Here is a 57671-nt window from a genome sequence, read left to right on the forward strand (position 1 = left end):
CATGGTAGTAAATGGACTCTGCCCCAAAATTTTGTCAGTAATGGGCCTTTTAAACTCTCTGAATGGGTGGTGAATGAAAAAATTGTTGGTGTCAGAAACCCCTATTATTGGAACAATAAAAATACCGTAATTAATAAAGTCACTTACCTGCCATTATCAGATTATAAAGCTGACCTTAACCGTTATATGACAGGAGAGATTGATATATCCAATGGTGGGCCATCGGAATTCTTGCCAATGGTTAAGAAAAAGTTTGGTGATCAATTGCATGTCAAACCCGTAATGAGTGTTTATTATTATCTGTTTAATATGCAAGAACCGTTGTTTAATGATGTTCGGGTCAGACAGGCGCTGACTTTAGCATTGGATAGAAACATTATCACCGACAAAGTATTGGGCAATGGACAAAAACCCGCTTATGACGTGGTGGCTCCGGGCAGTGGGGGTATTTATTTAAAACATCCTGAATATGCTTCGTGGACACAAGAACAGCGTGTTGCAAAGGCCAAAGCATTACTGAGTGAAGCGGGTTTTGATGAAAAGAATCCACTTAAGTTTACCCTGCTATATAACACCTCTGATGGTCATAAAAAAATTGCTATTGCTGCCAGCTCGGCATGGAAAAAGTATCTCGGTGTAGAAGTTATTTTACAAAATCAGGAAACTAAAACACAGAATGATAGTATGACCCAAGGCAATTTCGAGCTGACGAGATACGCGTGGAATGCTGATTATAGTAGCCCGACCAGCTTTTTAGATATTTTCACATCAGGAAATACCAATAACCACATGAGATATCAAAATAAGGAATTTGATAAATGGGTTTTAAAAGCAGATGAAGCTAACGATCCAGCCGATTACCAACAGGCTATCGATATTCTCAATAAAGAGATTCCTGCTATTCCTGTCTATTATTATGTCCGTGTGAAATTAATTAAGCCTCATGTTGGTGGAGTTCATATTGATTCATTGGGAAATATTCCAACAAAAGATCTTTATATTATCAAACAATAAAGATTCAATAATAAGAGCCGATTAAATCAGGCTCTTATTACTTGATTAAGTTAATTGAAATCATAATCTAAATAAATATGGTAGCGTAATGTAATAATAAAACCTGCAATTAATGGAGAGTAAAACATGAAAAAAATCATGGCGAGGATACGTAAAAACAAGATCACCCAGATCCTTACTTGCTCAATGGGAATACTATTAGCAAATATCGCACTGTCCCATGCCGCAGTCGTTCCACCGGGCACTCAATTGGCTGAGAAACAAGAGATTGTGCGTAATAATGGCTCTTTCCCCGCCTCATTGGATGTGCATAAAGTAGAAAGTAATGTCGAACTGAATATTATTCATGATTTTTTTGATGGTTTGGTCTATACCGATAGAAAAGGCAATATCGAACCGAGATTGGCAGAACGTTGGGAAACCGATGACAATCAAACATGGATTTTTCATTTAAGAAAAGGGGCAAAATGGTCTGATGGCTCACCAATCACCGCTCATGATGTGGTATTTAGCTGGCGGCGTTTACTTGATCCGACAATGGGTTCCCCTTATGGCAGTTATCTTGGGACGGCTCATGTCATTAATGCAAACGATGTATTGTTAGGTAAGAAAAAAGCGGAGGAGCTTGGTGTTAAAGCACTGGATGATCTCATATTGGAAGTAAAACTTGATAAGCCAGTGGCTTATTTCTTGCAGATGCTAACTCATCCGATTTTAGTTCCTGTCAGTGAAAAAGTGGTCAAAAAACAGGGTGATCAATGGACGCATCCAGATACTTTTGTAGGCAGTGGTGCGTTTAAATTGTCTGAATGGAAAGTGAATGAAAATGTTATTGGGGTCAGGAACCACCATTATTGGGATGATAAAAACACGATAATTAATAAAGTCACTTATCTTGCTATTACATCAGAAAAGTCAGATTTAAACCGTTATCTTGCTGGTGAAATTGACATGACCATGACCATTCCCTTGGACTCTTTTGCATCATTAAAGAAAACATTGGGCGATCAAGTTCATATTGATCCGATGCTCAGTACTTACTATTACGTCTTCAATACTAAAAAACCGCCATTTAATGATGTCAGAGTCAGGAAGGCATTAAATTTAGCTATAGACAGAGATGTAATCGCTGAAAAGGTATTGGGAATGGGGCAACTTCCCGCTTACAATATTCTTCCTCCTAATATTGGAGGAATTGTATTAAACCCACCAAAATATGCCTCATGGACACAGGAACAAAGGATTAAAGAAGCCAAAAAATTGTTAAATGAAGCAGGTTTTAATCAAAATAATCCACTCAAATTTGACCTACTTTATAACACAAGAGAATTGCATAAAAAGGTTGCTATTGCTGTCACTTCAATGTGGAAACAGAACTTAGGAGTGCAAGCCAACTTACAAAACCAAGAGTGGAAAGTGATGTTGGATAATATGCACCAGAACAAGTTTGATGTCGTCAGATACGCATGGACAGCGGATTACAATAGTCCCATGTCTTTTCTGGATACTTTCCTGACAGGAAGCAGCCATAACATCCCGCTTTATGAAAATAGTGTTTTCGACCAAATGGTGATTAAAGCTGGTGAAACTAATGATATCGTTTATTACCAAAAGGCGCTGGATATTTTTAACAATGATATTCCTGTGATTCCGATTTATAGTTATGTCAGTAATCGAATGGTAAAACCGCATGTTGGCGGGTTCTATGCAAGCCCCATGGATTATATTTCTACAAAAGACCTCTATATTATTAAACATTAAATTGAATCAGCACCTGTTAACAGGTGCTGATTGTTATAGAGCTTATTAAGCTAAAGGGTTTATTATCTGGATAAATAAAAAAATACAAGCACAAATACCAATTTGGAGAGTTAAAGTATGAAGAAAATAACAATCAGTAAAAAAATAAAATTATTATTCTGTGCCATTACATTAATCTTTGGAAATATATCACTATCTTATGCGGCGATTGTACCAGAAGGAACACAGTTAGCAGATAAACAAGAAATCGTGCGTAATAATGGCTCAGAGCCTGCTTCATTGGATACACATAAAGTTTCAAGTGATGTTGAATTCAATATTATTAGCGACTTTTTTGATGGCCTTATTTATGTTAATAGTCAGGGAAAGATTGAACCAAGATTAGCAGCTCATTGGGAAACTAAAGATAATAAAACATGGATCTTTCATTTAAGAAAAGATGCAAAATGGTCAGATGGTTCCCCTATTACAGCTCATGACGTGGTATTTAGTTGGCGGCGTTTGATTGTTCCCGATACGGTTTCTCCTTATGGAAGCTATCTTGAAAATGCTGCTGTAATGAATGCAAATGAGGTGCTGATAGGTAAGAAAAAAGCGGAAGAGCTTGGAGTAAAGGCTCTGGATGACATGACCTTAGAAGTGAGATTAGATAAACCCGTCGGAGATTTTCTACAGATGCTGGGCCATCCTGTTATGTTTCCGATAAGTGAACAGGCAATAAAAGAATATGGTGATAAATGGACCAGGCCGGAAGTATTTGTAGGCAGTGGGCCATTTAAACTTTCTGAGTGGGTCGTAAATGAAAAGATAGTAGGGGTCAGAAATTCTCTCTATTGGGATGATAAAAATACAGTAATTAATAAAGTGACCTATCTTCCTCTCTCTTCAGAGAAAGCAGATTTAAATCGTTATCTGGCGGGAGAAATCGATATTACCAATACTATTGCAGCAGAATCTTTTCCATCATTGAAGAAATCATTACCTGATCAGGTACATATATCTCCTAAAGCCACAGTCTATTTCTATGAATTTAATAATAAAAAACCACCATTTAATGATATCAGGGTCAGGCAGGCGCTGAGTTTAGCTGTAGATCGAGATATTATTGTTGATAAAATTTTAGGACAGGGACAATTACCCGCTTATACTATGCTTACCCCAGATATAGGGGGATTTAATTTCAAACAACCTGATTATGCTTCGTGGACTCAGGAACAGCGTATTGCTAAAGCTAAAAAATTATTAAATGAAGCTGGTTTTAATCAAAATAATCCACTTACTTTTAATCTTCTTTATAATACTCAGGAAGGGCATAAAAAAATTGCCATTGCTGTTGCTTCAATGTGGAAAAAAAACCTTAGTGTAAATGTTGTTTTGCAGAATCAAGAATGGAAAGTTATGTTGGATAATATGCATCAAGGAAAATTTGATGTTATCCGGCGGGCATGGGTTGCTGATTATAATAGTCCGATGACATTCTTATCTATATTTTCTTCGAAGCAGGTCAAAAATACATCTCTGTATGAAAATAGTGAGTTTGATAATTTATTAGAAAAAGCCAGTGCGGTTAATGATAAAGATTATTATCAACAGGCATCTGATATATTAACAAAAGACTTACCAGCTATACCTGTTTATTTTTATGTTAATCATAATATGGTTAAGCCTTATGTTGGTGGATTTCACGCTAACACGAGAGGGGAGTATCTTACAAAAGATCTTTATGTTATTGAGCATTAAGTAGTAAATCATCAGAGTCTGTATAAACAGACTCTGATAACAGTAAGATGATAAATAATAAAAGCATGATTTTAAAATCATGGTTATAAATACAGTATCGCCTGTGTTTGTAGAACTAATTTTTTGTAATTTAGTGAATGTATTTTTATTATCAAATTGATTTAAAATTAAAAAATATAATTTCCCATCAACTGTATGAGTAAAATTAATTTTTTGTTGTTTATTTTTGTTGCACTCAATTATTTATTGAGTCATAAATATAGCTGCATACTGTAACCTTAAACTTGAATTAAAAATAAAATGGAGTTTACACATTAAATACAGACAGCCATAATAGAGGAAAACAACATGTTCAATAAAATAAATGCAAAAATAATTAAAACATTAACTTATTCTATCAGTGTTATATTGGCCAGTATCACGCTATCCTATGCTGCAGTTATTCCTTCTGGTACGAAATTAGCGAAAAAACAAGAGATTGTTCGTAATAATGGTGCTGAGCCTGCTTCATTGGATGTCAATAAAGTTGAGGGTAATATAGCACTTAATATTATTAATGATTTTTTTGATACATTAGTTGGCACCGATAAAAAGGGCAATATCTTACCCAAACTGGCTGCAAGTTGGGATACAAAAGATAATAAAACCTGGATTTTCCATTTGAGGAAAGGGATCAAATGGTCTGATGGAACGTCAATTACTGCTCATGATGTTGTTTTTAGTTGGCGACGGCTGACAAACCCCAAAACGATGTCTCCTTACGGTAGCTATTTTGTTGATGCTTCCGTGGTGAATGCCAAGGAGATTTTGGCCGGGAAGAAAAAAGTGGAGGAGCTCGGTGTCAAGGCCTTAGATGATTCGACATTGGAGGTCAGACTGGAAAAACCCATTGGATATTTTTTACAGATGCTGACTTTCCCTATAACGGTTCCGATTAGTGAAAAAGTAGTTGAAAAATATGGTGATAAATGGACTCAACCTGGATTTTTTGTTTCTAGTGGCGCGTTTAAATTATCAGAATGGAAAGTGAACGAAAAAATTATTGGTGTTAGAAATCCTTATTATTGGGATAATAAAAATACTGTTATTAATAAAGTGACTTATCTTCCACTTTCATCAGATGTTTCAGATTTAAACCGTTATCTTGCTGGAGAGATAGATATTACATTTACGATCCCATTGGGGTCTTTTGCATCATTAAAGAAAAACATAGGTTCACAAATTCATATTTCACCAATACTTAGCACATATTACTATGCGTTTAACAATAAAAAACCACCGTTCAATGATATTAGAGTTAGACAAGCACTGAGTTTTGCTTTGGATAGAAATATTATTGCGAAAAAGATTGTTGCCCAAGGACAAATTCCTGCGTATACCTTTCTACCTCCGGGGATCGGTGGCTTTAAATTTAAACAACCTGATTATGAAACATGGACACAAGCCCAACGTATTAAAAAAGCCAAACAATTATTGAATGAGGCTGGCTTTAATAAAAATAATCCCCTTGAGTTTAATTTGGTTTATAACTCATCAGAAATGCATAAGAAAATTGCCATTGCTGCAACTTCAATGTGGAAAAAGAATCTCGGAGTCATTGCTAATATTCAAACTAAAGAGTGGAAAGTTTTGTTGGATAACGAGCATCAGGGAAAGTTTGATGTCGTTAGAGCTGGGTGGATTAGCGACTATAGTAGCCCGATGTCTTTTTTAAATATTTTTACAACATATCAAACAAATAATGTCTCGTTCTATTCTAATAAGGATTTCGATAATTGGGTTCATAAAGCCAGAGAAACTAATAATCAAAAAGATTTTCAACAGGCGATAGATATTCTGACAAAAGATACTCCTATCGCTCCCGTTTATTATTATGTGACAGCTCAATTAGTGAAGCCTTATATTGGAGGTTACTATTCTAGTCTTATCGGTATGACAGCAACGAAAGATCTTTATGTCATTAAGCATTAGAATCAGATCAAGAGCCTGCTTTAGCAGGCTCTCCATGATTTATTGCAATGCCTTACGTGCAGCCAGAGCTAAGAATGCACTGCGGCTGCCATACTCAGGATGCTGTTTAACTTTGGCATCAATTCGATTAATCAAACGCAATGGCAGTGTGATATTAATACGTTCTGTTTTGTCTTCGAACTGGCTCATGTCTACAGGGATTAAAAGCCATTGACCATTTTGGTACTCATTGTCATTTTCTGTGAGGTGTTTTTGCATGGTTTTTGGAAATGGGAATTTTAGGTTTTGCTCTTTCATTAACTCGAAATGTGCATTGATCGCAGATTGTGCATCAGCATGTGCTTCTTCAAGTGTGTCACCAGCAAAGATGCACCCAGCAACGTCAGGGAACCAACCACTGGCGCTACCATCTTGATCTATTTCGATAAATGCTGGATATAACATAATTTTATTCCATTTTTATTTGTGTGTTTTGTCGGGACAATTCGTTATTTATTAACTGGATTATTTGAGTTTTGCATCTTTTAGAATCTTGTTGAGAGTTCCTTGTTTAAGATCTTTACGCGGATGCGGCACTGTTATCACGACAGCAAATTTAGGATGAGTGAATTGATGATGACTCCCTTTGATTCGCTCAAGTTATTTGTTATTTCAGCAAATTTGATGGTTAATCTCCGTGTTTAAACCCTAAATTCAGGTGCTAACTGACTAAATCCCAATCCATTCTTTTTTTCCACTTTGATCTGAACAGGAATCCGTTCTTTTAAGGCTTCGACATGACTGATTACTCCGATGGTTTTTCCTGAGGCATTAAGGTGATCCAATGCATCCAGAGCAATATCCAGGGTTTCAGGATCAAGTGTGCCAAAGCCTTCATCAAGGAATAGGGACTCTATCTGAGTCTTGTTACTTACTAGATCAGATAAGGCAAGAGCAAGGGCAAGACTGACAAGGAAACTTTCTCCTCCGGAAAGCGTTTTGGTATCCCTAATGGCATCTGCTTGCCAAGTATCAACGACTTGTAATTCCAGACTGCCATCATCTTTGCGTTGTAAGTAGTAACGTCCATGTAATTTTTCCAACCGGATATTTGCCAGATGTACAAGGTGATCCAATGTCAGACCTTGAGCAAAACGGCGGAATTTAGCACCATCCGCAGAGCCAATGAGATTATTGAGATAACTCCAGTCATCATAGTTTTGTTGTGAAAGAGTGATTTGTGCAAGTAACTCCTGCTGTTGCTGACGGCGAGTTGAGTCGCTGTTCAATAGGGTTCTGACTTCACCTTGTTGCTGGTTGTTGTATTTCAACTTAGCCGTAACGCCGGCCAATACGGCGGATAATTGCTGGTCTTCATATTGTTCAAGTACGTATTGTTCAAGTGCGTATTGTTCAAGCGCGTATTGTTCAAGCGCATATTGTTCGGGTAATTGTGGCTGCATTTCTGTATGCCGCTGTAAGGCTATTTGAGATTCCTGATACCGTGTTTTGGCTTGCAATTGTTGCTGTTCAAGTTTTTCCTGTAATTGTTGTAATTTTTCCCGTTGTTCCGGTTCCAATAAAGCCCGTTCAAAAGATAATTGATCGGGAAAACCTTGCTTCTCCAAGCCTGTTTGGAATTGACTGGCAGTAAGTTTGCAGTTTGCTTCGGCAGCAGTGTGGTTTTTTTCAATTTCACTGGCAGCGCCGGTTAATTGACTCATTTTGTTTTGCAGTTTTTGCAGGTGGAGAGCAGCCTGTTTGTAGGCCACTTCCAGTTCATTGGTTTTTTGCTGCAAAGCCTGACGAACGGTAATTATGGATTGTTCACCAAATAAACGCTGACGTTTCTGACACGTTTGCTCCAATAACAACTTTTGCTGTTGCTGTTGCTCATTTAAGGTGTGAATATGGGTAGTTAGCTTATTTTTTTGCTTGTCCAATTCACTCACTTTACTTTGCAAGGCTGCTTGTTCGTTTTGTAGTTGCTGCCATTTTTCACGTGAGTCATGGTAGTTTTTTGATTCTTGCTCACGTTGTTGCAGCCAGTTTTCTGTGTCCTGATGGGTGGGAAGTGTGAAAGGTGTTGGCTGTAACTCTGTAGTTAACTGTTGTGATGTAGCTGCATAATCGGCTTCTATTTGTTGAGTTTCTGTCGCCTTTTCTGTCAATTGTTTCTGGGCTGAATCCAGTTTGTACTTTTCCAGCTCGATGGTCTTTTCACATGCTTGGTATTGTTCCCGATTGGCGACGAGTGCTTTTTCGGCTACTTGATGGTTTTTTTCTGCCTGCAAAAGAGCTTCTTGTTGAGCCTGATACTGATGGTAGGTAGATTGCCGTTGACTGATAAAGTGATTAACCGGTTTTTCATCCATAGGTAATTCTATAGCTTGTAGCTGCTGGCAATGGTGATTCCACTGTTTAATCAATTCGGCCAATTTAGTGTTGCATTGTGCAATATTTTGTTGGAATTGTTCGCAGCGCTGCTGCTGAATTTGTTGTTTTTGTTGTAGAGCTGTGCGATTTTCTTGAAGTTGATCAATCTGTTGGCGCAGGTCTTTCAAACGCTCTTCTGAGTGCGGTAGCGCAATATTCTGGTATTCGCTGATTAAAGGATGGTGAGTTGAGCCGCAAAGTGGACAGGATTCACCTTCTTTTAATTGTGCTCGTTCTTTTTCCAAACTGACGATCCGCTGCTCTAAACGAATTCGGTTAGTGAGATCATCATAATGTTGCTGTTTGTCTGCTAATTGTTGGTTGAGGGTTGCGATCTGATCCGGTAAGGCTTTTATCAATGCTTGAGATTGTATCAATTGATCCTGATCAGTCGTGATCGCAGTTTGTAACTGTTGGATCTGGGGAAGCAAGATCTCCAGTTGGTTCTGTGATGACAATTGTTTCTGATAATCTTCTAAATTTTTCTGTAACTGTTCCAATGGGTGCTGGTGCTGCAAAGCTGCGAGTTGCTTTTCAGCAGAGGCAACGCTGTTGTCCAGTGTTTGGTGCAGTTCTTGTTGTTTAGCCAATTCCGCATTCAATGTATTTAAATGCTCGGTTGTGCGGGTAAGCTCAGAAGCGATTCGTTGGGTACTTTGAGTGAGCTGGGTTATTTTGTCTTGTCGCTCTTTCTGGCGAGTGAAGAGCTGTTTCCATTCAGGCAGTTTACTATCTAAATTGCGGTAATAAGGGTGCTGCTCGTAATAGGATTCCAACGCCTTTTGCTCGTTATTCAAGGTGGTTGTTTGATTTTGTACGATTTGGTGTTGGGATAATATGTCAGTGAGATCGCGGTCTTGCCCTGCGATCTCTTTTTTAAATTTCAGCAGATCTTTGGATTGAATATCAATTTTATGATCGAGCGGCATAATTTGCTCTGAGATGAGCTTTTCTTGCTGATTTTGATGATGTTGGTGCTTTTCCCGAATTTTTTCCAACTGTATCAATTGTTGTTCCGCAGGTTGCTGCATTTCCAATTGTTGCCGGCGCTCATTCTCTATTTTTATACGTTGTTCAGTGAGCCTCTGTTTCTCGTGGAAAGTCCGGTTTTGCGCATCCCATAATGGGCGGATTTTCTCTGCTGGTTCGCTGGCTGCAAGTTGTTGTAATTGAGGTTTAGCTTCTTGAATGGCTTGCTCGGTTTGTTGCAAAAGGGAAGTATTGCTTACCAGTGATTGCTGTAGTTCATTCCGTCGAAATAGCCACTGCTCGGCAGTTTGCAACGCTTTCATTTGTTGACTGAGTTGGGCTTCTTCTGCAATAAGTTGTCGTTGTTGATTTTGATATGTTTGTTGTTGTTCTGGTGTAAGTAATTCAATGGAGGATGCTTTGGCCTGCTGAATATTCAGTTCAGATTGTGCCTCCTTATGGCGTTGGTAGATTTCTTGGGACAGAATGCCGTAAATTTCTGTACCAGTTAGCTCTTCCAGTAGATCTGCCCGATCTTTATCCTGCGCATTTAAAAATGCGGAAAAATCCCCCTGTGATAAAAGCATGGATTTGGTAAAACGACCAAAATCCAGTCCGGTTATTTCGGCAATTTTTTCTTTTTTTTCTGGGAGCTTATCAGCCAAGATTTTTCCCTCTTTTTTGAGGGCTAATTCTCCTTTTGGTGGTTGGAGTTTACCATTTGCCTGATTGCGGGCACGGCGCTGGCTCCAAAAGGCTCGATAAGCGACGCCCTTGACTTCAAATTCCACCTCAGCAAGGCATTCTGCGGCATGGCGGGTCATTAATTCATTTTGAGAGGCAGAAATGGTGCCAAGTCTTGGGGTTTCATGGTAAAGGGCGAGGCAAATGGCATCCAGCAAGGAGGTTTTTCCTGCGCCAGTTGAGCCGGTAATGGCAAATAATCCATTGCTGGAAAATGGTTCTGCCGTAAAGTCAATTTTCCATTCACCTTGCAGAGAGTTGATATTTTTCAGCCGTAAGCTAAGAATTTTCATGGCATGTTCTCTTCATGTTATTGCTGAGAAATATCATCCAGCGTTTGTTTAAACAGGGTGGTCAGGCGTTGTTTCTGGGAAAGATCGTCTATTTCTGCCAGCGCCAAACGGCGCTCGAAGACTTCATTTACGCTCAGTTCGGTAAGTGTTTCTTTATTTTGTTCAGATAGTGAAAGTTGACGAGCGCTTTTGCTGCGGCGTAGCAGGATGATCTCGACCGGCAGACCTTCACTCAAGGTCTGGATGCGTTTTTGGATATCGGGCAGGTAATCTTGAGTTGCGACTTCAATATCCAGCCAAACAGGCCGTTCTCCCTGATATTCCTTGAAAGCCTGTAATTGCTCTTCGATTTGTTTCAGATTCCCGCGAATAAGCTGCATCGGTTGAGAATGGGGTATCGGCAAGAGTGTGATGCTATTGAGCTTATCTGATTGAAAGTCTACTAAGCAGACACTTTTTTCTTGTCCCGCTTCATCAAAACTGAGTGGAATAGGGGAACCACTGTAGCGGATATGTTCTGATTTACCGATGACTTGCGGGCGATGGATATGCCCCAGTGCAATATAGTCAGCGGGTGGAAATGCCTGTGCAGGGAAGGCATCTAATGTACCAATATAGACATCGCGAACGGAATCCGTAGTGGAAGCCCCCACTGTAGTGAGGTGACCAGTGGCAATGATCGGTAATGGCTGACCGAGTTGTTCCCGTAATGCACAAGCGTGTTGGTAGAGCTTGTGGTAGTGTTCGGTGATGGCATTTTGTAATGCTTGTTGTTTTTGTACGCCAGATTGCCCCGCCTGACTATTCATGATATCCCGTGGACGCAGATAGGGAATGGCGCAGAGAATCGCTCCTGCATTGCCATCTCTGTTATTCAGAATCTTTATCTGTTGCGCTGTATCTCCGGATTCAGTATTAGCAATCACAGTAGTATTCAGGTGAGAAAGGAGGGATTTTGATTCGTTGAGGGTGGCAACGGAATCGTGGTTTCCTCCGAGGATGACAAGCTGGCAGCCAGTGGGCCATAGTGCCACAATGAATTGATTATAAAGTTCGCGTGCATAGCTGGGAGGAGAGCCTGTATCAAAAATATCGCCGGCAATAATCAGTGCATCAACCTGATGTTGCACGATTTTTTCAATCAGCCACTGCAAAAAGTGTTTATGCTCTGCGGCGCGGCTTTTGGTAAAGAAATATTGGCCAAGATGCCAGTCCGATGTATGAATGATTCGCATGATTTCCCGCCGTTGCCTGTGTGTTTTTCTTACCTGTTACAGGCGCTAATTATAATGGTAGTGTGAGGGATGTCCTGTGTAATTCAGCTTCTTTTACTGAATTTTCGAGCTGGTTCGCATCCATAATGAAATATGACAAAGGTGCAAGATTTTTTTGAGAGTCGGTTTGTTTCTTGATGATTAAGAAATAATAGTTTTCATAAAATTGTCATAAAATTGACCCATAATATTTCAAAGTAAATGTTGCTGACCTTAATGATATTAGCAGGATTAACCATGGTGAAACGTATTTTGGTAGTGGAAGATGAAGTACCGATTCGTGAAATGGTTTGTTTTATACTGGAGCAAAACGGTTATCAGGCCATTGAAGCCGAAGATTACGATACGGCAATAAGACGTTTGTCTGAGCCTTACCCAGATTTGGTATTATTGGACTGGATGCTGCCGGGGGGATCGGGAACACAACTTATCAGGCAAATGAAACGGAATAATAATACCAAGATGATCCCTGTCATTATGGTAACTGCCCGGGCAGAAGAAGAAGATCGGGTACGTGGTTTAGATGTGGGTGCTGATGACTATATAACGAAACCTTTTTCACCCAAGGAATTGATTGCCCGCGTCAAGGCTGTTTTGCGTCGTCTTTCCCCTATGGAGGCGGAAGACATTATCGATATGGATGGATTGATTCTGGATCCGTCATCCCACCGTGTTTCCAGTCAGGGACAGGATTTGGAAATGGGGCCAACTGAATTCAAACTTCTCCACTTTTTTATGACTCACCCTGAGCGTGTTTATAGCCGCGAACAGTTACTCAATTATGTGTGGGGAACAAATGTTTATGTGGAAGACCGCACGGTTGATGTACATATTCGACGCTTACGTAAGGCGTTGGAGGTAGGAAATCACGATAAGATGGTACAGACTGTGCGTGGTACAGGATATCGCTTTTCTATCCGTTATTGACCGTTATTGATGTCCACTGTTGAGAGCGATGAGTTCCATTAGTGTTGAGTGATGATGTTGGCATTGGGGTATTGGATAATAATTCAGTCTTAGTGTTTTTATTCCGGAGTAAAGTAACGTGCTTGAGCGTTTATCTTGGAAAAAGTTAGTATTGGGTCTTGTGCTTTTTTGCTTACCTGCTGTCATTTTGTCTCTTTTTATTGGTCATTTGGCATGGTTGTTGGTTATCGCGCTATTTTTAGCGCTGGTGTGGCATGGCTATAATTTGCTGAAGTTATCCGATTGGTTATGGCTGGATCGCAGTACGTTACCGCCAGTCGGTCATGGCGGCTGGGAACCTATCTTCTATGGTATTTACCAGATGCAGCAACGCAATCGCAAACGGCGTCGTGAACTGGCATCATTAATCAAGCGATTTCGCAGTGGGGCTGAATCACTGCCGGATGCTATTGTGATGATGACCACGGAAGGCAATATTTTTTGGTGTAATCGTCTGGCACAACATTTACTTGGGTTTCGCTGGCCTGAGGATAATGGTCAGCATATCTTCAATCTACTTCGTTACCCCGATTTCAGCCGTTATATCACGGCGAATGATTTTTCCCGCCCGCTATCCATCGAATTGAATAATGGAAATATGATGGAATTCCGCATTATGCCTTATTCCGAGACGCAATTATTGATGGTCGCACGCGATATTACCCAAAAACGACAGTTGGAAAATGCCAGACGGGATTTTTTTGCCAATGTGAGTCATGAACTGAAAACACCGCTTACTGTACTGCAAGGTTATTTGGAGATAATGGAAGATCAAACGATTGGCAATAAGTTAAATCAAAAAGCCGTTGGTACGATGCAGGAACAAATACGGAGAATGGATAGCCTGGTTCAGCAACTGTTGCATCTTTCCAAAATTGAAGTAGGGCCACAAGTGGATATGAATGAAGTTGTTGATGTCCCTGATATATTGAAAATATTGCAGCAGGAGGCTTTGGCCTTGGGTAATGAGCAGTACGATATTGTGTTTAGCATTGATGAAAAGCTGAAAGTTTTCGGTAATGAAGAACAGTTGCGCAGTGCAATGTCCAACCTTGTCTACAACGCCATTAAACATACTTCTCCGGGAACAAGAATTGAGGTTAGTTGGCACAATGTTTCTCAGGGTGCCCTGTTCAAAGTGAAAGATAATGGCGATGGAATTAGCGCTGAACACTTACCGCGCCTGACAGAACGTTTTTATCGTGTAGATCGTTCCCGTTCGCGTCAAACTGGGGGTAGTGGGTTAGGTTTGGCGATAGTGAAACATGCACTGCATCACTACAATACTCATCTTGATATTTCGAGTGCCTTAGGGAAAGGATCTGTTTTTAGTTTTCTATTGGCGTCTTGGCTTATTGTTTCTGCTAAAAAAGTTTCATAAGAAAATCACAAGATTAATATAACTAAATGATAACAATACGGACAAAAAATGATTTATTAATCAATATGAGTAAGAAGTATGCAAATCATATAGTGTGTATTCAATGATAGATAACAATAATCACTAATTTTAAAAATTAGTTTGGAATATTGTTCTGGTTTTTGGTTTGCCCCTTGCCTTTTGACGCTATAAAAGTTTTACTTGTGAGCTGTTGTTGGCGATTCTAGCTGTATCACCACTATCATTCTGTATCTTGCGTCTATCAGTGAATATTATGTTTACCACTGACTGTTAAATCAGAATTCAGTCTCGCCAGTGAAAATTCAAGTGTTTGCGATATGACTATCGCACATGCATTTCTTTTGGCAAAAATACATTAACAATCATTATGACACACCGTTTATCATCTAAGGATATTTGGGCATTAGGTTTTATGACCTTTGCCTTGTTTGTTGGCGCGGGAAATATTATTTTTCCTCCTATGGTTGGTTTGCAGGCAGGAGAGAATGTTTGGATCTCTGCAGTAGGCTTTTTGCTAACTGCTGTTGGCTTGCCAGTCATTACTGTAATCGCTTTGGCAAAAGTGGGTGGAGGAATTGAGGCTCTCAGTTCACCCATTGGAAAAGTTGCAGGTTTGATTCTGGCAACTGTCTGCTATATGGCTGTTGGCCCTCTGTTTGCTACCCCAAGAACCGCAACGGTTTCTTTTGAAGTGGGTATTGCACCTCTTATCGGAACGGGTGAGCTTCCTCTATTCATCTATAGTGTGATCTATTTTGCGCTAGTGATGCTGATTTCATTGTATCCGGGCAAGCTGCTGGATAGCGTCGGTCATATATTGGCTCCAATCAAAATTCTGGCATTGGCAATTTTGGGTATTGCGGCTGTACTGTGGCCTGCTGGGGGGCCTATTCCTGCCACTGAAACCTATCAGGAAATTCCGTTCTCAAATGGTTTTGTCAATGGCTATTTGACAATGGATACGCTGGGCGCAATGGTATTCGGTATTGTGATTGTCAATGCAGCACGTTCCAGAGGAGTTGAGGCTTCTTCCCTATTGACTCGTTATGCCATGTGGGCTGGTCTGATTGCAGGTCTTGGTTTGGCGCTGGTGTATCTCTCCTTATTCAAACTAGGGGAAAGCAGCGGTACATTAGTACCTACAGCAGAAAATGGTGCGGTAATTTTGCATGCCTATGTCCAAAATGTTTTTGGTAACTACGGTAGTTTCTTCCTCGCAGTGCTGATTTTCATTGCCTGTATGGTTACCGCTGTTGGTTTGACTTGCGCTTGCTCTGAATTTTTCAGCCGTTATTTGCCGTTGTCCTATCGTACTCTAGTGCTGATTTTGGGTACGTTCTCGATGCTGGTTTCTAATCTGGGTTTAAGCCATTTGATTAAGTTCTCAATTCCAGTACTGACGGCAATTTATCCACCATGTATCGTGCTGATATTGCTGAGTTTTACAATTCGCTGGTGGCATAACTCCACACGCATTCTGGCTCCTGCAATGTCTATCAGCTTGCTGTTCGGGCTTTTGGATGCAGTAAAATCTTCTGAGTATCTGTCTCATTTATTGCCTGAGTGGGCGAAGCATCTGCCGCTGGCAGAGCAAGGTCTGGCTTGGTTACTGCCTACTGTGCTGACTATTGCTGTGTGTGCTATTTATGACCGCATTATAGGAGGAGTGAAACTCCCAAAGTATGAAATGCAGCATGACGAAAAGTAAGAAGTAAGGTTTGCTCATTACAAGCGGTTATCTGCTAACTTCATAAGCCCGCTCATGATACAAGGTTCTGTTCATGACATAAGTGGTTATATAGATGATAACGGTGAGTTGCTGAAAACAACTCACCTTTGTTTATTTATGCTGAATTAATAACCAATGGCGGCACCGGCAGGTCGCCGTACGTCATTGGAACCGTAGATATAACCTTCACGGACAATGCCGGATACGGCTGAATCATTGCCTGATGAATCTGGAGTCACACCGGCTGCGCCCGGTAATCCGATCATGATTAATTCTGTCGCTCCCCATGGTGTCTGCTCCACCATCTTGTAACCCATTTTTTCCAGTAAATTCAGGGTGTCTTTCGACAGACCACGTTGCTCATAATAAACTTCATCAGGTAGCCATTGATGGTGGATTCGTGGACTATTGACGGCTTCTTGTGGTGGCATGTTGAAATCGATGATATTCAGGGCACTTTGTAGCGTGATGGAGATAATGCGTGAGCCTCCCGGTGAACCTAAGACCAGAAAGATTTTATTATCTTTGGTCACGAGTGTTGGACTCATGGATGATAGTGGACGCTTACCAGGGGCGATTGAATTGGTTGCACCTTGTACTAACCCATACAGGTTTTTCTCGCCAACTTTCGTTGTAAAGTCGTCCATTTCATCGTTTAGGAAAAAGCCTGTCCCTGGTGCAATCACGACAGCACCAAAGCGCCCATTAATGGTATAGGTTGTTGATACCGCGTTTCCTTCTTTATCCACTACGGAATAATGTGTGGTTTCTGGTTTTTCATGAGGGCCGATGCCCGGCTGAATATTCACTGATGGAGTGGCTTTGTTGGGCTGGATTTCTTTTCTGATCGATTCTGCATAGCTTTTACTCAACAGTCGATCAAGAGGATTGTTGATAAATGCTGGATCGCCCAGATAGATATTTCTATCCATATAGGCGTGGCGCATGGACTCGGTCAATGTATGAATATAGACAGCAGAGTTGAATCCCATGGATTTAAGATCATAACCTTCAACTATGTTCAATATCTCGCATAGCGTAACACCACCGGAGCTGGGAGGTGGAGAAGAGATGAATTTATAGCCACGGTAACTACAGGTGACGGGAACTGTTTCTGTGATGTGGTAATTGGCAAAATCTGCGGCGGTAATAACTCCTCCTGATTTTTTTGATGCTTCTTCAACTAATTGGGGGATTTTACCGTGATAAAAAGCATCAGGCCCTTGTTTGGCAATCATTTCCAGCGTGTTGGCCAAATCTGTTTGGATGAGTTTGTCACCGGGTTCGAATGGAGTTCCATCTTTGCGCAGGAAAATACGGGCAGCTTCCGGATCTTGAGCGAAACGCTTAACTGTGGTGTCCAGAACATCGGTGTCGCCACGAGTAAGAATGTAGCCTTCGCGCGCCAGTTTGATGGCCGGTGCCATGACTTGTCCGCGTGTCAATGTGCCGTACTTTTTCAGCGCCTCTTCGAGTCCCATAACTGTGCCCGGTACACCAATCGCTTTATAACCATACAGGCTGGCACCTTTGATAATATTTCCGTCTTTATCCAGATACATGTCAGCGCTGGCTGCGGCAGGGGCTGTTTCACGGAAATTAATGAAAGTATCTTTGCCATTGGCAAGATGAATGGTCATAAAGCCGCCACCGCCAATATTGCCGTAGCAGGGATTAACCACTGCTTGGGCATATCCAACGGCAACAGCGGCATCAATGGCGTTTCCGCCCATTTTGAGAATATCGATGCCTGCTTGTGAAGCAAGGTGTTGTGAGCTGACAACCATACCTTGTTTGGCCTCAACAGCAGGTTCAGTAGCAGAATAAAGTGGGGTGGAAATGAGCAGGGATACAGCTATAAGTGGAATTTTCCATGTTTTGAACATGTATTGTTCTCCTGAGGGTAAGATTACTGTTAATAGGTTTGAATGGTTGTGGTTTTTATGTTGTAAATGTGTAATTTACCTTAGCTAAAGTTCAGGATTTTTGGAAGATGATTTTCTATGAGGAAGTCAATAAAATAAGAAATTTCAGCTAGATGAGCAGAATAGAGGGAGAGGTTGAATTAAGGATAAAAAACCAGCCGACTGAGCGGCTGGTTTGTGGTAGTTCAAATGTTATGCACTATTTAAGCTTGACGGATATTACAGTTTGTCAGCGTTTTTGGTCAGGTATTTTGCTACGCCTTCAGGTGAAGCGCCCATACCTTCTTGACCTTTCTCCCATTGTGCAGGACAAACTTCACCGTGTTCTTCGTGGTATTGCAGAGCGTCAACCATACGCAGCATTTCATCAATGTTACGGCCCAGCGGCAGATCGTTAACCACTTGATGACGAACAACACCATTTTTGTCAACCAGGAAAGAACCACGCAGAGCAACGCCAGCTTCTGGGTGCTCAATGCCGTAAGCTTTCATGATGTCACGTTTGATGTCAGCGACCATTGGGTATTTGACTTCGCCAATACCGCCGTTGTCGATTGGGGTTTTACGCCATGCGTTGTGAACGAACTCAGAGTCGAAGGATACACCGATAACTTCAACGCCACGTTTCTGGAATTCTTCATAGCGATGATCGAAAGCGATCAGCTCAGAAGGGCAGACAAAAGTGAAATCCATTGGCCAGAAGAAAATAACAGCAGGGCGGCCATTCAGGTGTTTTTTCAGATTGAAGTTATTAACGATTTCACCGTTACCGAGAACTGCAGCAGCTGTAAAGTCAGGGGCTTGGCGGGTTACTAAAACCATAATTGACTCCTGTGATTTTAAAAGGTGTTATGTAAAAACGGGTTACAGCATAAAGAATTAGGGTATAGCAATAAAGGATAAAATACCAATCAATGTAATAGCTTTTACCTATCAATAATTTGTTTTTAATTCCTTTTGGCCTATATAAGATAAAGCTATTTATGAAAAGTGCAAGTTGTGAAAAATACAAGATATGAGGTCTGGAAAAACCGCCTACTCAAGTAAACGCTTATTTGACGCCAGTGTCATCATTTCTGGATAGAATCGACAAAATAGTGCCTCAAAATCAAGATAATGATTTTCTATATCCTGATATGATCCCGCCAGTGCGGATAATTTCGGGCGCCTGCGTGCCATGCTCTGCAAGACATTGGCGATGCATGACATATCGGCATAACGGATGAGCAAGTTCTGTGACCAGAGATAATTACTCAATTCTTGAAATTTTTCAGGTGTAGAAGCGAGATGAGGTTCTATATTGCTGCGGGCAAAATTGACAAACTCAGGTAGAGAGTAATTTTTTTCAAATTCGTCCCAATGTCGGGAAAGAAAGTGATCCCAGATGATATCAAGAGTAATTGGTGCAACGCGTCGATATTCGTAGCGGAATAATTTGCGTGCTTCCGTGACAAGCGGATGCTTGTCCGTCAGACTATCTACCCGACGGTGCATACGGATACCCGCTACAACGTCAGGACTGAATGCGCCTTCTGGAGAGCCTCGGACGAAATCCGCCATCAAATTCCCCAATAAAGAACTTTCTGATAATGCAGCTAAATGCAGGTGTGCGAGAAAATTCATAGTGGGAGTATACCGTAAATAGTTAAACTAGGTGCTTCTTTGTTGCACCCTTGCGTTTGCAGCACTAGACTAGTCCGCCTGTTTTTTTGAATGATACAGATAAAATGCGTGTCGCTGATTTTACATTTGAACTGCCAGAAGAGCTAATTGCTCACTATCCCCAGCCGCAGCGAAGTGCTTGTCGCCTGCTTTCCCTTGATGGTGAAACAGGAAAGCTGACGCACGGTATTTTTACTGATGTGCTGGATAAGCTGGAAGCCGGTGATCTGTTGGTTTTCAATAATACCCGCGTCATTCCTGCACGCTTGTTTGGCCGCAAAGCGACGGGAGGGAAATTGGAAGTTTTAGTTGAAAGGATGCTGGATAATAAGCGAGTACTTGCTCACGTTCGGGCTTCCAAGGCACCGAAAGAAGGCGCTGAACTTATTCTCGGTGAGGATGTTCTCGGTGAGGACGTCCTCGGTGAAAATATGCTCGGTGAAAATGCTCTCGGTAAGACCCTGAGCGTTAAGGCAACGATGCTGGCGCGTCACGATACTTTGTTTGAAATCCGTTTTGATGATGAGCGTGATGTGTTGACCATTTTAGATCAGATTGGTCACATGCCTCTGCCTCCTTATATTGCTCGTCCTGATGAAGATGCGGATCGTGAGTTGTACCAGACAGTCTATAGTGAACGCCCGGGCGCGGTGGCTGCACCGACTGCCGGATTGCATTTTGATGAGCCTCTTCTGGCTGCCCTGCGTGAAAAAGGTATTGAAATGGCCTTTGTCACTTTGCACGTTGGTGCGGGTACTTTTCAGCCTGTGCGGGTAGAAACCATCGAAGATCATGTGATGCATGCCGAATATGCTGAAGTGCCACAAAATGTCGTGGATGCGGTACTGGCATGTAAAGCGCGTGGTAATAGAGTTATTGCTGTAGGAACAACATCCGTCCGTTCATTGGAAAGTGCCGCGAGAGCTTGTCAGGATGGGATTATCGCGCCATTTTTTGATGATACCCAAATCTTTATCTACCCTGGATTTGAATATCAGATTGTAGATGCACTGATTACTAATTTCCATCTGCCAGAATCCACACTTATCATGCTGGTTTCGGCGTTTGCTGGTTATAAAAACACCATGAATGCCTATAAAGAAGCGGTAGCAGAAAAATATCGCTTTTTCAGTTATGGTGATGCGATGTTTATCAATCGCAATACTGTGGCCTCAAAAGAATTGGTGGCTTCAAAAGAATTAGCAGCATCGGAAGCAGCGGTATCGAAATAAATAATTTGGAATAAAAGATTCTAAAATCAAAATCGTTCTTCATTTCAGCTCCGCTGGTTTGAATGGTGTATAAACAAACATCAGACTGTTTTTCTGTTGTCTGGAGGTTAAGTGAAATTTGAGTTACAAAAGACGGATGGAAATGCCCGTCGTGGTCGATTGATTTTTGATCGTGGCGTTGTGGAAACCCCGGCATTTATGCCTGTGGGTACTTACGGCACGGTAAAAGGCATGACTCCCGAAGAAGTGAAAGAAACGGGAGCGCAGATTCTATTGGGAAATACTTTCCATCTTTGGTTGCGCCCGGGACAGGACATCATGAAATTACATGGTGACCTGCATGATTTTATGCAGTGGCAAGGCCCGATTCTGACTGACTCTGGTGGTTTTCAGGTTTTTAGCCTCGGTGCTATGCGTAAAATTAAGGAAGAAGGCGTTCACTTCCGTAACCCAATCAATGGAACGCCAGTATTCCTCAGCCCAGAAAAATCAATGGAAATCCAATATGATTTGGGCTCCGATATTGTCATGATTTTTGATGAATGTACGCCATATCCTGCTGATTGGGATTATGCGAAACGTTCCATGGAAATGTCATTGCGCTGGGCTGCCCGTAGCCGCCAACGTTTTGATGAGTTGGATAATAAAAATGCCTTGTTTGGCATTATTCAGGGCAGTGTTTATGAAGACTTGCGTGATGTTTCTATAAAAGGGCTGGTGGAAATCGGCTTTGATGGCTACGCTGTAGGTGGTTTGGCTGTCGGTGAACCTAAAGAAGATATGCACCGTATTCTGGAACATGTTTGTCCGCAGATCCCACAGGATAAGCCTCGTTATTTAATGGGGGTCGGCAAGCCAGAAGATTTGGTTGAAGGTGTTCGTCGTGGTATCGATATGTTTGACTGTGTGATGCCAACACGTAATGCCCGCAATGGTCATTTGTTTGTGACTGAAGGGGTTATCAAAATCCGCAATGCCAAACATAAAGAAGATACTTCTTCATTAGATGAGCATTGTGATTGCTATACTTGTCGCAATTATAGCCGTGCATATCTTCATCACTTAGATCGTTGTAACGAAATCCTTGGTGCAAGGCTGAATACAATACATAATTTAAGGTATTATCAGCGTTTAATGGCCGGAATTCGCAAAGCCATTGAAGAAGGCAAACTGGAACAGTTTGTTGAGGAGTTTTATCAGCAGATCGGTAAACCCGTTCCGCCGTTAAATATATAATTTATCGTGACTAATCAGTCTCAATATGTGTAGCATATTGGGCTGGTTTTTGATCGAGCCGCTGTCGATTTTCAATAGCAATGTTTTCGACAGTAGCATTTTCGACAATAATATTTTCGACAACAATATTTTCGATAGTAATGTATTCGATAACAATGTATTCGATAACAATGAGGGAAATTTGATGAGTTTTTTTATTTCTGAAGCTGCGGCAACTGCTGGCGCGCCAGCGCAAGGAAGCCCATATTCTCTGATTATCATGCTGGTTGTTTTCGGTTTGATTTTCTATTTCATGATCCTGCGTCCACAACAAAAACGCACCAAAGAACATAAAAAACTAATGGATTCCATCTCCAAAGGAGATGAAGTGCTGACTTCTGGTGGTTTGGTTGGTCGTGTCTCTAAAGTGTCAGATACAGGCTACGTTGTTGTTGCTTTGAATGACACTACAGAAATAACTATCAAGCGTGATTTCGTCGCTGCCATTTTGCCGAAAGGTACAATGAAGGCTATTTAATTTTCCGATTTTCCCGAAGGGAACTGCCGTGTTGAACCGTTATCCTTTGTGGAAGTATCTGATGCTGATCGCTGCGATCCTCATCGGTTTGCTTTATGCACTTCCCAACCTTTATGGTGAGGATCCGGCTGTACAAATCACTGGTGCGCGAGGCATCGCCGCCAGTGAAAAAACGCTGGACCAAGTCCGTAATGTTTTAGAAAAAGATCAAATCAAAAGCAAGTCCATTGCATTGGAAAATGGGGCAATTCTTGCTCGTTTCAGTGACACTGATGTGCAGCTCCGTGCGCGTGAAGCGTTGGTTTCTGCACTGGGTGAACAGTATGTCGTGGCATTGAACCTCGCGCCGGCAACACCTATCTGGTTGAGAGCAATCAGTGCTGAACCAATGAAACTGGGTCTTGACCTGCGTGGTGGTGTTCACTTCTTGATGGAGGTGGATATGGAAACTGCACTGGGCAAATTGCAGGAGCAGAATATTGATAGCCTGCGATCAGAACTGCGCACTCAAAGCATTCCTTATTCTACTATCCGCAAAACTGATAATTATGGCGTCGAAGTTCGTTTCCGTGATAACGATACACGTTCTAAAGCAGAAAGCTATTTTGAACCTCGCCACCGTGATTTAGTCTTCTCCGCTGGCGCAAACAGCACGCTGAAAGTTGTTATGAGTGATGAGCGTTTGCGTGAAGCCCGTTCTTATGCAGTACAGCAGAACATCACTATCTTGCGTAACCGCGTCAACCAATTGGGTGTTGCGGAACCTTTGGTTCAACGTCAAGGTTCAGACCGTATCGTTGTTGAACTGCCCGGTATTCAGGATACTGCCCGTGCGAAAGAAATCCTCGGAGCAACTGCAACACTGGAATTCCGTTTGGTAAATAGCAATGTTGACCAAAACGTAGTGCAATATGGTCGTATTCCGGCTGATTCAGAAGTGAAAGATACCCGTGATGGCACCCCCGTTGTGTTGTATAAGCGCGTTATTCTGACAGGCGACCATATCACCGATTCTACTTCCAGTACTGACGAGAATGGTTATCCACAGGTAAATATTTCTCTGGATAATGCTGGTGGCACAGCGATGTCTAACTTCACTAAAGATAATCTGCATAAACCAATGGCAACGCTGTTTGTGGAATACAAAGACAGCGGTAAGAAAGATGCCAATGGTCGTGCGATTTTGGTTAAGCAAGAAGAAGTTATCAACATAGCCACTATTCAGTCACGCTTGGGTAATAGTTTCCGTATTACCGGCATTAACAATCCGGCTGAAGCCCGCCAGTTATCGCTGTTACTGCGTGCGGGAGCGTTGATTGCGCCAATCCAGATTGTGGAAGAGCGTACCATTGGGCCAACTCTGGGCTTGCAGAATATTAAGCAGGGTCTTGATGCTTGCTTGTGGGGCTTGATTGCTTCCATCATATTTATGGTGATTTACTACCGTAAGTTTGGTCTGATTGCGAGCAGTGCGTTGCTGGCTAACTTAGTGCTGATCGTCGGTATAATGTCCTTGTTGCCAGGAGCGACGCTGACCATGCCGGGAATTGCCGGTATCGTCTTGACACTTGCCGTGGCTGTGGATGCGAACGTATTGATAAACGAACGTATCAAAGAAGAGTTGCGCAATGGCCGTACGGTACAGCAGGCAATTCATGAAGGTTATAAAGGGGCGTTCTCCAGTATCATCGACGCAAACCTGACCACGCTGATTACTGCCATCATTTTGTATGCAGTGGGTACTGGCTCTATCAAGGGCTTTGCGATCACTACCAGCATTGGTGTGGCGACTTCGATGTTCACTGCGATTGTGGGAACACGTGCAATCGTGAACTTGCTGTACGGTGGCAAGCGCGTCAATAAGTTGTCAATTTAAGGAGCACGTTGTGGCACAGGATTATACTGTTGAACAATTAAACTACGGGCGTAAAGTTATCGACTTTATGCGCTGGGACAACGTTGCCTTTGGGATTTCGTTCCTGTTGTTGATTGCTTCCATCATTATGATGGGAACTCGTGGGTTTAACTGGGGGCTTGATTTTACCGGTGGTACGGTAATTGAGGTGAAGCTGAGTAAACCAGCGGATCTGGACAAGATGCGTCAGAGCCTGGCCCAGAATGGTTTTGCTGATCCACTTTTGCAAAATTTTGGCAGCAGCCGTGATGTGATGGTTCGTATGCCACCTGTGGAAGGTAATGCAGGGCAAGAGCTTGGCAACAAGATTATTTCGGTTATTAACCAAAACATCGATAAAGATGCCAAGGTCAAACGTGTGGAGTTCGTTGGCCCAAGTGTGGGAGGCGAACTGGCACAAACCGGAGCGATGGCGTTATTGGCTGCACTGATCTGTATCCTGATTTATGTCGGTTTCCGCTTTGAGTGGCGTCTGGCATTGGGGGCGGTTATCGCGCTTGCACATGACGTGGTTATTACACTGGGTATTCTGTCGTTGTTCCATATCGAAATTGACCTGACTATCGTTGCGTCATTGATGTCCGTTATCGGCTATTCATTGAACGATAGTATCGTTGTGTCAGATCGTATCCGTGAGAACTTCCGCAAGATACGCCGTGGTACGTCGTATGAAATTACCAACGTTTCTCTGACTCAGACTTTGAGCCGCACGATCATGACTTCTGCAACGACTTTGTTGGTTGTAGTGATGCTGTACATTTTTGGTGGTGAAATGCTGAAGGGCTTCTCACTGGCAATGTTAATCGGTGTTTCTATCGGTACAGTATCTTCCATTTATGTTGCTTCTGCACTGGCGTTGAAGTTGGGTATGAGGCGTGAACATATGATTCAGCAGAAAGTTGAGAAAGAAGGGGCAGATCAACCTTCCATCCTTCCTTGATTATTTTGCATGATCGAGTGTTGATATCACTTAAACACCCTGTGAGTACTTACTGACAGGGTGTTTTTCATCATCACTTCAAGGTACACTGTGATCCCTTCGGTTAACTGTCAGGAAACGATATGCATTGCCCATTTTGCGCAGCCGTTGATACTAAAGTTATTGATTCCCGTCTGGTTGGGGATGGCTCACAAGTGCGCCGTCGCCGACAGTGCCTAGAATGTCATGAACGTTTCACTACGTTTGAAGTTGCAGAACTGGTGATGCCGCGCGTCATTAAAAGTGATGATATTCGGGAGTCTTTCGACGAAGAGAAATTGCGTCGTGGAATGCAGAAGGCGCTGGAGAAGCGTCCTGTCAGCTCTGATGATGTAGAAACAGCAATCAGCCACATTAAGTCACAGGTACGGGCAACGGGAGAGCGTGAAATTCCGTCAAAAATGATCGGAAACTTTGTCATGGATGCACTGAAAAAACTTGATAAAGTGGCTTATATCCGTTTTGCATCTGTTTACCGCAGCTTTGAAGATATTCGTGAATTCGGTGAAGAGATTGCCAGACTACAAGACTAAACACTAGATACTCACTAAATACTTAATAATTACTAAATACTATGACACTTGATGAAATATATATGTCCCGAGCGCTGGAGCTGGCGCATCAGGGACGTTTTACAACATCCCCAAATCCGAATGTAGGTTGTGTCATCGTTAAGGATGAGCAGATAGTAGGGGAAGGTTTCCATTTACGGGCTGGCGAACCTCATGCAGAAGTTTATGCCCTTCGTATGGCAGGCGAAAAAGCTAAAGGTGCTACAGCTTACGTTACCCTTGAACCATGCAGTCATCACGGTAAAACTCCTCCTTGTGCTGATTCTTTGATTGCCGCAGGCTTAAGCCGTGTTGTGGTTGCAATGCAAGACCCTAATCCTCAAGTTGCTGGGCGTGGTTTGTATAAATTGCAGCAGGCAGGTATTGCAGTTGAACATGATTTGATGATGGGACAGGCAGAATCCTTGAATAAGGGTTTTCTCAAACGAATGCGTACAGGATTCCCTTACCTGCAATTGAAACTGGGAGCATCTTTGGATGGCCGGACTGCGTTGGCATCGGGTGAAAGCAAGTGGATTACCTCATTAGAATCCCGTCAGGATGTGCAGAAACTACGGGCGCAGTGCGGTGCCATTTTGAGTTCCAGCGCAACGGTCCTGGCGGATGATCCTTCTCTGACTGTCCGTTGGAATGAACTGGATGCTGAAACACAAGCAATTTATCCTCAAGAGCTGTTCCGCCAGCCAATTCGTATTATTACGGATAGTCAAAATCGTGTAACTCCACAGCATCAAATCGTGCAGCAAACAGGAGAATGTTGGTTAGCACGTACTAACCAGGATCAGCAAGAGTGGGCTGATCAAAAATGGCCGGATAATGTTGAACAGATTTTATTACCAAAACATGGTAATGGTGTTGATTTAGTGTTGTTGATGATGCAGCTTGGTAAGCGCCAGATAAATTCTGTTTGGGCAGAATGTGGTCCTGCTTTAGCCGGGGCTTTATTATCATTGGGATTGGTAGATGAATTAATCCTTTATATCGCGCCTAAGGTGTTGGGAAACAATGCCCGTGGGTTGTTAGATATTCCTGAATTGCAAAAATTATCGAATGCTCCTGAATTTTCTCTGTTTGATGTAAAACAGATTGGGCCTGATGTGCGCCTTCGCTTGCGACCGCTCTAGTACCCTGATTTAAGTTTGGACATAAACCAAGACGCAGAGAAAAATAATGTGATAAGATCCGCGCCCCTGCGGATATGAATAAGGTAAAGGAAGGCTATGAACGTAATCAAAGGTGTTGTTGCAGCTCCTGAAGCCCGCATTGCAATTGCAATTGCCCGCTTTAACAACTTCATTAATGACAGCCTGCTGGAGGGAGCCATTGATGCGTTGGAACGCATCGGTCAGGTTTCTTCAGACAATATCACCGTAGTATGGGTACCGGGTGCCTATGAACTGCCATTGGCGGTCAAGGCGCTGGCTGAATCCCAAAAATATGATTCGGTTATCGCTTTGGGGACAGTTATCCGTGGCGGCACTGCCCACTTCGAATATGTTGCCGGTGAGTGCAGTTCTGGCTTGTCCAGCGTGGCAATGTCCAGCAACATTCCTGTTACATTTGGTGTTTTGACAACTGAAAATATCGAACAGGCGATTGAACGCGCTGGTACTAAAGCGGGCAATAAAGGTGCGGAAGCTGCCTTGACCGCATTGGAAATGATTAATGTAATCAAAGCCATTAAAGGCTGAATTTTTTAGTTTTAATTAAGGGGAATTTTGTGAAACCTGCTGCTCGTCGTCGTGCTCGTGAGTGTGCTGTTCAGGCAATTTATTCGTGGCAATTATCTAAAAACAGCATTGCTGATGTTGAATTGCAGTTTTTGTCAGAGCAGGACGTAACCGGTGTTGATATCACCTATTTCCGTGAATTGCTGTCCGGGGTAGCGGTCAATGCTACAAAATTGGATGCCTTGATGGCGCCTTATCTTTCCCGCCAGCTTGAAGAGTTAGGTCAGGTAGAAAAAGCCATCTTGCGCGTTGCGATGTTTGAACTAAGCTTTCGTGATGATGTTCCCTACAAAGTGGTTATTAATGAAGGCATCGAACTGGCAAAAGTGTTTGGCGCTGAAGATAGCCATAAATTCGTGAATGGGGTGCTGGATAAAGCTGGCCCAGCAGCACGTAAGAAAAAGTGATTGCTTGCCAGGATTCCCCATTATAACTCGATGATTTTACACATGAGGCCGGAAATCCGGCCTCATGTGCTCATCGTTAGTCACTTTTTGGAATTCTATTATGGCATGTGGTGAATTTGACCTCATTGCACGTTACTTCAATCGCCGTCTCACCCGCCGACGTGATGTAAACTTAGGGATCGGCGATGATTGTGCACTGATGACCGTTGCAGATAAGCAAGAATTAGCAGTAACAACGGATACGTTGGTTGCTGGTGTCCATTTTCTTCCTGATATCTCACCGGAAGATTTGGCTTATAAGGCACTGGCTGTCAATATCAGTGATCTGGCTGCCGTTGGGGCAGATCCAGCGTGGGCATCTCTGGCGTTAACGTTGTCCGACGTCAATGAGGATTGGTTAAAACGGTTCAGTGATAGCCTGTTTGAACAATTGAACTATTACGGTATGCAGTTGATTGGTGGGGATACTACAAAAGGCCCCATGAGCTTAACGCTAACCGTACATGGATTAGTACCGGCTGGCAGGGCGTTGCGTCGTGCCGGAGCGAAGAACGGTGACTGGATTTATGTCACCGGAACATTGGGTGATAGTGCCGCAGGGCTTGCTTTGTTGCAAGAGCGTCTGACGGTGGAAGATACAGCGATCCACAATTGGCTGGCTAAACGTCATCTCCGCCCACAACCACGCGTTTTACAAGGACAGGCACTGCGTGATCTGGCTTCTTCCGCAATTGATCTATCCGATGGATTGATTTCTGACCTCAACCATATTCTGACAGCCAGCCAATGTGGTGCGCGTATTAATCTGGACGCGTTACCTTATTCGGAAGCTATGCAGCAATATGTCTCATCTGAACAGGCGTTGAAATGGGCGCTGAGTGGTGGGGAAGATTATGAGTTGTGCTTCACCGTACCTGAGCTTAACCGTGGCGCGTTAAATATGGCTTTGGCCCATACGGGGGCGAGTTTCTGCTGTATTGGGCAAATCAGGCCAGAATCAGAAGGCATCCGCTATTTTAACAATAACGAAGAAATTGAGCTGGATCTGAGTGGCTTTGATCACTTTAAAGCGGATAAGAAACCCGTGGCTTCTTGTCTGGCCGCACATCAGGAAGAAAACGACCAAACGGAGGGAACTCATGGATAATGCAAAACGCCACTTAAAAATGAGTAATCCGTGGCATTTACTGGCTACGGGATTCGGTAGTGGTTTATCGCCGATTATGCCGGGCACGATGGGTTCAGTTGCGGCGATTCCCTTCTGGTTACTGTTGGTGCAGTTACCGACATGGGGAATTTGGTTGGCTATTGTGTTGGGAACCATCATTGGTTGTGTGATTTGCCAGAAAGCTGCTGATGCCATGAACGTGGAAGATCCAGGCTGTGTGGTCTGGGATGAATTCATTGGTATGTGGATCACACTGATGGCGATCCCTGTGCTCAACTGGCAATGGGTTTTGGTTGGTTTTGTGGTATTCCGCATTTTCGATATGTGGAAACCGTGGCCGATTCGCTGGTTCGACCGTTATGTAAAAGGTGGAATTGGCATCATGTTGGATGACATTATTGCAGCAATCTTTGCGGTAGTAGTCATCTGGTTACTGAATTTCTACCAAGTGTTACCTTTTTAAAGCTAATAGCCACTGAATTTCAGTGGCTATTTTTTCAGTTTGTTGCTCCTCCTGCAACGGCAATGTCTTTTCCATTCATCAATGCTGATTCGATAACTATTTTCAAGGCTGCCATTATCGTCTCTACTGCCATACTTGGCATATTTGAATGAATTGTAGTCTGTTCTGGTAAATAAGGAACATGGATGAAGCCGCCACGTACAGCGGGAAAATGCTGGCTCAAATAATGTAGCAAACCATACATAACATGGTTGCAAACAAAGGTTCCCGCAGTTTGAGATACGGTTGCAGGTATTTTTGCATGATTTAATTCATTAACGATTTTTTTGATGGGCAGAGTAGAAAAATAAGCCATAGGGCTATCTGTAATAACAGGGATATCAATGGGCTGTTTACCTGCATTATCAGGAATACGGGCATCGTTAATATTGATTGCGACGCGTTCTACGCTGATATTTGATCTGCCTCCAGCTTCCCCTACTGAAATGACCAATTCTGGTTTAAAGCGTTCAATTGCGGCATAGAGATGTTTCAGAGAAGTATCGAAAACACAAGGGAGCAGGCAAACTTCAATATTAGCACCTGCGATTTGGCATCCCTGCAATGGACGAACAGCTTCCCATGATGGATTTATCACCTCACCACCGAAAGGTTCAAAACCAGTGACTAAAACATTTTTCATGACGATCCCTTATTATTGATTTATAAGAAATTATTGTTTTATAAGAACATGAGGAAATAGAGTAGAAAGACATTGGTAATCAGCAAAACACATCCCGTAGGGATCTGTGCCTTGATGACGGCATTGCGGTCAGGCAATTCTAACAGAGCGGCAGGAACGATATTGAAATTTGCCGCCATGGGAGTCATCAATGTACCGCAATAGCCAGAAAACATACCAATGGCTGCCATGACGGCTGGATTGCCACCATGCTGTAAGACCAAAATAGGGATACCAATACCAGCGGTAACAATAGGGAAGGCTGCGAAAGCATTTCCCATAATCATGGTCAGCAGCGCCATCCCAAATACGTACGATACTACGGCGATAAAGCGATTATCGACGGCGACATAATTTTCAGTTAAGTGGGCAATCACAGTACCTATACCGGCGATGGTAAACAGCAATCCGAGCGTAGCCAGAAGTTGTGGCAGGATAAATACACAACCAATAGAGTCGAGCAGACGGCGAGTCTCCTGTATTGGCTGTGTCATGGCATCACGACTCATGCTTAATGCGATAATTAACCCTATCAAGCAGCCGAGAGTCACTGAAAAGAGTGTCACTAATGTTGAATGATTTCCCTCTCCGAAGACGGCTTTTTGCAAGCCGGGAATGTGATTAAACATCAACACACTAATCATTGTGACAACGGGGATCAGCAAGGCGGGAAGAAATAACCGATTGCCAAGACGATCAGCACTCTCTTGCCGTTGTTCTGGGGTACGTTGATGATAATTTCCCAGTCTAACCCCACCGAATCCTGCCAATATTGCCATAAGAACGACCAGCACACCGATACTAATATGGGCAATCCGTTGGGCATAGACTTCATCGCTGATCCAGATATTCACCAGATGATGACTCCATTTCCCCATCAGGAAGATCAAACCGTAAAGCGCCCAAAATAAGCCTGTAGTTAAACGGTGAGGGTTAGCTTTATCACGCCATGACATAATAGCGACAGCGATCAAGAGCAGGCCGGCCAGCATATAGAGATATTGTAACTGAAACATTATTTCTTCCCCTTGCTATGCAGTCTGGTGTGATTCAAGGCACTCAGTTCATTAGCAAGATGGTAATCAAGGCGATATAACCGAACCGAATGGATAAAAAAAGCGCAAATGGCGGTAGGGATCCCCCAAAGAGCAATATGTAGTGGTTCGGTTTGAATACCCCCTGATTCCAACATGAAATTGTGCATAAAGATAATTGCCCCAAAAGCGACAAAAATATCTTCTCCGAAGAACAGACCGGTATTATCCGTTGCTGCCGACATGGCGCGAATACGATGACGAACGGAATCCGGTAACTCACCATATTGGTTTTCAGTCGCACCTTCTGCCATAGGAGCCAGCAGGGGACGAACCATTTGTGGATGTCCACCTAAACTGGTTAAACCCAACGCAGCAGAGGTTTCTCGTATAAACAGATAGACAATCAATAAACGCCCGGTGGTAGCAGTTTTGATATGAGCAATGGATTTCTGGGCCCGTTCTTTTAAGCCATTCCTTTCCAGTAGTCCAATGATGACTAAAGGAAATAGGATGGTCAGTGTTAAATTTAGGGTGTTAACAAACCCAGAACCTAGCTTTTCCAGAATATCGGCGATGGGCATGTGGGCAGCCAATCCCGTGACAAGGCCGGCAATGGTGACGACCAGAACGGGATTAAATCTGATGACAAAACCGATGATAATGACGGCGATCCCGATTAGAGGCCAAAAATTGATGGTTTGCTGCATATTCTACTTCCCCATGAATAAACTTTGCGTTGTTTTATTGTTGGTTTAAGTTATGATGATTGTTAATTCATTGTTTTTTATTGTTGAACAATAAATAGAACGTGCTTAACAAATAGGCAAATAAAATGCGCATTGGATTGTAAAAATGGAATGCAGATCACTTCTTGAATGAAAACGCGTTTATTGGCCGAAAATGTTTTGATAGCTACTTGGAGAATAAAGGGGATAAAAATCTGAAGAACAGTAATGCGATTCCGGCGTTATTTAAATATTATATTCTGTTTTTTTAAGGTATCTTAACAAGTACAGGGAAAGGTGGTCATCAACGTTAGCGTTACTTGTTTTTTAAAAAATTCACTGTGATGTATAACGATAACTGAGGTTGACCACTTCTTATTATAGAAATTGTAAAAATTTCAGATTTAAATAAGAATACGGCTTTCAGGACGCAAAAATCTTTCTGGTACATAGAGATCAAAATTATTAAATCGACAGTATTCTTCTAATTGTTGAGCAGAACTAATACCCGTCTTTTTATATATTTGCGCTGTATAATTTTCGACGGTACGATAGGAAATATTTAATATTCTACCAATTTGTTTACTGGTATATTTGTGTAGAGAGAGAAAAATGACATCCCATTCTCGTTGGGTAAATAAATGAGTAGGTGGTTGGAACATAATAGAAGCAGGGAGTTTTCCATGATATAGGCGGGTTAATGAATAATCTTGAGCTTTCCACAAATGATATATAATCCCTATGCAATCACCATTTTCATGATAAAGAGGTGATTTTTCACAAAAGTAGGATGATAATGTTTTAGCTTCTCCCCAAATATGTGTTTCAAGTGAAACATATGACTTTTCTTCTTTCATTACTTTCTGGTCATGATGAATATATTCTTTTGCAAACTCTGCACCATCCCAAGGAAGCTCGTCATCATAAAGCCCTTCAAAATCAAATGAATCAGAAAATCCTTTAATGGTATTTAATGCCTTGTTACCATAAATAAAACATGAATTTTTATCCTTTATTCCCCAAGGATCATTGCTTGCTGCTAATGTATTGATTATTTGAGGTGAAATGATACTCTTCTTGTTGCTCATGTCCTTATTCCTTTATTATTTTTTGAATAATATAATCAATTTAGCTCTCTACTACCAACAGTGACAAACCGTTCTGGGATATAACTATCAAATTTTTGTTCTTTGCAAAAATATCTCAGATCTGTATTCCTTGAAATATTAAATTTTTGATAAATTGATTGTATATAATTAACAACATCTTCTGTGCTTATCATTAATTCCTTTCCGATATTTTTTTCATTCAATGAGCACAAAATCAGAAAAAAATCTCCCACTCAATTTTTGTCAGAATATTGTCAGGAGGAGTGAATTCCAGCGCTGCCGAATTTGCTTTGTCATATTCCTTTATATTCTGAAATGGGTGAGAGTAATTAAACTATATTAAGTCTTGTAATATCGAAATTCTTAGGGAGGTCAAGTAGTTGGTAAAAAGCAGGATTGGCATAGATAAATTCGGATTGGTTGTTTTTTGTTCTATAATTAAAGTATTTTATACGCTTCCAACGTTTACAAAAAATAACTAAACTTGCTAATTATCTTGTCAAGTCATAAAAGAATTTATTTGAGTATTTTGACTGTTATTGGTAAAGAATAAAATTTTTGTACAGATATTCTCAATACTTTGCACCAACGTCAGCTCTAGGGAAAGTTTTATAATAATATAAAAAACAATCTGAATAGGATGTAATTTATTAAACCACATATCCCCATATTGATAGGTTGCTGTAGCCGCAGTTATGGATAATGAATTAAACACATCCAGTTCATGACCATTCTAATCTTGGCAATGATTTAAATTAGGCGATTTCACGTGGGTTTCCTTGTTATTCAGGGAGTTTCCCGGCATGACTCTTGTAATACCAAAACCAGTAAAGCCATAAATGAGAGCAATAAAGGTAGCAGCATAGCACTGGATTGCCCAAGGTAATAATTTGAGGGTACTGACTCCCAATGTTGTAGCCATATATATGCCAGCAGAAGTCCAGGGGAGCAGTGGCTCAATGACAGTACAGCCATCTTCTATAGTGCGTGATAGGTTTTTATTATCCAGCCCCATTCGCTGATAAGTGCCTTTGAACAGCTCTGCCGGGATGAGAAGGGCCAGCTTTCCATCACAAGTGATGCCAGTTACCAAAATGGTTGTACCCAGGGTTGCAGCGATGAGTTGTCCTGTTGTATGAACAGCTTTCAGAAGCCGATTAATGATGATGGGCAGGGCACCAGTGAGTGTTAACGTGCCGGCAAACGAAAATGCACAAAACACAAGCAATATAGTACTCATCATTGAGAACATGCCACCGCGATTGAGCAAACGGGGAACATCGCTAACAACGCCAGTGATGTTGTGTCCTTGGTCAGAGAGCATTGAGAGATTGAAACCATCAATTAACGCATTAAGACCTTGTTTAAGCGTGAATCCCTGGAGAGCTATACCGATAACAATAGCCAATGTACAGGCAGCCAGCATGACTGGTATCACCGGACGTTTTGTCATGGCTCCCCATAAAACCAGTATCGGGGGTAAAATCAGCAATAAATTGAAGTGATACAGGTTTTCAAGAGATTGTACGATTTCTGTAATTTTTTCGGGTGTAGCCACACTACCTGTTAAGTTTGTATGGCCTGCAATGAAATAAACAATGGCGGCTAAAACAAAGCTTGGGATAGTGGTATACATCAAATGTTGAATATGGCTGTAAAGATCGGTATCAGCAACGATTGCAGCGAAATTCGTTGAGTCGGATAACGGTGAAATCTTATCACCGAAATAGGCGCCTGAAACAACCGCGCCCGCTGCCGCAGCCAAAGATATGTCAAGTCCTGCGGCTACTCCCATTAGGGCAACCCCTACTGTTCCGGCTGCTCCCCATGATGTACCAGTACAAATTGAAATAGCGCTTGTGATAAAGAAGGCGGCAATGAGTATATATTGAGGGCTAATTAGCTTTAATCCCCAATAAACCATGTAAGGTATGGTTCCGCTGAACATCCAGGTGCCAATTAAGCCCCCGACACAAATCAGTATCATGATCACAGGCATTGCTTTGGTTAGCTTTGCCACAATGGCATCAATAATGTCATTCCAGCGATAGCCTTGCCAATATGCCAAGGCTGCTGCTATTGCTGCTGATACGAGCAATAAGGATTCGATGCGCAGACTTAGTTGACCATAGCCAATAATTAGCAATAAGAGCATTGCTGCAATGGGTAGTATAGCCAGTCTCAGATTAAGTGTTTTCTTGCCATCCATATGAAAATTCCAATTTCAGATAGTTTATTGAAATAAAAAGTTACTCTATCAAAAAAACGGAATCCCTGATGACAAGTTCCGCTGAAAACATATTCATTTGTGGAGCCAGTTCTTTTTTGGCGCTGAGCTGTAATGCCAGATTAGCGGCCCGTTGAGCCATTTGTTCGATTGGGTTATGTACGGTAGTTAAGGGAGGATAGAGATATCGGGCTGTGACAATATCATCAAATCCAACGATTGACAGTTGTTCCGGTAAGTTGATTTTCCGTTGATGTAGGAATCGCATCATGCCAGCAGCCATAACATCATTGAATGTTATTGCAGCAGTAAAGTTGATGCCGCTGTCTAAGAGTTTTTCTGCTGCCTGTTCCCCGCCTTTTTCGTTAAATGGAACACTAATAACCCAATCACTAGGTACTGTTATACCTGCATTACTCATTGCAGCATGATATCCCTCCAAGCGGAGACTTCTATCATCGATCGGTAGATCTGCCGTTACATAAGCAATTTTTCGATGACCATTTTGGAGAAGATAATTGGTAGCAGTTTGAGAAGCACTGACATTATCTAACCAGATGCATCGGTTAGCGATGACAGGAAAATATCGATTGATAATCACTAATCCCGGAGTATGAGCTGCATAACGTAATATATCTGCATCGCCCATTCTGCTGACATGGGCTACTATTGCTTCACACCCTTGGTTGATTAAAAAATCTAAGGCAGATTTCTCCAGTTCAGCTTGATGCCCGCCGCTACAAACCATGAGTTTAGCTTCTTTTTTTCGGGCGATTTTTTCAACGCCGCGAGCCAAAAGAGAAAAAAAGGGATCAGCCAAATTACCCGTCAGTAAACCCAACATATTCCCGCATCTTTTTGCCAATGCAAGTGCGGCAGGATTACGGTGGTAGTTGAACTTACGCATGGCTTTTTCTACCCGTTCACGGGTGCCAGGTTCGACGTAAGCGGTATTATTAATGACACGGCTAACAGTGGCTACGGATACTCCAGCTTGATGTGCTACATCTTTCATCGTGGCCATACTATCTCCGATAGTTATTTATACAAAATAAATGTGAAATGGAATCATATATAAATTCATTCAGATAGTCATAAAATATTTTTTGTATTTTCAATTAAGTAACATATTTTTCTTTAATTAAACGACAGAGTATGTGTAGAGCCAATACTATCTTTAATATAGCAAAGCATGGTCTGTAAATTTCAAATATTTTGGTGGAATATATTGGTCATAATTATTTTTTTCACAAAGAGATTTTAATTCAATGATTGAGTTTATTGATAGCTTCTCATAGATGATTTGAAAATACCTTTCTAAGGTACGGCATGATAGTTTTAGCTCATTAGAAATGTTTTTATTGCTGATGCCACGACAGAATAAAAAAATAACCGACCATTCTTTCTCCGTAAGAATACTGTTGGGAGGGTTAAGATTAATAGATATGGAAGCATCATTTTTAATGTAATGATGTACTGAAAAATGATTTATTTCTTTAGCATGACAAATTATTCCGATACATTGATTATTTTCACTCATTAATGGGTACTTTTCACAAAAATAGGACTTTAGTTGTTGAGGATTGCGTTGAAAATAAGCACCAATAGATGATATTCTTTGCATGGATTGTAAGATCTTACGGTCATTTTCTTCAAAAATATGAACAAGATGATTAAAAGGTGTCGGTAATTCTTTCTCAGAATATCCTGTAACATCAAAGTCTTCAGGTAAATTACTTAACTTAATAAACACTTTATTTGCATATATAAAACGGAGTTCCTTATCTTTTACAAACCATGGATCATGACTTTTATCCCACATATTTGTTAACTGAGGAGTGATTTTACTCATACATAACCTTCAATAAATATTGAGTATAATATATCCATTAATCTGCAAACCCAGCTTTGTTGGCTCCACCCACGCTAGCCACATAATTATCTATGTGCTTTTGTACTAGCTCCCTTTGCTATGATTTCAACCGCATGGTTGGTCTTCGCTTAAAAGTCTTCATCATACATTGTGAACTCCAGTTTCGAGCCGGTTGTTATAGGTATTGTTATTATTGTTATAGGTATTGTTATAGGCAAAATAACGAATTTATTTCAGAAGAAATGTGAGAAGAGTTTGCTATCCATGTAATCGGTTTCATGAGATGTAAAAATGTGACTTAGGTAACGATTTTTGATCTTGCTTATTATGGAATAAGCAACGTCAGAGTCATAGCAGCTACCAGTCTGATTGTGTGTAAATAAAGATAGTTGGATGTATGAAAGTGATCGCTACTCACAGTCCACGGATTTACCTAAATTGAAGTAGTTCCAGTAAAGTCTTGGGGTTTTTGGGGTATATTTTCTATCGATTAACATTTTTCGTAATAATCTAAAATCCGTTGGATATCTTCTTCATTTTCTAGCGAATTAAAATATATTTTTGCATGGTAAATTATTTTCTGTATTATAAATTTACATGCGTTATTAATTCGAGTTTATTAATGATGCATTTAGGTTTTTATTGGTGGTGATTATGTTTGTCTATTCTGATTTTTATGGAGTGGAATTTAACGTAATGTGATCAAGAACTCTCTTTTTTGTGACTTGTTGTAAATTCATTGAATTAAGTTAATTTATCTTGATTTTATATGTCAATATTTTAAATGACATTTAAATTTTGGCTTATTACTCCGATTGAGTAAGCATTTGGACATTATAATGAAATTATTGTCGGGATCTTCTTGTTCTATCTGCTGATTTTTGTTTTGACATGCTTTTGCGAATGTTTAATATTTAAATTTTATAATTAATAATAGGTTCTTTTATTTTATGTAAATCCTGTTTTATTTTAAATGTAACATATCTGAAATTGACCTTATCTTAAATTAGCATTCTATCCATCTTGTAAAGATGGTGGCTATTTTTCTATTGCATATTTAATCGTATCTGAGCAAAAGGCGAGACTACGCGCGGCGTATACCCAATGGATTTCAAGATGCGTCGCGGCGGCAAGGGAGCGAATCTCCGGGAGCATAGATAACTCTATGTTTCATAACAACGGTGACCGGGGTGAGTGAGCGCAGCCAACAAAGAGGCAACTTGCAAGACGAAGGGTATATAGCTTTGCTTTAAGGGAAAAGGAGTAAGTGGTGAATCCGTTTGAATATTATTATCAGTGGGAACTTGATTACTTAAGGCAACTGGGAAAGGCCGTGAGTAAGGAGAACTCGCATCTCAGAGATACGCTCAGCGGGCAAGATCCTGATGTAGAAAAGCTGAATGAAGGCTTTGCGGCTTTAATGGCACGTTTGAGTCAGAAAGTGGATGATGCATTTCCTGAATTGACCCAACCGTTATTGCAAAAATTGCGGGCACAACCTATTAAAGGGATCCCTGCTACCAGCATTGTTCAGTTCGATAGTGGGGCACAAGGGGATTTTGCTTTTTCCATCCCGGCAGGAACAGAAGTTTATACTCATCATCGACAGCCATTTGTCACTTGCCGGGAATGTCCTATTGAGCCTTTGATATTAGTGTCACGTGACATAACTCATCAAGTACAGACAACGAAAGTCACCTTAAAATTTCGCTATATGGGTAAGGAAGAAGCGTGGCTGACCCAGCCGATTAATGTGTTTCTGAGCAGTGATGAGCAGGTTGCTGATACTCTGATGCTGGGGCTGACTCAATATTATGATGGGGCTGAATTGTATCATGATGGGCAGGTGTATAAAGCACACGGCGATCGGTTTGAACCGCGCTCAGGCGCTTCCCGATTGGTTCTGTCATCTGCGACAGGGGATAACTGGGCACCACAATTGTTAGTTGAGTCTCTTTATCTGCCCCATGTTAACCAATTTCTGCATTTACCTCTGCCAACAATGGCAAAGCGATTAAAACTGACAAAACAGCGTGAATTCAGTGTCGTTCTGACGTTGAATACAGTATTGCCGTTGTCAGCCGCTCAAATAAAGTCTGCATTCCAGCTTCATTGTGCGCCTGTGGTTAATATGGCGCGTAACAGTCAGGTGACACTGCCTTTTGCGCCAGAAACAGCGCGCTATCGCTTACCCCTCATACCGGCTCAGAGTGTTTTGCATATTGCCGGTATTGAACTGAAAAATGAGCCAAACACAGAAGAGGAAAGACGCGGGGATGAATACCTGTTTTATCCGGTCAGCCTCCTGACAGGTATGGAACGTTATCACCCGGAGTACGACAAGGCGTGGTTCTATGCGCTTGAAGTCAGTAAAGATGCGCTGGGCAGAATACAGTACGAGCTGATTTTCTATGACAGCAAAGCGGAGTTGATGCGAAAACCACCTGAACGTGAATTCATTTGCCATTTTTATGGCTTTGAACAATCTCAGGCACCTTTTGCATTGGGCGAGATCTGCCAGGCGGGAGAAAATGTTCCCGACGTTTTTCAATTAAAAAATATCACTCCCACTTCACAAACTTATCCTCCGATTGTTGATAGCCATCGTCATTGGGATTTGTTGTCGCATTATTCTGTCGGCAGCCATTTATTGGAGATGAGCGCGTCAGTCAAACAGCTACTACAGGATTTTGATCTATATGCAGATATCGATCGCTCAGCCAGCCGAAATATCCGGCGCATGATCGGGGGGATCGTCAATATAGAGGCAAAATGGGGTGACAGAATGATCCGGGACAGGCCCGTTCGCTGTCTGCGGGTTACCCTGATGCTGGATGAAACCGCTTATACCGATGCCGGCGAAATGTATCGATTCGCCAATTCACTCTACCAATTCTTCCCGTTCTGCCTTGCCCAGGGGACATGGCTGCGAATGAGCGTGCTCAGCCAACCTTCAGGGACGGAATGGTATCTGTCACCTTCAATGATTCAAGGTTATCGCTCAATTATGTAAGGAGTTTCTGCAATGGATGGATTAGTTTTCACTTGCCAGATAGGTGCACTGCCGCAGACCACGTTTCAGGTAGTGGATTTCAGCTTACAGGAAGGGCTGTCACAACTGTTTCACCTTTCTATGACAGTCGTCAGCTCTTTGAATAACGTGGCACTCAATGAACAATTGGGTTCCAGTGCTTCTCTGACGGTGATTCGGGATGGTGTCATTGAGCGAACCGTCAATGGTGTTGTGGCCGGGGCAGAGCAGGGTAATACTGATGGGCGACAAACCTATTACACTTTTATTATCCGCCCGGCAATGTGGTTAATGACACTCAATCAGGACAGCCGGATTTTCCATCATCAATCCGTGCCGGATATTCTTGGTCAATTGCTGAAAGAACATCGCATCAAGGCAGACAATAAGTTTTACAAAGATCACCAGCAGCATTCGATACGGGAATATACCACCCAGAAACGCGAATCGGCCTATGAATTTTGGTGTCGGCTGGCTGCGGAAGAAGGCATTATGTTCTGGTTCGAAGAGGACAAACTGTTTTACAGCAATTCCCACCTCGGCATGTTGGCGGCATTGACGTTGACCTACAACGTACAGGCAAACACAGATAACAGTGATTCGACGGCATGGCAGTGGAATTACGGCGAATATCTGTGCCCGGATGAAACGATCCATAAAGATAATAATTTCCTTCGGCCTTCCTATCCTCTGCAACATCTGGCTGCGTCAGATGAGGGCGGGAACCATTCTGTATTTGAAAGTTATGGACGTTTTCAGAGGGATGCAGAAGGTCGCCCTTTCACCCAATTGCGTTTGGAGCAGTTGCAGAACCAGAGCAAAGTCGGTAAAGCGAGTACCAACTGTATCAAATTACGACCGGGGCGGATCTTCGTTCTGCAATCCCACCCGATTGCGACGATGAATGATCGTTGGCAGGTTGTTACTGTCACGCATCATGGGCATCAGCCACAGGCTTCCAGAGATGCGGGGGAAGGGACAACGTTAACTAATCACGTCACCTTTATTCCGGGCAGGCAGGATTGGCGTCCGCCTTTCCGATATAAGCCGCTGGCGGATGGAGATGAAGTCGCAACCGTCGTGGGGCCGGAAGGTGAAGAGATCTACGTTGATAAACATGGCGCTATCAAAGTTCATTTCCATTGGAACCGTTACGATGAAGCGGATGATCGTGCTTCCTGCTGGGTGCGTGTAGCGCAGGGCTGGAATGGTGATGGCTATGGTTTTATGGCCATTCCGCGCATAGGTCAGGAAGTGATTATTTCCTACCTGAATGGTGATATTGATCGCCCGATAGTGACGGGCTGTACCTACAACGGACGTAATCGCCCGCCCCTGGATCTGCCCGCAGAAAAAACCCGCACGACATTTAAAACGCATACTCATAAAGGCGAAGGGTTTAACGAATTGCGCTTTGAAGATGCGAAAGGCAGTGAAGAAATCTATATCCACGCCCAGAAAGATCAGCTTATCCAGATAAATCACGATAAAACCCAACGTGTTGGTCACGATGAAAGCCACCATGTCCTGAACAACCGCAAACATGAAATCGGCAACGATGAATTCATTCGGATCATGCATGAACAGCACATCCAGATTGACCTGAACCAGTTTGAAACCATCACCAAAGATCGCAAAACCCGCATCAACAACAACTGGCAGGAAAATATCTTTGCGGATCACCTGCAAGAAGTGGGGCGGGACAAAACCGCCAGAATCAACAACAACTATACCCTGAATGTGGTCAACAACATCCAGAGCCTGACGAAAGTCCATACCCTACAGGCCAGCGAATCCGTGCTGATCAAAGGCAAGGCGGGGTCGATTAAGCTGGATAGTTCAGGGGTGACGATCACCGGCAAAATCACCCTGCAAGGGGATGTTTCGGTAACGGGGGGAAGCCCGGGCACCGTGCCGTCACTCAGCGGATCAGCCAATGAAGGGTTGGTCATGGCAGAGGATTGCCGGGAAAAAGCCCGTAAACAGCAGGAGTCATCGGAATAATGTCCTGGATACCCGATTATGCTGAACATTGGGTGGTGGATTATGCCTATGCCACGCAACAAGGCGAACATTACTCTGCCCGGGCGATTGTCCATGCAACGAGCAAGCTGCAGGCTCTGTCGGCGCTGGTGGAATATGTCCTACAGGCGGGACATTTACCGGGGCAATACCAAAGTATTCAGCCGTTGCCTGAATACCTTACCGCCAGCACTTATGTCGAATTACCGCTATTGCGGCAGTTCCGGCAGGGGGTGGAGCGGAATGCCCGGGTGATCCCGCTGGACGAACACAATATCAACCCCCTCTTGCCTGCCGCGCGGGGCGTATTGCAGTTTACTGTAACGGAAATCCTGCCCGCCAAGGAGAGCGGGCAATACCGCTATATGGTGATTGATGCCACGGTTTACCGCCGGGTCATGAGCAGCTTTATCGTGCCTGACCTGATGGTCTCCAACCTGCGATGGGAAAGCCTGTTTCAGGGGGAAACCCAAATCACGCTCGAAGACAGTGCTCCTTATCTGGTGGAGTTAACGGATGACACAATGGTGCACTCGGCTTTTCAGCAAAAGATCACACAGCCGATCACCCCGGAACCGGGAATTTTTATCGACAGTGACCAGCCATTTCCTGTGATCCGTAATCACCTGCGTAAATTCACCTATCTGAGAAATGAACAACAGCAATCATGGGTGTTTTACCGTTTCTATGTACCGCAAGGCTTGATCCCGCTACTGAAAAGCCTGCCGGATGAACAACTGATGCACTTTATGCGCCCGATAACACGCATCGGTTATTTCGACAGCCAGACGGCACAGTACTACGCCCTTTCTCTGGCTGAAAACGTACTGGATCAGGAGAAAACGGCCCCCGTGGCAATTAATCCCTATCTGATGAACCTATTGGCGGGGCAGACCCAAGAACGGGCGGTGGCTCAGATAGTGAAATTTATTGCAGAGACCCAACCTGAACTGTCGCCAGAACAGAAAGAACAACTGCCAGCCTTTGTGGTGCAACAGGCTAATTTCGCTTGTCTGGCGGGTTTCGCTCATCAGCGTTCCATTCTGTATCTGGTGGCGGGCAGAAGTCTGGCGCGGGATAACGAAGCGCTCTGGCAGCGGGCATGGCAGCATGCCTGTGCCGAAGCACAGGCGCAAGAGGTGCGGGCGCTGACTTGTTATGAGTATTGTTTTAAGAATCGAGTTTCAAAATAACATAAGGAGATAAGAGAAATGGAAAAATCGATATTGACGAGCGCAAATGACGCGCTTGAGACAGCCGCGAAAAAAGCGGAAAAAGCGTTTGAAAAAATTGTCGATGAGGCGAAGGCACGCATACCTCATGAGTTGGACATGGATACTGTTGTCAGGCCCTGTGACACCAATATCCGGCCTGTTTATCCTGTCAGATATGCTTATATGAATTTTTTTGGTGACAAATGGATTGATGCTCAATTACCGCCGCCAATAAGCACTTTTATTGATCCTGATGATAATTCATTAAATGCAAGCATTCTGGGGGGTTATAGCATACGAATGCCAAGACCGGGCTGGATCTATGTCAAAGAAGAAGGGCCGATTAAAACCAGGGGCTCTCAACAGGATGGCAAGTTATTGATTTTCAAATTCAGCCCTGAGATTGTCACATTAGAGGGCAAAAGGGGAATGGTCACAAAATACACCAAATATGAGCAAAAAGCCGGAAACTCATCGTGGGAAGAAATCCACCCTGCCAGCGGTACAGCGGGATTAGGCTATCCTTTTCTGGCGATTGATAAAGATGTGACCAAAATCAGTATTGTTTACAGTGAAATCGAGCTGGCTAAATCTGTCCTGAATAAAATGGACAACGATAAAAACTTCCGCAAGGGTGCTATGCAATTTGTGGATTTAGAGAGTGAGGCATCAGATTGTGCTATTGATGCCAGACAAGAGCATTTCGACGGATTAGTGGAAGATTTCAAAGATCCTGAAAAACAATTTCAGGCATACAAAAATCAATTATCCGATCCACTCTTACACTCTGCTGATTTGGGAGATATCACGACTGAAGGCAGTTTTTTCATGGATGCAGATATGGAAATGCGTTATATAGATAGTCTTATCTGCCCTTATTACAAAGATAAAGCGAAGATTGTGGTATTACATGATCCTGTGGGATATCAGCGTGATATTTTAATGGCGTATGAGTTACTTAATCTTTGGCAGCTCAGTTATTCTGCAACAAATATTTATCCTCTTACAATAGGGCAATTTGTTGAGGTAATTGCTGCATCAAAGGATGAAAATATTAAAGAATATTTTAAAGAACATATTCATCAGGAAAATTGGAAAACCTGGTGGCCTAAACTTACCGATCCCATTGTAGATGTAAAAAAAAGGCAAGAAAAAGTTCTTGAAATATACAAAGAATTTTTTGAAAGTCCGAGTATTGCGGGTGAATTAGGTGGCTTGTCACATTATTTCAAGTATTTTTTTTCGTTGAGTGATAAAAAAGGTGACCTGACAGAAGAAGATGGTCAGGAATTTGAGATATATTGCGATCTTATTGCAGAATTAATGCAGCCATTACAGAGAACAGCAGAGGGAACGTCGACATTAGAACATATTATGGGCGGTAAGCCTGCATTAGATGAGAGTAGTACATGGTTGGTTATTAACAATGGGATCGTCAATACGCTAGGACATGATGGTGCTAACAAACTATTGATAACAAGCTCTGTAACAAAAGGAATAGATAAAGTACTTGGTGCAACAGGTGAAGTCATCGGGATGTTTCTTGCATGGGGCACGGAAAAAATAGCCCAAGGCTCTGTCAGCTTATATGCAAAAAGTATTGAAAAGGTAAACCAGACTTTTACCAATAAAGTTTTTGGTGCTTTGGGGGTAGAAGAATATAAAGGGTCTGTTTTATTGACAGAAAAAGAAGTGACAAAATTGATCAATGATCTGGAGAGATATAAACAACAAGGGCTTATCGGGAAGTCGAAAAGATGGGGGAAAAAAGTCAAAGTCAACTTTCAAAAAGAGAGAGGGAAGGCCGTATTTAATTGGTCAAGCCGGATTAAAAATTATACGGGAGATTTGAAACTAAAAATACCTACCATTAAAGTTAACAGCCCCAAATTTAATATTAAGTGGATGCAACATCATGACAGGCCTCTTAGTATTGTACTGGATTGCGGTCTAACTGGATTTGATCTGGCTATGAAAAGTTATACATTCTATACCTTATTGGCACAATCTGGTTTTGATAGAAATGACCCGTTGAAAGCGAATCGAAAAATTGTGTATTTAGCTTTTACCTACCTGAATACAACACTTGGTATGGCAGTTGCAGCGCGCAATTTTTCTGAGTTTATCGGGAAAGGGCTTGCAAAAGCAGAAGCACTGGCGATAAGAATGAATCATCCTGCGGCAGAAGCACTGTTAGGTGCTGCATCACGCAGGCTTATGTTAAATAGTGCCCATATAAAACTGCTGGCAAAGGGGGCGATTGGGGTAACTGGGGTTTTAAGCGGGGCGCTTTCTTATTATGATGCTTATCATGCTAGCGCTTTAGGCAGTCATAAGGAAGCATATGCACATGTCGCTATTGGTACCGGTACGTTAATGATAACTGCTGGATTTTTGGGGCCATCACTTTTGGGCACAGGTGCTGGAGCAGCAGGAGCATCCTTTACCGGTATGATTTGGGTGGGAATTCTAGGTATGCTAGCAAGCATTGCCTATTTGATTTTTTTTGGCAAGAGTCAATTGGAATATTTACTAATGAATTGTTTTTGGGGAAATGGCGATAAATATTCATTTTTGGAAATGGATTATGATAGACCTAAAAATATAAAAGAACAGTTCAAAGAAGTTTATGAAATAAATGATAGAATCACCAATGCATTTCGGGTAGAACATCAAGAATTCTTGAGTTTTTTTACTAGGCCTATCTTAAAAAAAGAAAGTAATAAAAAAGGAAAGATGGCTTATCATTTTATGTTGCCGAATTTTCAATGGGAAAGATCGGAGTTAGTTTATCATGTTTTACCATCATCTGCTGTTACTTCCAGAAGTGATCACACCATTAATGTAAATGAGCGTCATTACGCTAAAGCTAAGCGGAGATTTGATGAATTAATGGAACAAACCCTCTCCGAGATAATTTATAAAAATGAAAATTCCATTGATGAAAATGGCATACTTACTCTGACATTAGAAATAGAAGAAGAATATGCTCACTATCTAACAATTTTTTGGTATTATATGCCCAAAGAAGATGATATTTCACCCTTGCGCTATCAATGGGGAGAAGAGCCAACAGTCGAAAATGCGATTTATGGATATTTTGATGAGAAGGTACGTTAAATGCTAAACTCAATAAAAAAGTGGCTAACTAAAAAGTCTGAGGGTAAAGTAAATCATAATGCCAGAATTAACCGGCTATCAATAGTGTGTGATCCTTTTCTGGATGAAGACATTGGAATTCTGGATAAAGAGCAAATAAAAACAGAGGGTTCTATTGAGTTAATTGATGATAAAAAATGTGGAATACGATATGGCAGGAGTAATTATCGTGAAAAAATTTTACTTGCTTCTTTAGCCGGTTTTTTATTAGGACTTTGTTTTTTTATTAATGACTTTGTTAATACATGGAAAGTCAATGAGGGGTTTTATTTAAGAGCCGTTACTTATGCTAAAAGAGATTATGGGGAGGAATTTTATTTAAATACTAACCTTCCTGATTATGTTGAAAAATATAAATATATTTCTGATGCAAAGAGCATCTCTTTTACTCAATATTTTCATATTCGTTATGCGGATAATGGTTTTTATGAAAAATCTAGAGTGCGAAAAAATTTATTATTAGATGGTGGTTTTTTTCTATTTTCTATTACCATGATTTTAATTCATTTATGGGTATTGTCTTTAATTCGTAAAATATCCCCTCTTGTTATTGATCGGGAAAAACAACTGTTTTATACATGGCGTAAGGGAAGAATGTATGTTGCGCGTTACTCTCAAGTCGATGTTGTTCATCTATATGATGTTCTGTATTTAAGAGTTTATGGATTTGACAAAAATAACAAACTGATAATTTATGCTTTTGAACCCCGCATTCCTAACTTAATAGACGATATAATAAGTAAAAAGTATTTATTGGCTTTTATGGCAAAATATCTGATTCAAGGGAAAGAATCCATCAGTTCAGTGGATTTTGAACGTCGGCCATTAATATTTCCTTTGTGTAAAAATCCAAAACCAGCAGATTGGGAAACGCAGATTACTGCTATTTTAGCTGAGTTGGATAGGTTTGGACCACCGAAAGGAGCTACTGATCCTAAATAATCGTTGGAAAAAATATTAATATAGTGAGTTATATTTTTTTCCAGAAAAAATAGCACTGAAGAATATTATAATTATCTCGGTGCTAATTTTAAAGTTTAAGAAATTATATTGAAAATAGTTGCTTTGTTGTCATTTATATTAAATTGTTATATGGTATTGTTTTGTATGGCTAAGAATAACGAAGTTAAATTAGAACGAATGTCAACTGTTTGCGATTCTCTTTTGGAGGAAGGTATTGGAATATTAGATAAGGAATAATTAGAAAATTATGGGGCTGTTGAATTAATTAATGATGAAAATTGTGTAATAATTAATGAGACTAATAATCATCGAAATAGTATTATTTCTCTTGCTATTATTGGTTTTTGTTGGGGTTCTGTTTCTTTGTTGGTGATTATATTAAGGAATGGAAAGGTAATGACAATGGGGATTTGTAAACGCTTAAATATGCCAAAAAATATTATGGTGAAAATTTTTATTTAAATTATAAAATACCAGAATATATGAAGGCGTATGAATATATTTCTGATGTGGAACATGTATCTTTATTGCAATATTTTGTCATGAATCCAAAGCGTTATAATGATGTTTTTCAATATATGTGCCAATCAGTTTTTCGTGAATTTCTATCGAACGTGAGTAACGAATTGTTTTTCTTGCCAATCGTTTAATATGAATATGCAGATTGAGATTATGCCGCTCGATGCATTGGGTAAAAATTTTTCCCACTAAATTGATATTATTCATTATTGTTACTTTTGTTTTTTATCGTAAATAAATGTGTCTGATATGATATTTATTTAACTATTGATTTTTTTTAATATATTAAATATTGGTATTTATAATTATTTTTTAAAATTATAAGAATTAGATCTATAACAAATAATATATTTTTATGGAAAACATTAGAGGAATTTAAGAAATGAAATTGGAGGGAAAATGGATAAATGTTTAATAGAAACATTTATCCATTGTTTTATTATGGGTTATTTGGCCAGATATTTCTCGATACTATTTTGAATACCAACCGCATCGAGACTTAAATCAGCATGAAGCTCTTTTTGGGTTCCTTGCGGTATAAAGTAATCTGGTAAACCAAGATTCAATACGGGAACTGATAATTTTTCCTGCATCAGCAGTTCGTTAACACCACTGCCTGCACCGCCCATAATGGCGTTTTCTTCCAAAGTCACCAGTAACTCATGGCTGGCAGCCATTTCCAGTATGAGTTCTTTGTCCAATGGTTTGACAAAACGCATATCCACAACGGTTGCATTCAGGGTTTCAGCCGCTTCTTGCGCATAGGATAACAACGTACCAAAGTTAAGGATCGCAATGTGTTCACCTTGGCGGCGGATTATACCCTTGCCGATTGGCAATGTTTCCAATGGTTGGAGTTCAGCCCCCGTTCCTGTACCGCGAGGATAACGGACAGCAGTAGGACCTTCCTGATAGTGATGCCCAGTATGCAACATCTGGCGGCATTCATTTTCATCACTGGGGGCCATAATCACCATATTTGGGATGCAACGCAGGAAGGAAAGATCGAATGCTCCTTGATGGGTCTGACCATCTGCACCAACGATACCGCCACGATCGATAGCAAACAGGACTGGCAGTTTTTGGATGGCAACATCATGGATCAACTGATCATAAGCGCGTTGCAGGAAGGTGGAGTAAATAGCGATGATAGGCTTGTAGCCACCTATAGCCAGACCTGCTGCAAAAGTGACGGAATGCTGCTCGGCAATCGCGACATCAAAATATTGCTCAGGGTACTCGCGAGAGAAACGCACCATACCTGAACCTTCCCGCATGGCTGGGGTGATTGCCATCAGTTTTTTGTCACTGGCTGCTGCTTCACACAGCCAGTCACCGAAAATCTTGGAAAATGTCGGGCGGGTATCTGCGTTTTTTGGCAAGGAACCCGTTGTTGGATCAAATTTAGGAACGGCGTGCCAACTAATGGGATCTTTTTCCGCTGGCGCATAACCACGACCTTTTTTAGTCATGATATGCAGGAATTGTGGCCCTTTCAGCTCACGCATATTTTTTAAGGTTTGGGTCAGAGCCAGTATGTCATGACCATCAATAGGCCCGATGTAGTTGAACCCAAGCTCTTCGAACAGCGTTCCGGGAACAACCATGCCTTTGAGGTGTTCTTCTGTCTTTTTCAATAATTCTTTGATAGGAGGCAGATTGGAAAAAACTTTTTTGCCCCCTTCACGCAAGGTTGTATACAGTTTGCCTGACAGTAATTGTGCCAGATGGTTATTCAACGCCCCTACGTTTTCAGAGATAGACATTTCATTGTCATTGAGAATAACCAACATATCGGGATCGATATCCCCGGCATGGTTCATGGCTTCGAAAGCCATACCCGCAGTGATGGCTCCATCTCCGATGACACAGACTGTTTTGCGACCTTTGTTTTCGTGTTTGGCCGCAATTGCCATCCCCAATCCTGCGCTGATTGAAGTGGATGAGTGACCAACACACAAGGTGTCATATTCACTTTCCTCTCGCCACGGGAATGGATGAAGACCATTTTTTTGGCGAATGGTATCGATGCGATCACGACGTCCAGTCAAAATTTTGTGTGGGTAGGCCTGATGACCAACATCCCAGACTAAATTGTCAAAAGGGGTTTTATAAACATAGTGGAGTGCGACGGTTAATTCGATAGTGCCAAGGCCGGAAGCGAAGTGACCACTGGAGCGGCTGACACTGTTCAGTAAAAATTGGCGCAGTTCATCGCATAACTTTGGCAAAGTGTCTTTGGGTAGCAGGCGAAGCTCTTCTGGAGTTTCAGCCAATGCCAATGTTGGATATTTCGCTATATCAATGCTCATGCTATGCCTGTATAAAATGCTATACCCGTTAGAAGTTGAATATTAAGAACCCTGTGATTATCCGTATGTAATTTTCGGGTTCACCCCATGAGGCGTTTTTTATTGATTATTGGGTTCTTATATAATTAATGACCATATTAATAGGTGATTAATATGGCCTATGTTTTAGCTGTTTCTCTCAATGATAAAACCAGCCAGTTTTTTTAAGGTTGTGATGTTATAAGACAGTTTTTCCAGTTCAGTGAGGGCTGTGAGCGCTTCTTCATACAGAGTCTGGGCTTTTTTCTTAGCTTGTTCCAAACCTAATAATGCCGGATAAGTGCTTTTTCCAATTTGCTGATCATTGCCCTGACGCTTGCCGATAACTTCAGTATTACCAATAACATCCAAAATATCATCGTGTACCTGAAACGCCAGACCGATAGCTTGGGCATATTGTTCCAGTAAAGGGAGCGCTTCTCGGCCACGCTGTCCTGCGCTGTAAGCTCCCAATCGGACGGCTGCTCGTATTAATGCGCCTGTTTTATGGCGATGAATTTGTTCCAGCAAGGCAAGATCGATTTGTTTACCTTCTGCCTCCAAATCCAGTGACTGCCCACCACACATACCGGCAAAACCACTGGCACTTGCCAATTCCGCGATCATGGCAAGGCGATCGGATAAGGCAACATTTGGCATGTCGTATTTTGCCAGAACTTCAAAAGCCAGTGATTGTAATGCATCACCGGCTAAAATAGCCTGACTTTCACCAAATTTGATGTGACAGGTGGGTTGCCCACGACGTAAATCATCGTTATCCATTGCGGGCAAATCATCATGGATCAAGGAATAAGCATGGATGCACTCTAATGCGAGGGCGGCGGCATCGAGACTCTTTTTGGGGAGACCAAACATTTCTCCCACGCTGTAAACTAAAAATGGGCGCAGCCGTTTTCCCCCCAGCACTGCACCATGCTGCATTGCTGTGCCTAATGGGCTGTTTAAAAAAGGCAATGAAGCAAATGTTGCCATCAGCTTGTCATTCACATATTGCTGACAAGCACGCAGTTTTTTTTCAAAAGACTGCTCTTCAAAAGGAGCATCATGTTGTTCAGACATAAATTTACTCAGCATTGGGCGGAAATTCATCAAGTGGCGATTGTGCATCATGATTCAATAGAATTTGCACTCGTTGCTCTGCCTGCTGAAGAGTTTTCTGGCCCTGTCTTGCAAGTTGAATACCGCGTTCAAATTCATTCAACGCATCTTCTAGTGGGAGGTCCCCGGATTCCAGACGAATAACAATTTGCTCTAGCTCTTTGAGAGATGTCTCGAAAGCTGGCATTTGTTCGGTTTCTGATGTGTGATTTGCTTTAGACATAATGGCTTAACGTATGGTTATTTAACGAATTATAGTAAAAAAAGTTCGTTACAGAATTGCAGAGTACCCTACTACACCAAGAAAAATAAATCATGTATTACCACTGTTTTTTTACAGGTGATATAGCCAGATGGTGTTATACTCTGCACCCTATCCAACTGAACACTTAAGAACAATCATTGATATTGTTTGTGATAGTTCAACATTGAATGACTACTATATCTTACTATGAAGTTTATCATTAAATTATTCCCAGAAATTACGATCAAGAGCCAGACAGTCCGGTTACGTTTTATTAAAATCCTTGCCAGCAATATCCGCAATGTGCTGAAAAAATTCGGAGAGGGCATTGCTGTTGTTCGCCATTGGGATAATATCGAAGTTCGGGTTAAGAATGATAACCTCAGCACAGAAATTTGTGACGCACTGACACGTATTCCGGGTATTCACCATATCCTGCAAGTAGAAGAGCGAGATTTTTGTGATCTGCATCATATCTTTGAACAAACCTACGAAACATATGGCCATTTACTGCATGGGAAAACATTTTGTGTCCGTGTAAAGCGCCGCGGTAAACATAATTTTACTTCCAATGAAGTCGAACGCTATGTTGGTGGCGGACTCAACCAGCATATTGAATCAGCTAAAGTGAAACTGACTCAGCCTGATGTAACTGTGAATCTGGAAGTTGATCAGGATAAGTTGATTCTGGTTAAAGCTCGTCATGAAGGAATTGGCGGTTTCCCTATCGGTACGCAGGAAGATGTGCTGTCACTGATTTCTGGTGGATTTGATTCCGGTGTTTCCAGTTATATGTTGATGCGTCGTGGCTGTCGTGTGCACTACTGTTTCTTTAATCTTGGTGGCTCTGCCCATGAAATTGGCGTGAAGCAGGTTGCCCATTATTTATGGAATCGTTTTGGTAGTTCGCATAAAGTCCGCTTTGTTGCTGTCGATTTTGAACCTGTCGTGGCTGAAATTCTGGAAAAAGTTGATGACGGCCAGATGGGGGTTGTACTGAAAAGAATGATGGTCAGGGCATCTTCCAAGATTGCAGAACGCTACGGTGTGCAGGCGATCGTAACTGGTGAGGCCTTGGGTCAGGTATCCAGCCAGACGTTGACTAACTTAAGGTTGATCGACAATGCATCAGATACGTTGATCCTCCGTCCCCTGATTTCTCATGATAAAGAGCACATTATCAAGCTGGCTCGTGAGATTGGCACTGAAGATTTTGCCCGCACTATGCCAGAATTTTGTGGTGTTATATCAAAAAGTCCAACAGTAAAAGCCGTTAAAGCCAAAATTGAAGAAGAAGAAAATAATTTTGACTTCGAGATTTTGGAACGAGTAATTAGTGAAGCCCAGAATCTGGATATCCGCCAAATTGCAGAACAGACCAGTGAGCAAGTGGTGGAAGTGGAAATGGTATCAGCACTTTCCTCTAATGATGTGCTATTGGATATCCGTTCCCCAGATGAACAGGATAATCGTCCGTTAAATATGGATGGCATTGAAATTCACTCATTGCCTTTCTATAAACTGGGCACTCAGTTTGGTGATCTGCCGAAAGAAAAAACTTATCTGCTGTATTGTGAGCGTGGCGTGATGAGTCGTTTACAGGCACTTTATCTGCGTGAACAAGGCTTTGATAATGTGAAGGTGTATCGACCTTAATTTGCAGTCAATTAATTTGTAAACAGGAAACAGGGCTGCTTATGGAAATTGGCCTGATAGGCAGCCTATGTATTCCGCCTTTAGCTTTCAAGTTGCTCCTTTTATTGGCTGTAACTTGAAAGCTATTAGATATAAAGCTATTAGGTATATTGTGCAGTGAGATAATTACTGGAAATTTTGGTAATTATTAATACCGGGCGGTAAAACAAGTTGAGCGGCAATTTCGGCTGTTTTTTCTTTTCCCTTTAACAATTCAATCAGTTTCAAGGCGAAGTCAAAAGTAGTGGCAGGCCCTTGGCTGGTCAGTAAGTTAACTCTTTCGTCAAAATAAACACGTTTATCAATCCATTTTTCGGGCGAAATTTTATCCTGCATGCTGGGGTAGCCAGTCATATTTCCGACGGGGAAAAGTTGATGGTATTCCAATACGATTGCAGGAGATGCACAGATTGCCGCAATGATTTTCCCCTGACTTTGTGCGATTCGAATTTTTTCTACGACCAATAAACTGTCACGAAAACACTCTGCACCTTTTATCCCTCCCGGCAGAATAATGGCATCAAAATCTTCGTCAACGACATCAACCAAAGGAACATCTGCAACGATTTTGACACCGCGTGAGCAGGTCAATGTTAGCGAGCCATCAGCTTCCGTACTGGCTACAGTAACATCCACTCCTGCCCGGACAAGTAAATCAATAGTAGTGACAGCCTCGATTTCTTCACTGCCGTGAGCCAGGCAAATAAGGGCTGAGGCGTTCATATTCTTCCTCCTTACGTTTAATATAATGATAAATAGCGGTATTTTCTGTGATTGGTAAACCGTGGATACGGGCTCGACGCATTAAAAAACCGGTAATGTAGTCTATCTCTGTATGTCGCTGTGCCCATATATCTTGCAGCATGGACGAGTAATTTTCAGAGGTTTGCTCAATCACATTCATGACGTAATCAATCAGGGTTTGTTTGGTTGTATGGATGCCATCATGTTCCATAACCTCATAAATTTCATCACATAATATTTGTATTTGTGCATGGTGATGCAGTAAATCACCATTTTTGCAGTCATAGATGACAGTAAGTGGATTAATGACACAATTGACGGCAAGTTTCATCCAACTGATAGCATGTATTTCATTGTGCCATGCCACATCGGGCAGGGCGAGGTGTAAAATATCTGCCAGCTCACTGAGTTTGGCAGCACTGGTTGTTATGGCACCAATGTGGGTTATACCTTGTGACTTGTGGTAAACAATGCCATTTTTTCGATAGGCTCCATGAGTGGTCACGCCAAGTAAAATGGGGTTGGGTAAAGGAGCGAATTCTTCTTGGGTTCCCATTCCATTATGTAATAACAGAATTGGGCAGTGAGGGGACAGTTTGTCGGCAAGGTGGTTAATCGCGTCAGAAACTTGCCATGCTTTTAAACAAACAAGGAGTAACTCGCTTTCAGCGAGGTGTTTCTCGTCATTGGCAGGAAATTGCTGATTAAAGATCTGACCATTAAAGTTTTCGATCTGGACGGAAATAACTGGCTGTGGAACTCTTAGCCATCCTTGAACATTATGATTTTGTTGGGATAAAGCAGCAAACCACAGTTTACCTATAGCGCCACAGCCAAGAACGGTGATTTTCATATTTCTTCCTTGAGGGACGCTTTCATGGGGAACCTCGGCTCGTTATTTAACGCTACTTGGTCTTAAAATAGGATAATTTCAAAAAGATCATTGAGCTTCCCGAGTATAGAGCTTTTGCCAATAATGGAAAGCGGTTATCATGCCGACTTATTGATTAGCAGGAGGTGACGGGTCATGCCATCATTTGATATTGTTTCAGAAGTTGATATGCAAGAAGTGCGTAATGCAGTAGAAAACGCACAAAGGGAATTAACCAATCGTTGGGATTTCCGCAACGTCAACGCGAGCTTTGAATTAAACGAAAAGAATGAATCGGTCAAAATTGCCAGTGAATCTGATTTTCAGGTGAATCAATTAGTCGATATTCTGCGTGAAAAATTTGCTAAACGCGGAATTGATGGTTCCGTACTCAACGTTCCTGAAAATATGGTTCATAGCGGTAAAACATACAGTGTAGAAGCAACTTTTTTGCAAGGTATTGATACGCCGTTGGCGAAAAAGATTGTGAAGCTGATTAAGGACAATAAACTGAAAGTACAGGCTCAGATTCAGGGTGAGCAAGTGCGGGTAACAGGCAAGGCGCGTGATGATCTGCAAAGTGTCATTGCATTGGTTCGCGGTGCAGAATTGGGGCAGCCTTTCCAGTTTACTAATTTCCGTGATTAATTTACGTCTTGAATAAAATAAATATGTTATTTTGAACTAATTAAATTATAAAAGGGAAGCTGAGTGATTTCAATAATGACTAGTGCTTCCCTTAATTATCACCATAAAATGAACTTCATTATTTATGTTGGGCATAATGTATGGTTTTATTTTACAGAACGAGTTTCATAATATAATTCTAATTTTAAAAAAATTAGGTATACCTGTTAATAACAAATATTATTCGAATCCGCCATTGAAATCTAATCTTAATATAGTGCTTTGATGCTTAAGTAAATAGCACTTTGATAAAAAAATAGTACTTTGATACGAAAATAGTACGGTGTTTGGTCATGCTTATCATACACCGTACTTTGCTGTTATAAGTTTCGCATTGTTACAAATACAGCATGTTATTCATGGGATAATACAATTTGTTCTAATTGTTCGCGATTGGTCAGTTTGGTATCAACTTTAATATATGCACTGAACTCTTCTGGTGCGATGACGACATCTTTTACGCCGGCTTGCGCCAATATTTTTTTCTCCAAAACCTCAGGGTTACTTAGTTGCTCTGGCAAAATGAGCCTGATGCTGCTGACGTATGGAGGCTGCCGTAATGTTAGGCTGATAATAAACCAGAGTGCGGTCAGTGCGATGCCTCCCATAAAGACGAGTGATGCACCTTGTAACTCGTAAAGCATTCCCCCAAGACCGCCTCCCAAAGCAACGCCAAGGAATTGGCTGGTAGAGTAAACGCCCATGGCAGTGCCTTTGTAACCCGCAGGTGCTTCTTTGCTGATGAGTGAAGGCAAAATGGCTTCCATGATGTTAAACGCAAGGAAGAAAATTTGAATGCCTGCAAAGATCCCCCAAAGATGCGATCCCTGAGACCATAAAACGGCTTCAGCAATGAACAGCATGCCTATACACAGTAAAAACACCTGCTTCATGCGACGTTTTGTTTCTGCATAGATAATGAAAGGCAGAACGGCGACAAAAGAGATGAGTGTGGTAATTAAATACACTCTCCAGTGTTGCTGTGGAGGAAAGCCCACTTTCTCCATAATAAGGGGAAGGGCAACAAAGCTCGACATCAATAAGGTATGCAAGCAGAGAATACCAAAATTGAGTTTTAGTAGTTGGGGATCTGAGAGTACACGTTTGAAGCTGTCACGTGCGATTCCAGATTCGCGGTTTAGCGAATGCTTGTGTGTGTTTGGTACAGCCAACAGTGTGATAAATATCCCGCAGCCAGCAAGGATTGCAATTGCCCAAAATAGTCCATTTAAACCGATTTGGTGGGTGATAATAGGACCGATAACAATTGCAAAGGCGAATGTAATGCCGAAGCTAA

General features: G+C 41.8%; 46 protein-coding genes (2 of these 46 cut by a window edge). 25 read left to right on the forward strand and 21 right to left on the reverse strand.

What is annotated here, in order from left to right:
• The 4 genes from PSI23_RS00240 to PSI23_RS00255 all read left to right on the forward strand — a co-directional run.
• Nucleotides 1-1014 carry the 3' portion of an ABC transporter substrate-binding protein gene (locus tag PSI23_RS00240; protein ID WP_273553173.1) on the forward strand. It extends 621 nt beyond the left edge of the window, so 1014 of the gene's 1635 nt are visible here — the last part of the coding sequence; its start codon lies beyond the left edge, outside the window; its stop codon occupies nt 1012-1014.
• Nucleotides 1015-1140: 126 nt separating this feature from the next.
• The gene (locus PSI23_RS00245) at nt 1141-2775 is read left to right on the forward strand and encodes an ABC transporter substrate-binding protein (protein ID WP_273553174.1); all 1635 of its coding nucleotides are present in this window, start codon (nt 1141-1143) and stop codon (nt 2773-2775) included.
• A gap of 117 nt (nt 2776-2892) precedes the next feature.
• A complete protein-coding gene (locus tag PSI23_RS00250) occupies nt 2893-4515 on the forward strand; it encodes an ABC transporter substrate-binding protein (protein WP_273553175.1) in 1623 nt (540 codons plus the stop codon).
• A gap of 348 nt (nt 4516-4863) precedes the next feature.
• The gene (locus PSI23_RS00255) at nt 4864-6486 is read left to right on the forward strand and encodes an ABC transporter substrate-binding protein (protein ID WP_273553176.1); all 1623 of its coding nucleotides are present in this window, start codon (nt 4864-4866) and stop codon (nt 6484-6486) included.
• Between the two features lie 39 nt (nt 6487-6525).
• On the opposite strand, the gene PSI23_RS00260 is transcribed toward PSI23_RS00255, so the two are convergent.
• From PSI23_RS00260 to sbcD, 4 genes are read right to left on the reverse strand one after another with little or no spacing between them, the layout of a single operon-like run.
• Nucleotides 6526-6930 carry a type II toxin-antitoxin system HicB family antitoxin gene (locus tag PSI23_RS00260; protein WP_273553177.1) on the reverse strand — a complete coding sequence of 135 codons (405 nt, stop codon included), beginning with the start codon at nt 6928-6930 and terminating at the stop codon, nt 6526-6528.
• 60 nt (nt 6931-6990) lie between these two features.
• Entirely contained in the window at nt 6991-7116 is a 126-nt protein-coding gene (locus PSI23_RS00265; protein ID WP_273553280.1) for a type II toxin-antitoxin system HicA family toxin, read from the reverse strand.
• Between the two features lie 50 nt (nt 7117-7166).
• The gene (locus PSI23_RS00270; RefSeq protein WP_273553178.1) at nt 7167-10907 is read right to left on the reverse strand and encodes an AAA family ATPase; all 3741 of its coding nucleotides are present in this window, start codon (nt 10905-10907) and stop codon (nt 7167-7169) included.
• 17 nt (nt 10908-10924) lie between these two features.
• Complete coding sequence (sbcD, locus tag PSI23_RS00275) at nt 10925-12142, reverse strand: exonuclease subunit SbcD (protein ID WP_273553179.1); 1218 nt, start codon at nt 12140-12142, stop codon at nt 10925-10927.
• A gap of 276 nt (nt 12143-12418) precedes the next feature.
• On the opposite strand from sbcD, the gene phoB reads away from it, so the two are divergent.
• The 3 genes from phoB to brnQ all read left to right on the forward strand — a co-directional run bounded on the left by phoB (nt 12419) and on the right by brnQ (nt 16257).
• A complete protein-coding gene (gene phoB / locus PSI23_RS00280) occupies nt 12419-13108 on the forward strand; it encodes a phosphate regulon transcriptional regulator PhoB (RefSeq protein ID WP_273553180.1) in 690 nt (229 codons plus the stop codon).
• Nucleotides 13109-13226: 118 nt separating this feature from the next.
• Nucleotides 13227-14528, forward strand: coding sequence for a phosphate regulon sensor histidine kinase PhoR (gene phoR, locus PSI23_RS00285; RefSeq protein ID WP_273553181.1), 1302 nt, complete (start codon nt 13227-13229; stop codon nt 14526-14528).
• Nucleotides 14529-14916: 388 nt separating this feature from the next.
• Nucleotides 14917-16257 carry a branched-chain amino acid transport system II carrier protein gene (brnQ, locus tag PSI23_RS00290; RefSeq protein WP_273553182.1) on the forward strand — a complete coding sequence of 447 codons (1341 nt, stop codon included), beginning with the start codon at nt 14917-14919 and terminating at the stop codon, nt 16255-16257.
• Nucleotides 16258-16403: 146 nt separating this feature from the next.
• Here the strand turns inward: brnQ and ggt are convergent, their stop codons facing one another.
• The 3 genes from ggt to PSI23_RS00305 form a co-directional block, all read right to left on the reverse strand.
• Nucleotides 16404-18164: a gamma-glutamyltransferase gene (gene ggt / locus PSI23_RS00295; RefSeq protein WP_273553183.1), complete on the reverse strand. Its 1761-nt coding sequence runs from the start codon at nt 18162-18164 to the stop codon at nt 16404-16406.
• Between the two features lie 258 nt (nt 18165-18422).
• Nucleotides 18423-19025 (reverse strand): peroxiredoxin C, encoded by a 603-nt coding sequence (locus PSI23_RS00300; RefSeq protein WP_273553184.1) that lies wholly within the window; start codon nt 19023-19025, stop codon nt 18423-18425.
• 213 nt (nt 19026-19238) lie between these two features.
• Nucleotides 19239-19826 (reverse strand): acyl carrier protein phosphodiesterase, encoded by a 588-nt coding sequence (locus PSI23_RS00305; RefSeq protein ID WP_273553185.1) that lies wholly within the window; start codon nt 19824-19826, stop codon nt 19239-19241.
• 104 nt (nt 19827-19930) lie between these two features.
• On the opposite strand from PSI23_RS00305, the gene queA reads away from it, so the two are divergent.
• The 11 genes from queA to pgpA all read left to right on the forward strand — a co-directional run bounded on the left by queA (nt 19931) and on the right by pgpA (nt 30084).
• On the forward strand, nt 19931-21097 hold the full coding sequence (gene queA / locus PSI23_RS00310; protein WP_273553281.1) for a tRNA preQ1(34) S-adenosylmethionine ribosyltransferase-isomerase QueA: 1167 nt from the start codon (nt 19931-19933) through the stop codon (nt 21095-21097).
• Between the two features lie 111 nt (nt 21098-21208).
• Complete coding sequence (gene tgt / locus PSI23_RS00315) at nt 21209-22333, forward strand: tRNA guanosine(34) transglycosylase Tgt (RefSeq protein ID WP_273553186.1); 1125 nt, start codon at nt 21209-21211, stop codon at nt 22331-22333.
• Between the two features lie 184 nt (nt 22334-22517).
• Nucleotides 22518-22850 (forward strand): preprotein translocase subunit YajC, encoded by a 333-nt coding sequence (yajC, locus tag PSI23_RS00320; protein ID WP_273553282.1) that lies wholly within the window; start codon nt 22518-22520, stop codon nt 22848-22850.
• 28 nt (nt 22851-22878) lie between these two features.
• Nucleotides 22879-24726: a protein translocase subunit SecD gene (gene secD, locus PSI23_RS00325; RefSeq protein ID WP_273553187.1), complete on the forward strand. Its 1848-nt coding sequence runs from the start codon at nt 22879-22881 to the stop codon at nt 24724-24726.
• 10 nt (nt 24727-24736) lie between these two features.
• A complete protein-coding gene (secF, locus tag PSI23_RS00330) occupies nt 24737-25705 on the forward strand; it encodes a protein translocase subunit SecF (protein WP_273553188.1) in 969 nt (322 codons plus the stop codon).
• Nucleotides 25706-25827: 122 nt separating this feature from the next.
• Nucleotides 25828-26277 (forward strand): transcriptional regulator NrdR, encoded by a 450-nt coding sequence (gene nrdR, locus PSI23_RS00335; RefSeq protein ID WP_273553189.1) that lies wholly within the window; start codon nt 25828-25830, stop codon nt 26275-26277.
• A 41-nt stretch (nt 26278-26318) separates the two neighbouring features.
• Nucleotides 26319-27440: a bifunctional diaminohydroxyphosphoribosylaminopyrimidine deaminase/5-amino-6-(5-phosphoribosylamino)uracil reductase RibD gene (ribD, locus tag PSI23_RS00340; protein ID WP_273553190.1), complete on the forward strand. Its 1122-nt coding sequence runs from the start codon at nt 26319-26321 to the stop codon at nt 27438-27440.
• 96 nt (nt 27441-27536) lie between these two features.
• Nucleotides 27537-28007: a 6,7-dimethyl-8-ribityllumazine synthase gene (gene ribH, locus PSI23_RS00345; RefSeq protein ID WP_273553191.1), complete on the forward strand. Its 471-nt coding sequence runs from the start codon at nt 27537-27539 to the stop codon at nt 28005-28007.
• 29 nt (nt 28008-28036) lie between these two features.
• Nucleotides 28037-28453 (forward strand): transcription antitermination factor NusB, encoded by a 417-nt coding sequence (gene nusB / locus PSI23_RS00350; protein ID WP_273553192.1) that lies wholly within the window; start codon nt 28037-28039, stop codon nt 28451-28453.
• Between the two features lie 100 nt (nt 28454-28553).
• Complete coding sequence (gene thiL / locus PSI23_RS00355; protein WP_273553193.1) at nt 28554-29600, forward strand: thiamine-phosphate kinase; 1047 nt, start codon at nt 28554-28556, stop codon at nt 29598-29600.
• A complete protein-coding gene (pgpA, locus tag PSI23_RS00360) occupies nt 29593-30084 on the forward strand; it encodes a phosphatidylglycerophosphatase A (protein ID WP_273553194.1) in 492 nt (163 codons plus the stop codon). The genes thiL and pgpA overlap by 8 nt, the downstream gene beginning before the upstream one ends.
• A gap of 34 nt (nt 30085-30118) precedes the next feature.
• On the opposite strand, the gene pcp is transcribed toward pgpA, so the two are convergent.
• From pcp to PSI23_RS00395, 7 genes are all read right to left on the reverse strand, one after another.
• Nucleotides 30119-30766: a pyroglutamyl-peptidase I gene (gene pcp / locus PSI23_RS00365; RefSeq protein ID WP_273553195.1), complete on the reverse strand. Its 648-nt coding sequence runs from the start codon at nt 30764-30766 to the stop codon at nt 30119-30121.
• 38 nt (nt 30767-30804) lie between these two features.
• Complete coding sequence (locus PSI23_RS00370; RefSeq protein WP_273553283.1) at nt 30805-31824, reverse strand: DUF979 domain-containing protein; 1020 nt, start codon at nt 31822-31824, stop codon at nt 30805-30807.
• Entirely contained in the window at nt 31821-32549 is a 729-nt protein-coding gene (locus PSI23_RS00375; protein WP_273553196.1) for a DUF969 domain-containing protein, read from the reverse strand. Before PSI23_RS00375 ends, PSI23_RS00370 begins: the two co-directional genes overlap by 4 nt.
• 422 nt (nt 32550-32971) lie before the next feature.
• The gene (locus tag PSI23_RS00380; protein WP_273553197.1) at nt 32972-33655 is read right to left on the reverse strand and encodes a helix-turn-helix transcriptional regulator; all 684 of its coding nucleotides are present in this window, start codon (nt 33653-33655) and stop codon (nt 32972-32974) included.
• 754 nt (nt 33656-34409) lie between these two features.
• Nucleotides 34410-35885, reverse strand: coding sequence for a Na+/H+ antiporter NhaC (gene nhaC, locus PSI23_RS00385; RefSeq protein WP_273553198.1), 1476 nt, complete (start codon nt 35883-35885; stop codon nt 34410-34412).
• A 40-nt stretch (nt 35886-35925) separates the two neighbouring features.
• Nucleotides 35926-36927, reverse strand: coding sequence for a LacI family DNA-binding transcriptional regulator (locus PSI23_RS00390; protein ID WP_273553199.1), 1002 nt, complete (start codon nt 36925-36927; stop codon nt 35926-35928).
• Between the two features lie 153 nt (nt 36928-37080).
• Nucleotides 37081-37755 (reverse strand): helix-turn-helix transcriptional regulator, encoded by a 675-nt coding sequence (locus PSI23_RS00395; RefSeq protein ID WP_273553200.1) that lies wholly within the window; start codon nt 37753-37755, stop codon nt 37081-37083.
• A gap of 1291 nt (nt 37756-39046) precedes the next feature.
• Between PSI23_RS00395 and PSI23_RS00400 the strand changes: the two genes are divergently transcribed.
• From PSI23_RS00400 to PSI23_RS00420, 5 genes are read left to right on the forward strand one after another with little or no spacing between them, the layout of a single operon-like run.
• Complete coding sequence (locus tag PSI23_RS00400; RefSeq protein WP_273553201.1) at nt 39047-40789, forward strand: type VI secretion system baseplate subunit TssF; 1743 nt, start codon at nt 39047-39049, stop codon at nt 40787-40789.
• A gap of 12 nt (nt 40790-40801) precedes the next feature.
• Nucleotides 40802-42811, forward strand: coding sequence for a type VI secretion system tip protein TssI/VgrG (gene tssI / locus PSI23_RS00405; protein WP_273553202.1), 2010 nt, complete (start codon nt 40802-40804; stop codon nt 42809-42811).
• Nucleotides 42811-44022, forward strand: coding sequence for a DUF4123 domain-containing protein (locus PSI23_RS00410; RefSeq protein ID WP_273553203.1), 1212 nt, complete (start codon nt 42811-42813; stop codon nt 44020-44022). Before tssI ends, PSI23_RS00410 begins: the two co-directional genes overlap by 1 nt.
• A gap of 18 nt (nt 44023-44040) precedes the next feature.
• Nucleotides 44041-47163, forward strand: a complete 3123-nt coding sequence (locus PSI23_RS00415; protein WP_273553204.1) for a toxin VasX — start codon at nt 44041-44043, stop codon at nt 47161-47163.
• Nucleotides 47164-48144 (forward strand): hypothetical protein, encoded by a 981-nt coding sequence (locus tag PSI23_RS00420; RefSeq protein WP_273553205.1) that lies wholly within the window; start codon nt 47164-47166, stop codon nt 48142-48144.
• A gap of 561 nt (nt 48145-48705) precedes the next feature.
• Here PSI23_RS00420 and PSI23_RS00425 read toward each other — a convergent pair.
• The 4 genes from PSI23_RS00425 to xseB form a co-directional block, all read right to left on the reverse strand.
• Nucleotides 48706-48891, reverse strand: coding sequence for an IS1 family transposase (locus PSI23_RS00425; RefSeq protein WP_373567246.1), 186 nt, complete (start codon nt 48889-48891; stop codon nt 48706-48708).
• A gap of 239 nt (nt 48892-49130) precedes the next feature.
• Nucleotides 49131-50996: a 1-deoxy-D-xylulose-5-phosphate synthase gene (gene dxs, locus PSI23_RS00430; RefSeq protein ID WP_273553206.1), complete on the reverse strand. Its 1866-nt coding sequence runs from the start codon at nt 50994-50996 to the stop codon at nt 49131-49133.
• Between the two features lie 165 nt (nt 50997-51161).
• Nucleotides 51162-52094, reverse strand: a complete 933-nt coding sequence (ispA, locus tag PSI23_RS00435; protein WP_273553207.1) for a (2E,6E)-farnesyl diphosphate synthase — start codon at nt 52092-52094, stop codon at nt 51162-51164.
• 4 nt (nt 52095-52098) lie between these two features.
• Complete coding sequence (gene xseB / locus PSI23_RS00440) at nt 52099-52356, reverse strand: exodeoxyribonuclease VII small subunit (protein ID WP_273553208.1); 258 nt, start codon at nt 52354-52356, stop codon at nt 52099-52101.
• 228 nt (nt 52357-52584) lie between these two features.
• Here xseB and thiI point away from each other — a divergent pair, with 228 nt between their 5' ends.
• A complete protein-coding gene (gene thiI, locus PSI23_RS00445; RefSeq protein ID WP_273553209.1) occupies nt 52585-54033 on the forward strand; it encodes a tRNA uracil 4-sulfurtransferase ThiI in 1449 nt (482 codons plus the stop codon).
• Nucleotides 54034-54198: 165 nt separating this feature from the next.
• Here the strand turns inward: thiI and yajL are convergent, their stop codons facing one another.
• The gene (gene yajL / locus PSI23_RS00450) at nt 54199-54795 is read right to left on the reverse strand and encodes a protein deglycase YajL (RefSeq protein ID WP_273553210.1); all 597 of its coding nucleotides are present in this window, start codon (nt 54793-54795) and stop codon (nt 54199-54201) included.
• Nucleotides 54755-55669 carry a 2-dehydropantoate 2-reductase gene (gene panE, locus PSI23_RS00455; protein WP_273553211.1) on the reverse strand — a complete coding sequence of 305 codons (915 nt, stop codon included), beginning with the start codon at nt 55667-55669 and terminating at the stop codon, nt 54755-54757. The genes yajL and panE overlap by 41 nt, the downstream gene beginning before the upstream one ends.
• A 174-nt stretch (nt 55670-55843) precedes the next feature.
• Between panE and PSI23_RS00460 the strand changes: the two genes are divergently transcribed.
• On the forward strand, nt 55844-56335 hold the full coding sequence (locus tag PSI23_RS00460) for a YajQ family cyclic di-GMP-binding protein (RefSeq protein ID WP_273553212.1): 492 nt from the start codon (nt 55844-55846) through the stop codon (nt 56333-56335).
• A gap of 392 nt (nt 56336-56727) precedes the next feature.
• Here the strand turns inward: PSI23_RS00460 and PSI23_RS00465 are convergent, their stop codons facing one another.
• Nucleotides 56728-57671 carry the 3' portion of an MFS transporter gene (locus PSI23_RS00465; protein WP_273553213.1) on the reverse strand. It continues 424 nt past the right edge of the window, so the window shows 944 of its 1368 coding nt (coding positions 425-1368); the start codon falls outside the window, past its right edge; the stop codon is at nt 56728-56730.

This window comes from Xenorhabdus yunnanensis (assembly GCF_028598805.1).
GTDB classification, from domain to species: Bacteria; Pseudomonadota; Gammaproteobacteria; order Enterobacterales; family Enterobacteriaceae; genus Xenorhabdus; species Xenorhabdus yunnanensis.

What these genes read in the sequence shown, in the direction of transcription:
- queA (WP_273553281.1), top strand. Translation starts at nt 19,931, where the DNA reads ATGCGTGTCGCTGATTTTACATTTGAACTGCCAGAAGAGCTAATTGCT.
- PSI23_RS00250 (WP_273553175.1), top strand. Translation starts at nt 2,893, where the DNA reads ATGAAGAAAATAACAATCAGTAAAAAAATAAAATTATTATTCTGTGCC.
- PSI23_RS00255 (WP_273553176.1), top strand. Translation starts at nt 4,864, where the DNA reads ATGTTCAATAAAATAAATGCAAAAATAATTAAAACATTAACTTATTCT.
- xseB (WP_273553208.1), bottom strand. Translation starts at nt 52,356, where the DNA reads ATGTCTAAAGCAAATCACACATCAGAAACCGAACAAATGCCAGCTTTC.
- panE (WP_273553211.1), bottom strand. Translation starts at nt 55,669, where the DNA reads ATGAAAATCACCGTTCTTGGCTGTGGCGCTATAGGTAAACTGTGGTTT.
- nhaC (WP_273553198.1), bottom strand. Translation starts at nt 35,885, where the DNA reads ATGGATGGCAAGAAAACACTTAATCTGAGACTGGCTATACTACCCATT.
- sbcD (WP_273553179.1), bottom strand. Translation starts at nt 12,142, where the DNA reads ATGCGAATCATTCATACATCGGACTGGCATCTTGGCCAATATTTCTTT.
- PSI23_RS00260 (WP_273553177.1), bottom strand. Translation starts at nt 6,930, where the DNA reads ATGTTATATCCAGCATTTATCGAAATAGATCAAGATGGTAGCGCCAGT.
- phoB (WP_273553180.1), top strand. Translation starts at nt 12,419, where the DNA reads ATGGTGAAACGTATTTTGGTAGTGGAAGATGAAGTACCGATTCGTGAA.
- PSI23_RS00390 (WP_273553199.1), bottom strand. Translation starts at nt 36,927, where the DNA reads ATGGCCACGATGAAAGATGTAGCACATCAAGCTGGAGTATCCGTAGCC.
- PSI23_RS00305 (WP_273553185.1), bottom strand. Translation starts at nt 19,826, where the DNA reads ATGAATTTTCTCGCACACCTGCATTTAGCTGCATTATCAGAAAGTTCT.
- PSI23_RS00420 (WP_273553205.1), top strand. Translation starts at nt 47,164, where the DNA reads ATGCTAAACTCAATAAAAAAGTGGCTAACTAAAAAGTCTGAGGGTAAA.
- pgpA (WP_273553194.1), top strand. Translation starts at nt 29,593, where the DNA reads ATGGATAATGCAAAACGCCACTTAAAAATGAGTAATCCGTGGCATTTA.
- yajL (WP_273553210.1), bottom strand. Translation starts at nt 54,795, where the DNA reads ATGAACGCCTCAGCCCTTATTTGCCTGGCTCACGGCAGTGAAGAAATC.
- PSI23_RS00300 (WP_273553184.1), bottom strand. Translation starts at nt 19,025, where the DNA reads ATGGTTTTAGTAACCCGCCAAGCCCCTGACTTTACAGCTGCTGCAGTT.
- tssI (WP_273553202.1), top strand. Translation starts at nt 40,802, where the DNA reads ATGGATGGATTAGTTTTCACTTGCCAGATAGGTGCACTGCCGCAGACC.
- PSI23_RS00270 (WP_273553178.1), bottom strand. Translation starts at nt 10,907, where the DNA reads ATGAAAATTCTTAGCTTACGGCTGAAAAATATCAACTCTCTGCAAGGT.
- nrdR (WP_273553189.1), top strand. Translation starts at nt 25,828, where the DNA reads ATGCATTGCCCATTTTGCGCAGCCGTTGATACTAAAGTTATTGATTCC.
- PSI23_RS00410 (WP_273553203.1), top strand. Translation starts at nt 42,811, where the DNA reads ATGTCCTGGATACCCGATTATGCTGAACATTGGGTGGTGGATTATGCC.
- ribD (WP_273553190.1), top strand. Translation starts at nt 26,319, where the DNA reads ATGACACTTGATGAAATATATATGTCCCGAGCGCTGGAGCTGGCGCAT.
- PSI23_RS00425 (WP_373567246.1), bottom strand. Translation starts at nt 48,891, where the DNA reads ATGAATAATATCAATTTAGTGGGAAAAATTTTTACCCAATGCATCGAG.
- PSI23_RS00375 (WP_273553196.1), bottom strand. Translation starts at nt 32,549, where the DNA reads ATGCAGCAAACCATCAATTTTTGGCCTCTAATCGGGATCGCCGTCATT.
- PSI23_RS00245 (WP_273553174.1), top strand. Translation starts at nt 1,141, where the DNA reads ATGAAAAAAATCATGGCGAGGATACGTAAAAACAAGATCACCCAGATC.
- ispA (WP_273553207.1), bottom strand. Translation starts at nt 52,094, where the DNA reads ATGTCTGAACAACATGATGCTCCTTTTGAAGAGCAGTCTTTTGAAAAA.
- dxs (WP_273553206.1), bottom strand. Translation starts at nt 50,996, where the DNA reads ATGAGCATTGATATAGCGAAATATCCAACATTGGCATTGGCTGAAACT.
- ribH (WP_273553191.1), top strand. Translation starts at nt 27,537, where the DNA reads ATGAACGTAATCAAAGGTGTTGTTGCAGCTCCTGAAGCCCGCATTGCA.
- pcp (WP_273553195.1), bottom strand. Translation starts at nt 30,766, where the DNA reads ATGAAAAATGTTTTAGTCACTGGTTTTGAACCTTTCGGTGGTGAGGTG.
- ggt (WP_273553183.1), bottom strand. Translation starts at nt 18,164, where the DNA reads ATGTTCAAAACATGGAAAATTCCACTTATAGCTGTATCCCTGCTCATT.
- brnQ (WP_273553182.1), top strand. Translation starts at nt 14,917, where the DNA reads ATGACACACCGTTTATCATCTAAGGATATTTGGGCATTAGGTTTTATG.
- thiI (WP_273553209.1), top strand. Translation starts at nt 52,585, where the DNA reads ATGAAGTTTATCATTAAATTATTCCCAGAAATTACGATCAAGAGCCAG.
- PSI23_RS00415 (WP_273553204.1), top strand. Translation starts at nt 44,041, where the DNA reads ATGGAAAAATCGATATTGACGAGCGCAAATGACGCGCTTGAGACAGCC.
- PSI23_RS00395 (WP_273553200.1), bottom strand. Translation starts at nt 37,755, where the DNA reads ATGAGTAAAATCACTCCTCAGTTAACAAATATGTGGGATAAAAGTCAT.
- PSI23_RS00380 (WP_273553197.1), bottom strand. Translation starts at nt 33,655, where the DNA reads ATGAGCAACAAGAAGAGTATCATTTCACCTCAAATAATCAATACATTA.
- PSI23_RS00460 (WP_273553212.1), top strand. Translation starts at nt 55,844, where the DNA reads ATGCCATCATTTGATATTGTTTCAGAAGTTGATATGCAAGAAGTGCGT.
- thiL (WP_273553193.1), top strand. Translation starts at nt 28,554, where the DNA reads ATGGCATGTGGTGAATTTGACCTCATTGCACGTTACTTCAATCGCCGT.
- yajC (WP_273553282.1), top strand. Translation starts at nt 22,518, where the DNA reads ATGAGTTTTTTTATTTCTGAAGCTGCGGCAACTGCTGGCGCGCCAGCG.